The following is a 56,923-nucleotide window of genomic DNA, read 5'->3' as shown; positions in this document are numbered from 1 at the left end:
AGGGTGTCCGCCAGGTCCTTGTTCACCGTGGCGGTGAAGTGCTCCCACGTGAAGGAGGAGTCGTCCGACTCAGGGGCGTTGGCGATCAGGAAGTAGCGCCAGTAGTCGCCGGGCAGGATCTCCAGGGCCGCGTCGGTGAAGACGCCGCGCTTCTGCGAGGTGGAGAACTTGCCGCCGTAGTACGTCAGCCAGTTGAAGCCCTTGACGACGTCGACCTTCTTCCACGGCTCGCGCACGCCGAGTTCGGTAGCCGGGAACATCACCGTGTGGAAGGGGACGTTGTCCTTGGCCATGAACTGCGTGTACCGGACGGTGTCGTCGGCCTCGTACCACCACGACTTCCAGTCGCGGGTCTCACCGTCGCCGGCGGCGTCCGCCCACTCCTTCGTCGCGCCGATGTACTCGACCGGGGCGTCGAACCAGACGTAGAAGACCTTGCCCTCGGCCGCGAGCTCCGGCCAGGTATCGGCCGGTACGGGCACGCCCCAGTCGAGGTCGCGGGTGATGGCGCGGTCGTTCAGGCCCTCGGTCAGCCACTTGCGGGCGATGGACGTGGACAGGTGCGGCCACTGGTCGCTGACGGTGGCGATCCACTCCTCGACCTCGTGCTGGAGCTTCGACTGCAGCAGGAAGAGGTGCTTGGTCTCGCGGACCTCCAGGTCCGTGGAACCGCTGATCGCCGAGCGCGGGTCGATCAGGTCGGTCGGGTCGAGCACGCGGGTGCAGTTCTCGCACTGGTCGCCGCGGGCCTTGTCGTAGCCGCAGTGCGGGCAGGTGCCCTCGACGTACCGGTCCGGCAGGAAGCGGCCGTCGACCGGCGAGTACACCTGGCGGATCGCCCGCTCCTCGATGAAGCCGTTCTCGTTCAGCTTCCGCGCGAAGTGCTGGGTGATCTCGACGTTCTGCTGCGAGGAGCTGCGCCCGAAGTGGTCGAAGGCCAGCTCGAACCCGTCGTACACGGCCTTCTGCGCGTCGTGGGCCTGCGCACAGAACTCGGCGACGGAGAGGCCGGCCTCCTTGGCGGCCAGCTCAGCCGGCGTGCCGTGCTCGTCGGTAGCGCAGATGTAGAGGACGTCGTGACCACGCTGGCGGAGGTACCTGGAGTACACGTCCGCCGGAAGCATCGACCCGACCATGTTGCCCAGGTGCTTGATCCCGTTGATGTAGGGAAGCGCGCTGGTTACCAGGTGTCGAGCCATCCTCGGATGCTCCATTTCGTACGTACGGCGCCGGTGGCGCTGCCACGGCGGGCCCAGGTCGGGAGGCCGCAGTCGACGCGATCACTCCGATCGCACGTCGGCATCACGCATGGTGACGAAACGGGGCTGCAAGCCACGGCCATCGTATCGAACCGGGGGTTTGGCCAGCCCACGGGTTTTCCGGCCTCCCCGCGCTGCCCACGAAAAGCACTCGGCCGTCCGAGACAGGCGGCCAAGCGAGTCTCGTACGGCCGAGGCGCTCCCATCTTACGGCCACCGCCGACCGCGAATCCCGCACCACAAGTACGTCCCCGCTCCCCCAAGCCCAGACCTCAGCAAGGTGGACCGCATGATCAGGAATCACGAGCCCCATCGACTCCGTGTGGTCGTCGTGGGGCAGGGATACGTCGGCCTCCCGCTCGCGGTGCGAGCCGCCGAGATGGGGCACAGCGTCGTCGGCCTCGACGTTGACGCCGGCCGGATCAAGCGGCTCGTGGTCGGCGAGTCGTACGTCGAGGACGTCTCGGACAGGCGGCTGGCGCCCCTCCTCGCCGCCGGCGTCTACCAGCCGACCGTCGACTCTGCCGACTGCGCCGGGTTCGACGTGGCGGTCGTCACCGTCCCAACGCCGCTACGCGACGGCGCGCCGGACCTGTCGCACGTCGAGGACGCGGCGCGGATGCTGGGCCGCCACCTGACCCGCGGAGCGACGGTCGTCCTGGAATCGACCACGTACCCCGGGACGACCGAGGAGGTGTTCCGCCCGCTCCTCGAGCGCGGCTCGGGGCTGACCGCGGGCCGCGACTTCCACCTCGGCTACAGCCCCGAGCGCATCGACCCCGGGAACCCCAGCTGGAGGCTGGAGAACACGCCCAAGGTCGTCTCGGGCATCACCCCGTCCTCCTTGAAGTCGGTCCGCGACTTCTACGCCTCCCTCGTGGATGCGGTCGTGCCTGTGGCCAGTTGCAAGGAGGCGGAGCTGACCAAGCTCCTCGAGAACACCTTCCGGCACGTGAACATCGCGCTCGCCAACGAGCTGGCGATCTTCTCCCACGACTTGGGCATCGACGTCTGGGCGGCCATCGACGCGGCGTCCACCAAGCCGTTCGGGTTCATGCGCTTCACCCCCGGCCCCGGGGTCGGAGGCCACTGCCTGCCCGTCGACCCCTCGTACCTGTCGTGGCGGGTCGAACGAACCCTGGGGCAGAACTTCCGCTTCGTCGAGCTGGCGAACGATGTCAACAACCACATGCCCGACTACGTGGTGCGGCGTCTCGTCGCGGGTCTCAACGAGCGCGGGAAGCCGCTCAAGGGCTCCCGGATCCTCCTGCTCGGAGTGGCGTACAAGGCCAACACCGGGGACGCCCGAGAGACGCCGGCGGCCCGCATCGCCGAACTCCTCACCGGTATGGGCGCCGAGGTCCAGGCCGCCGACCCTCACGTCCTGGATGACACCCACCCCCGCGCCGCCGGCCTGGAGGGCCTCCAGCGGGTCGAGGTGACCCCCGGTCTGCTCGCGACAGCCGACGCCGTAGTCCTCCTCGCGGACCACGACGCCTTCGACTACCCCCTGATCAGCGCCCACGCCCCGTACATCCTCGACTGCCGTCGTCGGCTCACCGGCGCCCACGTCGACTCTCTCTGAAGGGAACCAACGTGAAGATCGCGATCACCGGCGGCGCCGGATTCATCGGCGGCAACCTTGCCCGTGCCCTGACCGAGCTGCCTCAAGTCACCCAGCTCCGGGTCGTCGACAACCTCTCCACCGGGGACAAGGCGAACCTCGCCGGCCTCGATGTGGACTTCTTCGAAGGAGACGTCCAGAACGCCGCACTCCTCGACCAGGCGTTCCGCGGCGCCGACGCTGTCGTCCACCTGGCCGCCCTCCCCTCCGTGCCACGCTCCCTGCGTGACCCCCTGGCCAGCCACCACGCCAACGCGACCGGCACCCTCCAAGTTCTGGAAGCCGCCCGCCGCGCCGGCGGCCCACACGTGATCGCCGCGTCCTCGTCCTCCGTCTACGGCACCAACCCCCAGCTGCCGAAGCACGAGGACCTCGTCTCCGCCCCCATGAGCCCGTACGCGGTCACCAAGCTCACGACGGAGGCGTACCTGGGCGCCTACCACCACAGCTTCGACCTTCCGGTGCTCCCCTTCCGCTTCTTCAACGTCTACGGCCCCGGCCAGCGCGCCGACCACGCCTACGCCGCCGTCATCCCGAAGTGGATCAGCGCCACCCTCGCAGGCGAGCTGGTGACCATCCATGGCGACGGCACCCAGACGCGCGACTTCACGTACGTGGGCACGGTCTGCGACGTCCTCACTGGCGCCCTGCTCCGCCGGGTCGTGGACCCCCGCCCAGTGAACCTGGCCTACGGCAGCCGTACTTCGCTTCTGGACCTGGTCCAGGAGATCGAGATGGCTACGGGACGCCGCGCGCGCCGGGAACACGTGTCTGTCCGCGTCGGCGACGTCCCCCACTCGCAGGCCGACGGCCAGCGGCTGCGAACTCTCTTCCCGGAAGTCGCCTCTGCGGCGCTTCAGGAAGGGATACCGGCCACAGTCGAGTGGTTGCGTCGGCGGCCTACCGCGTCATAGCCGTGGGCTGATTCGCAGCGTGCGAGGGAACGTGAAGCCCCGCGTGCGGCCCGGGACTTCACGTTCGCTCGGAGAGGTCAAAGGCGAAGCTGGACGACGCTGGCGATGGCGTAATGCAGCTCCTGCACGTTCTCCAACGTCCCAAGGAGAACGTCGGCGCCAGCCTCTCTCAGGGTCGTCACCTGGGTCTTCCCGGAGGCGACCGCGACGACCGCGGCACCGCCTTCGAGGCCTGTACGGACGTCCTCCAGGGAGTCGCCGATGATGACGGTGTTGGAGCGGGTGAAGATCGTCCCGTGCTTGGCCTGGGCACGCTTCTGCGCGACGGCAACGAGCGCCAGCCGATGCTGATCGTCGGAGGCGAACGCTCCGATCTCGGTGTCGACGTAGCCTCCGAGGTCGAAGACCGCCAGCTTCAGCAGGGCGTTCAGCTTGAGGTTGCCCGTGACGACGGTCAGTACGAGATCGGGACGGTCGTGGACCGATCGCAAAGCCTCCATAGCGCCAATTCCAAGGGATGCCTGCGGAGGGTGCGGGGTGGGCAGCGGCCGAAGCCACCGCGAGACAGTCAGGCGGCAGGCTGTCGGCCCTGGTTGTCGAGGTGGCAGCGGGCGATCAGGCGTCAGGGTCGACTTCGGGGTGCGTGAACCGCACGGGCTTGCCCAGCGACCGGGCGTAGGCGATTTCAGCTCGGGTGCTGTCTCCGATGTAGTCGCCGACTACGAGCACCTCATCAGCGAGCCGGATCTTCGCCCGGTGCAGATCGTCGAGTCGAACCTTCAGCGCCTCGGCCTCGACAGGATCGGACGACCAAAGTTCGTGCCGCGACTTCATGTCACAGCCCGGTTTGACGACAATCTTTCCGGCTTTGGTCTCCCGCAGATCGGCCTCGGCCATCTCGGTCATGAAGCGGGTGGAGCCGCAGATCACGACGATACCCGGGAGGCTCAGCCGCTTCTTCGCGTCAGCGAGCCTCTCCTCGGGCGTGAGCAGTTGCGGGTATGGCACCGGTTCCTCCTGATGGTGCGGTCCAAGGAGTGCCTGCGGAGACGAGCCCGTGGCCGGTCGGCCGGGACGGGCTGGCCCCAGGCTCGATCTGGCCAGGTTCAGGCCGCGAGCATGGCGGAGCGGCCTTCGACGTCACCACCACGGAGGTTCTCGATCACTATCTTCACCATCGGGTTGGTGCACAGGACGACGCGCCGGTCCTGGCTGGTGGGGATGGTCGGCGGGAGGTGCAGGATGCCTACGCGGGCAAGCTCGGATTCGATGGTGCGGGCGACCGTGCTGCCGGTACGGCCGGCTCCAAGGATGTCCCGCAGGCGGCGGACATCGACTTGGAGCACTCCGTTCTTCGCCTCGATCGCGGCGATCAGGGAGGCGTAGACGGACGTAGTGGTTGCGCTGGTCACGGTCGAGCGCCCTCCTGCGTGCGGAGCTGGTTGTCGGGGTGGACGAAGGGGAGGCCGTCCGCGGTGTAGACGGTCTCGGTGAAGGTCTGGAAGCCGAGGATGTTGAACGCCTTCATGGCGCGCGGGGAGTCGACGTTTCCGAGGTCGTCGTTTCCGATGACGGTCCGCAGCAGGTCCTTCGGTGCCCAGAGGACGGAGCCGATGAGGACGCCATGGCGATGGGGGCGAACGTTCGGGCGAGCATCGGCGGCGGCCACAAGGACGCTCTCGCGGGTGATGGCCACCTTCTCACCGTTGATCGTGAGGGTGTGCGTGGTCAATGCGCGTTCCTTCCGAGACAACGAGGGCCTCGGCCACCGAAAGGCGACCGAGGCCGATCGTAGGACAACCTGCCGGAGTGTCAGGCGGCCGCGAGCACGACGGAGCGGGCGGCGGTGCGGCTCTCGTCCTCGCCCCCAGAAAACGGGGACGGTGGCGAGGACGGCCTTCTGTTCGCTCTCGAAGCATCGGCCGAGGCGGGGATTCCAGCGGGTCTCGGTGATCTCGACGGCGAGCGCTGCAACCTGCTGCGCCCAGCTCCCGCAGGCCGCGCGCTGAGGCCAGAGGAAACATGATCACCCCAGTCCGGAGGCGTCGTCCGCGCCTCCGCGCCAGGGATTTCTCAGGGACTTTCAGTGTTGTCCGAGGGACTTCCGAGGGACTTTCCGCCGCCTAATGCGGCAAGCCCCCGAAAGACCGGAAAGAGCCTCCGCCGCAGGTCAGAGGCCCTTCCGAGGCAAAGCCGCAGGTGGGGGCAGACGAGTCGGGCTGTACGCCGGGTTCTGTCACCCGATGACCTCGCGGTCGCCGGGGAGACGGCCATCCATCTAGGACCGGTGTTGCCACCGGCCTCCTGCGGTCTACCCGCGGACTCGGGCGGGCAGCCCTCGATCGTCCGCGCAGGGCCGCCGCTCCTCACGGGCGGCGCCCCCTCTTGACCTTGCTCCGGGTGGGGTTTACCGAGCCGCCTGAGTCACCTCAGGCGCTGGTGGTCTCTTACACCACCGTTTCACCCTTACCGGGGACCGAGGTCCCCGGCGGTCTGTTCTCTGTGGCACTGTCCCGCGGGTCACCCCGGGTGGGCGTTACCCACCACCCTGCCCTGTGGAGCCCGGACGTTCCTCGGGAGGCACCCCTGAGGGGCCCCACGCGGCCGTCCGCCCGGCTCGTCTGCCGTGATGACCATGCTACCCGGCGCGTACGCGTGTCGGCGCCGGGTGCCGGCGTCTTCGGTAAGGGGACGCCGGGTGCGGGCGTCCTCGTACCGAATCGGACCCCGCGGATGTCCGCTCCGCCCGGCCTTCACAGGCGACGCGTACCGCAGCGGGGCCCGCCGCCGTCCGCGCTCCGCCGTCGCGTGCGGCTGCCGCTCCGGCCCCCGTCGCCGTCCGCCAGCGCCGCCGCCGAGACAGACCGGCCGGCCGGCCGCCCCTTGACCCTGCCGCAGCGTCACGGTTTCTACTGAGGCCATGCGGATCGGAGAGATCGCCGCACTCGTCGGGGTCACGCCCCGTGCCGTGCGGCACTACCACCACCAGGGCCTGCTGCCCGAGCCCGTCCGCCGGGCCAACGGCTACCGGGACTACTCGGTGCGCGACGCCGTACTGCTCGCCCGCATCCGGCGGCTGACGGAGCTCGGGCTCGCCCTCGACGAGGTCGGAGACGTGCTCGCCGACGACAGGGGGCGGGAGCTGGTGGAGGTCCTGGAGGAGCTGGACGACGATCTGGCCCGGCAGCAGGAACTCCTCACCGAACGGCGCGCACGGCTGGGCGCGGTGCTGGAGCAGGCGCGCTCCGGGCGGCTGCCCGCCGAGGGCCCGGTGTCGCCGGAGCTGGCGGAGCTGTTCGGCAGTCTCGCCGGGGAGGCCGCCGGACGGCCCGAGTCCGCGACGGCTGCGAAGGAACGCGAGGTGCTCGCCCTGCTGGACACGGTCGTACCGGCCGGGGACCGCGACCGGCTGCTCGGCGCGATGCGGCGGATGACCGAGGCTCCGGAGGCGGTGGAGCGCGTGTACGAGGTGTACGGGCTTTTCGACGCGCTCGCGGACGTGGACGCGGACGCCCGCGATCCCCGGGTCGAGGCGGCGGCCCGGGCGCTGGCCGGCTGCATACCCGACGAGGTCGTGGCGGGGCTGGGGGAGAAAGGCGCTTCGGCGGGAGAGGGCGGGAGTCCGTTCATGGACGCCTTCTTCGCCGAGTTCCACCCGGCCCAGGCCGAGGCCGTGCGCCGTGCGCTGCGCCTGGTCGCGGAGCGGGCTCGATGATGCGACTGAGGCGGCCGGGCCCGATGATGCGGCTGGGGTGGATGAGGCAGCCGAGGCGGCTGCTCAGAGGTGTCACGTATCTCGTCGTACCCGGTGAACTGACGCTGCTGGTCTGTCTGCTGGCGGGGCTGCGCCCGCCAGCACCGGTGCTCGCCGCTGGTGAGGCGGCCTTCCTGCTCCTGCTGACGGCCGAGGCCGCCCTGTTCCTGCGGCTGTGGCGCCGGGAGGGGCGGACACCGCGCGAGGCCGTATGTGAGCTGGTCCCCCGGCCGGTACTGCGGCTGGCCGGGCACGAACTGCGGCTCATGTGGAGCCTGCTGCTCTGGGCGGCCCGGCGGCGCTCCGCTCCCGGGCCGGGCGAGCAGGTCTTCGGACATGCCCGCGACCAGGCCGGACTCCTCCTCGGCCTGGGCTTCGTCTGCATCGTCGAGACGGTGGCGATGTCCTACCTGCTCAGGCCCTGGCCGGTACTGCACGCCGTGATACTCGCTCTGGACGTCTACACCGTCCTCCTCGTCGTGGGCCTGCACGCGGCGTCCGCGACCCGCCCGCACACGCTGTCCGAGCACACGCTGCGGCTGCGCCGGGCCACCCACGTCGATCTGCGGATCCCGCTGGAGTGGATCGCGTCCGCCTCCTACCAACTGCTGTCCACGCACGACGGGAAGGAGGACGGCGTGCTCGACCTTCCCGTCGGGTCGCAGACATCGCTCACCTTCACGCTGTCGGAACCCGTCGAGTCGGTGGGGCTGCTGGGCGGGACGCGCCGGGTGCACACCGTGCGCTGCCACGCCGACGACGCCCTGTCGATGCTCCAGGCCGTCACGCGGGCGCGAAGCGCGCTTCCGCCGTCCCGGGGTGGGCAGCCGTCCTGAGCCGTACCCCTCGGTGCCCCGGCGGTGGCAGCCGCGCCGTGCCGCCGCCGGGAGGCGCGCCACCGGCAGAGAACCCGCAGAGAACCGGCGGGGAACGGCGGGCACGGGCACGCCACGGGAGAGGCACGGGCGGGCCACGGGCGGTGGGCCGATGCGGGCGATTACGCTGGTGCGGGGCCGCATCCCCGGTTCTACGTACGTACGCAGAGGAGAAACGCCGTGCTCGTGCTGTTGCCGCCGTCCGAGGGCAAGGCCGCTTCGGGACGCGGGGCGCCGCTCAAGCCGGAGGCACTGTCCCTGCCCGCCCTGGCCGGAGCGCGCGCGGCAGTGCTGGACGAACTCGTGGAACTGTGCCGGGGCGACGAGGGGAAGGCCCGGGACGTACTGGGGCTCAGTGAGGGCCTGCGCGGCGAGGTCGCGAAGAACGCCGGGCTGCGCACGGCCGGGACACGCCCGGCGGGTGAGATCTACACGGGTGTGCTGTACGACGCGCTCGGCCTGGCCGCCCTCGACGCCTCCGCACGCCGCCGGGCCCGGAAATCGCTGCTGGTGTTCTCCGGCCTCTGGGGCGCGGTCCGCATCGACGACCGGATCCCCTCGTACCGCTGCTCCATGGGCGTCAGGCTGCCCGGGCTCGGGGCACTGGCCGCGTACTGGCGGGCGCCGATGGCGTCAGCGCTGCCCGAGGCGGCCGGGAGCGGCCTGGTCCTGGATCTGCGGTCGTCGGCGTACGCGGCCGCCTGGCGCCCGAAGGGCGAGGTCGCCGACCGTACGGCGACCGTGCGGGTACTGCACTCCCAGACCGTCGACGGCGTCGAGAAGCGTTCCGTGGTGTCCCACTTCAACAAGGCGACCAAGGGGCGCATCGTGCGCAGTCTGCTGGAGGCCGGCGCCGCGCCGAAGGGGCCGGGTGAACTGGTGGAGGCGCTGCGCGACCTCGGCTACGCGGTCGAGGCGGAGGCACCGGGAAAGCCCGGGAAGGTGTGGGCGCTCGACGTGGTGGTCACCGAGATCCACTGACGGAGGTCCGCCGCGGGTGGCAGCGCGACGCCGAAGCGCATGGCACCGCGACGCCGGCGCCCCGTGACGGCGGCCCCGGCGCGAAGCCGTCCCGGCGTCAGCGCAGATGGCCCGTGTCGTTCAGCAGCCGCAGTGACGCGTTGCCGTCCGCGTAGTAGGCCACCGCCGACACCGAAGCCGCCGAGAGCTCCATACGGAACAGGGACTCCGGGGGCGCGCCGATGGCCAGGCGTACCAGGGTCTTGATCGGGGTGACATGGGTGACCACGAGAACCGTGCGTCCCCGGTACTCCCGGACCAGCCGGTCCCGCGTCGCCGCGACCCGCTTCGCGACCTTGGCGAAGCTCTCCCCGCCGCCGGTGGGCGCCGCCTTGGTCGAGGCGAGCCAGGCGTCGAGGTCGTCGCCGTAGCGCTCCCGGACCTCCGCGAACGTCAGGCCCTCCCAGGCGCCGAAGTCCGTCTCCCGTAGCCCGTCGTCGATCCGTACGTCGAGCCCGAGCCGGGCCGCGACCGCCTCCGCGGTCTGCCGGCAGCGCTTGAGGGGCGAGGAGACGACCGCCTGGATCGTGCCGCGCGCGGCCAGCGCCGCCGCCACCGCCTCGGCCTGGCGCCGGCCCACCTCGGACAGCTCGTGGTCGCCGGTACCGGAGAAGCGCTTCTCCGGGGTCAGCGCCGTCTCACCGTGCCGCAGCAGGACGAACGTGGCGGGGGGCCCGAGGTCCGGGCCCCAGCCGGCACCTTCCACCTCGGTGCTCTTGGGCAGAGTCGCCTGCGCGGCAGCGCCACGGGACACGGCAGCGCCACCGGACACAGCGCCACCGACCGCGCCACCGCCGACCGCCGCATCACCGGACGCCGCATCACCGGACGCACGCGGAGCGGCCTGCGCCCCGGCCGCGTCGGCGTACCCGGCACGGGAGTCCCGTGCCGCGCCCGGGTTCAGCGCGGCCCGCGCCTTCGCCGCGCCCGCCGCCGCGTCGCCGACGACCCGGGCCGCCCGGTCGTCCTCCGCGGAGGACGACAGCGCCGCCGAGGACACCGACGGCTCCCACCGCTCACCGCGCCGCGCCGCGTCCATGGCCTCGTTGGCCAGCCGGTCCGCGTGCTTGTTGCGCTCGCGCGGGATCCACTGGTATGTGACCCGCCCGGCCGGGAAGATCCGCGCGGCCTCCGCGGCCAGCGGCTTCATGTCCGGGTGCTTGATCTTCCAGCGGCCCGACATCTGCTCCACGACGAGCTTGGAGTCCATGCGTGCGTGGACGCGTGCGTGAGGGTCGAGTTCGCTTGCCGCCTTCAGACCGGCGATGAGGCCCCGGTACTCGGCGACGTTGTTCGTGGCGACGCCGATGTACTCGGCGCGTTCCAGGAGGGGTTGCCCGCTCGCCGCGTCGCGGACGACCGCCCCGTAGCCCGCCGGTCCCGGGTTCCCCCGGGAGCCGCCGTCGGCCTCGACGACCAGCTCGCGCATCAGAGACCGGACTCCTGCGTGCGGACCAGGATGCGCCGGCAGTTCTCGCAGCGCACGACGGCGTCCGGGGCCGCGCCGCGGACCTCGTTCAGTTCGGTGATGTTGAGCTCGATGTGGCAGCCCTCGCAGCGCCGCTGGTAGAGCCGGGCGGCGCCCACGCCGCCCTGCTGCTCGCGGAGCTTCTCGTACAGCTTCATCAGGTCCGCGGGCACGGATCCCGCGACGACCTCGCGCTCCTTGCCGACCGACGCGGACTCGCCGTCCAGCTCCTCGTACGCCGCGTCCCGGCGGGCCGTCGCGTCGTCGGCCTTGGCCTGGACCGAGGAGACCCGCCCGCTCAGTTCGGCCACCCGTTCCTGGGCGGACTCCCGGCGCTCCATCACCTCCAGGACGATGTCCTCGAGATCCCCCTGGCGCTTGGCGAGCGAGACGATCTCCTTCTGGAGGTTCTCCAGGTCCTTGGGGGAGGTGATGGCCCCGGAGTCCAGGCGCTGCTGGTCCCGCGCCGAGCGCTGGCGGACCTGGTCCACGTCCTGCTCCGCCTTGGTCTGCTCGCGGGCGCAGTCGCCCTCCTCCGTCTGCGCGGCGACGAGCAGGTCGCGCAGCTGCGAGAGGTCCTTGTGCAGCGACTCCAGCTCGGCGTGCTCGGGCAGCGACGTGCGCCGGTGCGCGAGCTGCGACAGACGGACGTCCAGTGCCTGGACGTCGAGGAGTCGGATCTGGTCTGCGGGCGCGGCGTTCAGTTGGGGGCTCCAGAGATGTGGTGGGCGGACCAGGGGTCGGTGACCGTCTTCGAGACGTGGACCCGCAGGTTCCAGTCGCGGCGGTCGGAGATCGCGTCGAGTTGGGCGGCGGCCTGTTCGCACCAGGGCCACTCGGTGGCCCAGTGGGCGGCGTCGACCAGGCCGAGCGGAGTCTGCTGGACGGCCTCGGACACGGGGTGGTGCCGCAGGTCGGCGGTGAGGAACGCATCCACTCCGGCGGCCCGGGCGGCCCCGAAGAGGCCGTCGCCTGAGCCTCCGCTGACGGCGACACGGCGGACGGTCGCGTCCGGGTCTCCGGCGACGCGGATACCCTGCGCGGTCGCGGGCAGCCGCGCGGCGGCGCGGGCCGCGAACTCCCCCAGCGTCTCGGGGTGGTCGAGCTCGCAGATCCGGCCCAGGCCGTTCTCGGGCACGAGCGGCCCGGTGACCCGGAGGTCGAGCGCGCCGGCGAGGGCGTCGGAGACTCCCGGGTCCGCGGTGTCGGCGTTGGTGTGTGCGACGTGCAGCGCGATGTCGTGCGTGATGAGGGTGTGGACGACCCGGCCCTTGAAGTGGGAGGCGGCGACAGTGGTCGTACCGCGCAGATAGAGCGGGTGGTGGGCGACGATCAGGTCCGCGCCGAGGGCGACGGCCTCCTCGGCGATCTCCCGGACGGGGTCCACGGCGAACAGGACGCGGGTGATCTCGGCGCCGGGATCACCGCAGACCGTGCCGACGGCGTCCCATTCCTCGGCCCGCTCGGGAGGCCAGAGGGCGTCGAGCTCGGCGGTGACTTCAGACAGACGGGGCACGGAGGCAAGGCTACCTGCCCTCCGCGCGCCGCCGTCCGGCACCGGGGTACCCCGGTGCCGGCCCGACCGGATCGCCCCGTCCCGCGCCGGGGTCACCCCGGGGCGGGACGGGGTCACCCCGGGGCGGTCCGGCGTGGTCCGGCGCGGACGGATCGAGATGGATCTTTACGGATCGGTATGGATCGGTATAGATCGGTATAGATCGATACGGATCGGTGACGGGTGCCCGGCGGGTCCACGACGTACCAGCACAACCGCCGGTCCCCTCTCAGCCGAATCCTGATTCGGCCACCCTTATGTGTGAAGTGGAACGGTGGGCGGTGTCCGGCTTGACGTGCGAAAACTAGCTTCAGTGGCCGGAGGTGACCATCCGATGACAGCGTGTGCCATCGAGGAAGCCGCGGAGTGCAGGGCCCTACGGCCCACCCCGCGGGCGGCGCTCACGGTCGGCGCGGGCCGCAGCTATGCGGCGCGCCTCGCCGGGCGGGGAGACGCCCTGTTCGCCGAGCGGTGGACGCTCGACGGGGCGGAGCCGTACGCGGTGCCGCTGCCGCTCGGGCAGCCCGAGGAGCCGGACACGGAGGTGGCCCCGCTCGCCGACGGCCGGGTGCTGGTCCACCGCCGGGTAGCGGGGCTCCGCTCGTTCTCGCTGCTCTACCCGGCGGGCCCGGGGACCGGCGAAGTGCCGCTCGGCTCCGTGGAGTCGGCGGAGATGCGGTTGCTCCCGCCGTCGCCGGACGGGACCTGCGCCTACGCACTGGCGCCGGGTGCGGGGTCGACGGCGGTGTGGCTGGTGGCGGGCGGGGCGTTCGGGCCCGAGCGGGTGGCGGTGGTGCCGGGCCGCTGTTCGGGCGGGGTGTGGCTGGACCGCACGGGCCGGATGCTGGCGCTGGACCGCGAGCGGGACGGGGTCACCAAGGCGGTGGTGGTCGATCTGGAGCGGGGCGGCGAGGTGACACCGCTGCTGCAGATCACGCAGGACAGCAACGACCGGCTGCTGCTCGCCGACGCGGAGAGCGGACTGCTGATGGTCCGGTCGGACGCGGCGGGCCACGACCGGCTGGGTTGGGGGGTGCTCGGGAGCCTGCGGCCGGTGCGGTTCCCCGAGTGCCTGCGGCTGCCGGACGCGGCGGTCACGCCGTTCGCGATCCAGCCGGGGAGGGTGCTGATGCCGGAGAGCTGCGCGGTGGCGCTGCGGATCGACGCGGCGGCCGGCTCCTGGGTGGGGGTCTGGCGGCCGGCCGGGCGGCGTCTTCATCAGCTCCCCGCTCCCGGCGGCTGGCTGGCGGGCTCCGGACTGTGGACCCGGGAGGGGGTACTGCGACTGCCGTACTCGACGGAGGAGACGGCGTGCGGGATGGCCCGTCTGGATCCCCCCGGGGACCCCCTGCAACCGGGTCCGCGGATGTCCGGCTCCACGGCTGCGCAGCCGGAGTACGCAGGTGGGGAACCATACGGAGAGGCAGTACGTCCTCCCGTGCGCAGACCCGTGCCGCTGCAGCAGGCGCCTCTCACGGGGCGCATGGCGCCCGGTTAGACTCTGCGGCCGGGGGATACGCGGTCGCACCGTCCGGATGCCGACGGTGACGGCTCCCCCGGTGACACCAGATCGGCGATGGAACAACGGGGTGAATTTCCCACATGTCTGAGGCCCGAACCGACACGACCCAGGCGCGTCCGCAGGGAGCGGCCGCGAACCAGGCCGAGGCCGTCGGCTCCGGCAAGCACCGGGGCGGTGCCGCCGCTGCGGAGGACACGACGTCTCCGGCGCACGGCCGCCACCGCCGCCCGGCGAAGGGCGAGGCCGCGTAGCAGCACGCAGCAGCAGTACGGCCCCGCGAGACGCATCGGACGCGGGAGGGCCGCCACGGCGAAGCCCCGTGGCGGCCCTCCCGCATGTGTACGGCGGCCGGGCTCGGCGGCGCTGGCGGGGCGGGCGCCGCCCCGCAGGGACGGGCCGGCGACGGGGACGGGCCGTTCAGGCGGACGCCCAGGACAGGCGGACGCGCAGACGCCGCACGAACGCCGGACAGCGCCTCCCCCCGCGGGCCCACACGCCCCACACGCCCCACACGACCTACACGCCCCGGGCGACCCACACGACCCGGGCGAACCGGGCGACCCGGGCGACCGGCAAGATACACAGGCGACGTCGGAGGGCGGCTACGCCCGCTTCAGCGAAAGCACCTCCGACGCGGCGAAGGTCTCGTCCGGCGCCCGGTGGGCGTACCAGGAGCCGAGGACGTCCTCCAGCTCCTGGTGGGAGAAGGACTCCCCGGCCGAGTCGAACTGCGCGGCGACCCGCGGGCGTTCGACGACCGCGACCATGCCGCCGTGCACGACGAGGAGTTGTCCGGTGATACGGGACGCGGCCGGCGAGGCCAGGTAGCCCACGAGCGGGGCGACGTGTTCCGGTGCGAGCGGGTCGAGTTCACCGGGGGCCGGTTCGGCGAGCCCGGCGAAGACGTCCTCGGTCATACGCGTACGGGCCCGGGGGCAGATGGCGTTGGCGGTGACCCCGTACCTCCGCAGCGCCAGCGCCGTGGAGGTGGTCAGGCCGACGATGCCGCCCTTGGCCGCGGCGTAGTTGGGCTGTCCGGCCGAGCCGGCGAGGAACGCCTCGGAGGAGGTGTTGACGATCCGGCCGTGGACGGGGCCGCCCGATGCCTTGGCACGTTCGCGCCAGTGCGCCGAGGCGAAGTGGGTGGTGTTGAAGTGTCCCTTGAGATGGACCCGGATCACCGAGTCCCACTCGTCCTCGCTCATCGAGAAGATCATCCGGTCGCGGAGGATGCCCGCGTTGTTCACCAGGATGTCGAGCCTGCCATAGGTGCAGGTGGCGAGTTCGACGAGGGAGCGGGCCACCTCGAAGTCCGAGACGTCGCCGGTGTGGGCGACCGCCCGGCCGCCCGCCGCGCGGATCTCCTCCGCGACCCGCTCGGCGGGGGCGGCGGACGCCTCGCCCGAGCCGTCCCGGCCCGGCTGCCCGTAGTCGTTGACGACCACCGCCGCGCCGAGCCGGGCGAGTTCGAGCGCCTCGGCCCGGCCGAGGCCGCGGCCGGCGCCCGTGACGATCGCGGACAGGTCCCGGAGGGGGAGTGACATGGCGGACCCCTCAGATCTCGATGCAGGTGCGCAGCGCCTCGCCCGTCCGCATCTGGGTCAGGGCGTCGTTGATCTCGGTCAGCCGGACCCGGTGGGTGATGAGCGACTCCAGGTCGATCCGGCCCGCGCGCCACAGCGCGATGGCCCGCTCGTAGGAGCGGAGCACATCGCCGCCCCCGTACAGCGACGGCAGGATCCGCTTCTCGTCGAAGAACAGCTCGAACATGTTGAGTTGGAGGATGTCGTCCATCGCCCCGGCGCCGACGATGCACAGGGTCCCGCCGCGCCGGGTCGTCTCGTACGCCGTCCGTGCAGTGGCCGACCTGCCGACGACCTCGAAGACGTAGTCGAAGCCCTCCCCGCCGGTGATCCGCTGCTTCGCGTCGCCGAGCGCGTCGGGCGCGACGGCCTCGGTGGCACCGAACCCCAGCGCCGCCTCCCGCCGCGAGGCGACCGGGTCGACGGCGACGATCTGCGCGGCGCCCTGCACCCGGGCGCCCTGGATGGTGGAGATGCCCACACCGCCGCAGCCGATGACGGCGACCGACGAACCGGGCTCCACCCGAGCGGTGTTGACGGCGGCGCCGAGGCCGGTGGTGACACCGCAGCCGATGAGCGCGGCGATCTCGTACGGGACGTCGTCGGGGATCGGGACCGCGCAACCCGCGTCGACGACGACCTCCTCCACGAACGTGCCGGTCCCGGCGAAACCGAACACATCGCCGGCGGGGCGCCTGAAGTTGGGTGTGCCCGCGTTCATGAACCCGGAAAGGCAGAGCTGGGTCTGACCGCGCCGGCAGGCAGGGCAGCTCCGGCAGGCGGGCAGCCAGCACAGCAGCACCCGGTCGCCCTGGCGGACGGAGGTCACGCCGTCGCCGACGTCGAGCACCTGCCCGGCGCCCTCGTGGCCGGGGACGAACGGCACCGGCTGCGGCAGCACCCCGCTCATCGCGGAGACGTCCGAATGGCACAGCCCGGTCGCCTCGACCCGGATCCTCACCTTTCCCGGGCCGAAGCCCACGGCCTCGACGTCGTCGAGGACATCGAGCTTGTCCTGGCCGATCTCGTGCAGTACGGCAGCGCGCATGGGGTGCGTCCCCTTCGGGAGTCGGGCTTCGGTCGGGTCAGGTCGGGTCGGGTCGGGTCGGGTCGTCCTCGCCGCCGTTCACGGGTGCGGGGGTGCACGGCGGACTGATGGGCTGGGCACGGCGGCCCGGCCCGGTGGCCGGGGGTCTCACGGGCCGTGCGGGGGCCGGGTTGGCCGGGGGACCGCGCGCGGGCCGGTCCGCTCTCGGGGGCGGGTCGGTCCGGCGTAGCCGGCACCCCCCGTCAGGCGTGGTCGACCACCGTGTCGGCGAGCACGGGTGCGTCGTCCCGCTCCACGGCGGTCACCGCCGCCTGGACGCGGCCCTCTTCGGCCCACAGGCGGATGCGCAGGGTCTCCCCGGGGAAGGCCACCCCGGCGAACCGGGTGCCGTACGCCCGGACGCGGGTCACGTCCCCGTCGAGGAGCGTGTCCACGATCGCCTTCAGCGTCATGCCGTAGGTGCACAGGCCGTGCAGGATGGGCCGGTCGAAGCCCGCGAGCTTCGCGAACTCGGGGTCGGCGTGCAGCGGGTTCCAGTCGCCGGAGAGCCGGTAGAGGAGCGCCTGGTCCTCGCGGACGGGCCGCTCCACGGTCCGGTCGGGCGCGCGGTCCGGCTGACCGGTGCCGACGGACGGGCCCCGTTCACCGCCGAAGCCGCCCTCCCCGCGTACGAAGATCCGTGCGTCGCTCGTCCACAGGGGGCCGCCCTCGTCGGCCGCTTCGGAGCGCAGTACGAGGACCGCGGCCTTGCCCTTGTCATAGACGGCGGCGACACGGGACGTGCTGGTGGCCCGGCCGCCGACGGGGATGGGGCGGTGCAGGGTGACCGACTGTCCGCCGTGCAGCACAGCGGCGAGATCGACATCGATGCCCGGGGCGGAGAGCCCGCGGACCACGCCCATGCCCCCTCCCGCGACGGTGGCGAAGCTGGGCAGCACATGCAGCCGGGACTCAAGGGTGTAGCGCAGCTCGTGGGGGTCGGCGGCCGGCACACCGGCGCCGAGCCCGAGGTGGTAGAGCTGGACGTCCTTGTGCTCCCAGCTGATCTCGGCACTGCGGGGCTCGGCGGCGATCGCCTTGGCGGCGTCGATGGGCATGGGGATGCTGCTCCTTGGTTCCTTGGCTCCCGGGAGGGAGCGGAAGACCTCGGCGCGACCGTCCGCACCGTCGGCCGCACCGAGGCCGCACGGGACCGGCCGCTCGATGAGCCTGTTCTAGAACGCGTTCTAGGCCGGTTGGCCTCATGTATAACGCACCCCCCGCCGCTTGTGAAGGCCAGTGAGGGAACGTCAGCTCACACCTCGCGGCGGGCCGCACGGGGGTACGGGCGCACGGGGGTACCGTTCGGGCCCGCGGGGCGCCGCCGAGCGGGATCCGCGGGCCGCCCCGGTCACAGGCACAGGCATAGGCACAGGCACATGTGCCGGGACTCATGTACCGGTACATGAGTCCCGGCACATGAGTCCCGGCGCACGACTGCTGCTCCGCACGGCACCTCGTCACGCGACCCCCGGCCCGCCCCCCGTCACCCGATATGCCCGCCCGCCCCGGGACGGCCCGGTGGAGGAAGCGACGGTAGGCCGGGGCGTGCGGGCCCGCACGCCCGCAGCCACCGAGCGCGTCATGCCGCGCTTCACCGGAGGCTGCCTCCTGCGGCCAAGGCCGACCAAGCGCCCCGAACCCGCACACGGACCGTGCACTCCGTACCGTCCCCCGGACCGTGCTCAGGCCTGGTGCTCGCGGTCCTTCGGCAGCCACAGCAGCATCATCAGCACACAGCCGACCAGAATCGCCGTACCGGTCCTGAAGGCGAGGGCGTACCCGGCCGTCAGCGCCTCGGGGGACAGCGACCCGCCGGTACGGGCCGCGGCCACCGTCGCGAGGACGGAGAGGCCGAGCGCCCCGCCCATCACCCGCGAGGTGTTGATCAGACCGGAGACCACGCCGGCGTCGCCCGGTGCGGCGCCCGAGGTGGCGAGGGAGGCGAGCGGTGTCCCCGCCAGCCCCGCGCCGCCCATCATCACGATGCCCGGGAGCATGATCCCGGTCATATACGAGGCGTGCGCGTCCATCGTGGACTGCCAGCCGAAACCGGCCGCGGACACCAGCACTCCCAGCACGGCGACATGGCGCGCGCCGAAGGTGCGCATCAGCCGCGGGGCGAACTTGGCGCCGAGGACGACCGCGAGGGAGCTGGGCATGAGGGCGAGCCCGGCCTCCATCGGGCTGTAGTGCAGGACGTTCTGGGCGTAGAGCGTCATGAAGTACCACATGCAGAACATGGCCGCGCCACAAGTGAACATCGCCGCGTTCGCCGCTGCCACCGACCGAATCCGGAACAGCTTCAGCGGCATGAGGGGCGTCTTCGAAAGGGCCTCCGCCCGGACGAACGCCCCGAGCAGTACCAGCCCGGCGCTCAGCGGCAGCAGGGCCGAGGGAGCGGTCCAGCCGTCCTGCTCGGTCTGCACGATGCCGTAGGCGAGCGTTGCGAGGCCCGCCGTGACGAGGACCGCACCCGGCAGGTCCAGCCGGCGCCGCTCCTCCGCACGGCTCTCCACGAGCCACCATGCGCCGAGGACGACGACGGCGGCGCCGATGGGCACGTTGACCAGCAGGGTCCAGCGCCAGGACAGGGTCTCGGTGAGCACACCCCCGATGAGTCCGCCCGCCGCGCCGCCGCCCGCGCCGACGGCGGTCCAGGTGGCGATGGCCCGGGCCCGGGCGGGACCCTCCGGCACGGCGGAGGTCAGCAGTGTCAGCGTCGACGGGGCGAGGACGGCCGCACCCAGGCCCTGGCAGGCGCGTGCGGCGAGCAGCTGCCAGCCCTCCTGCGCGAGTCCGCCGGCCAGCGACGCGACGGTGAACACCCCGAGCCCCAGCAGGAACATCCGCTTGCGTCCGTAGAGGTCGCCCGCCCGTCCGCCGAGGAGCATGAACCCGGCGAGGACGATCGAGTACGCGTTGACCACCCACTGCAGCTCGGCTGCGCTCAGCCCCAGGTCGGCCCGTATCGACGGCAGCGCGGTGTTGACGACGGAGATGTCCAGCACCACAAGGAACTGCCCGGCGCAGGCCGCCAGCACCACCGCCCACATGCGCTGCCCGGGACCGTCGGCGCGCCCCTCGGCCGGAGGGACGGGATCCGGGGTTCCGAGGTCTGGGGTGCCGGGGGAAGCGCGCTGGACGTGACTCATGGGCGCATACTCCCAGGCACCTGCTGATTCGCACATCCCGATTTCGGCGGACGGGCTGCGGGCCGCTGGTCGTAGGACCGCGACCGCGACCGGTGCGCGCCGCACCTGCCCGGGCGGCGGTCGCAGCTGACGCCGCCGCCGTCCCCTTCCCCTTCACCTTCCCCTTCCCCTTCGCCTTCCCCTTCACCGCCGCAGCCACTGCCCTCGGACGGCCCGGCGGACCCGACGGACCCGGCAGACCCGGCAGACCCGGCAGACCCGGCAGACCCGACGGGTACCACCGGCGTCACCCCCGCCGCGTCCAGGGCGGCCCCTCAGCCCTTCCGCAGCACGGTGACCACCGCCGCGCCGCCGAGCCCGATGTTGTGCGCGAGCCCGGTGCGCGCCCCGGGGACCTGGCGCGGTCCCGCCTCGCCGCGGAGCTGCCAGCTGAGTTCCGCCGCCTGGGCGAGGCCCGTCGCGCCCAGCGGATGGCCCTTGGAGATCAGCCCGCCCGACGGGTTGACCACCCACCGGCCTCCGTATGTCGTCGCCCCGGACTCCGCGAGCTCTCCTGACCCGCCGTCCCGGCACATGCCGAGCGCCTCGTACGTCAGCAGCTCGTTGATGGAGAAGCAGTCGTGCAACTCGATGACGTCCACGTCCTCGATACCGAGGCCGGACTCCCCGAACGCCCGGCGGGCCGCGGAGCGGGACATGGGCGTGCCGACGGCGTCGACGCAGGAGCCCGAGGCGAAGGACTCGGCGGTGTCGGTGGCCATCGCCTGCCCGGCGATCTCGACCGCCCGGTCCTGGAGGCCGTGTGCGACGAGGAACCGTTCGGACACGACGACGGCCGCGGCGGCCCCGTCGGAGGTGGGCGAGCACTGGAGGCGGGTGAGCGGCCGGTGGACCGTCCTGTCGGCGAGGATCTCGTCCACCTCGTACACGTCGCGGAACTGGGCGTACGGGTTGGCGGCGGAGTGCCGGTGGTTCTTGGCGGCCACGGCGGCGAGCTGCCGCTCGGTGGTGCCGTGGCGCTCCATGTGCTCGCGGGCCGCGTTGCCGAAGATCTGCGCGGTGGGCGGGGTCCGCTCGAAGCCGTGGGCGGCGGCCATGATCCCGTAGTGCCGGGCCACCGGGGAGGCGGCGAGGTCCCCACCGTCCGCTCCCCCGCCGAGCGCTCCCTTCTTCATCTGCTCGAAGCCCAGTGCCAGGACGCAGTCGTTCAGCCCGCCCGCCACGAACTGCCGCGCCATCATCAGCGCAGTGGAGCCGGTGGCACAGTTGTTGCTGACGTTGTAGACGGGCACTCCGGTCAGGCCGAGTTCGTACACGGCGCGCTGGCCGGCCGTCGAGGGCTGGAAGCAGTAGCCGACCGCGACCTGCTGGACGAGTTCGTACGGTATGCCGGCGTCGGCGAGGGCCGCGGCGCCGGCCTCCTTCGCCATGTCCGGGTAGCGCCAGTCCCTCGACTCGGGCTTCTCGAACTTCGTCATCCCGACGCCGACGATGTAGCTCTTCACCGGAGGGACTCCTTCGGTCTCGGAACGGTCGGTGGCACAGCGGGCGGTGGCACAGCGGGCGGCCCGCGGCCCTCCCCGAAGGGCCGCGGGCCGCCGTGGCACCCAGTGGAGCCAGATAATAGAACCAGTTCCAATCTGACGATAGGTCAGAGAATCCGTCCCATCTCCCCAGCCGCGCGGGAGCACGGGAGCACGGGGACGGCCGGAGCGTCGGACGGGGACGCGGTTCCCTGGGCCGCCCAGGGCGGCAAGGCTGGAAGGTATGCGCGCACGACGGATTGCGGAGGGGATGGCGGCGCGGGTGCGCAAGCGCGTAACGCCCGGTCTGAGCGGCACCTTCCCTACGACCCGCCTGCCGTCACGGCCGACGCCGCGCCGCCTCACTTCGCGAACCCGTCAACGTGCCCTGGTGGAAGTACATCCGCCAGCCCGTGTCCGTCAGACGCCACAAGGAGCTCCGCCATGCCCGGCGGCCCTGGCTGTCGGCGAAGTAGGTCAGGTGCACGATACCCGGAGCGAGTACGACGCCGGACATTTCGCTGACCTCGACCGGAGACTCCGGGGACACCGAGCCGTCGCTCGTCACCTTGAGGATCGACTCGGCGTCCCAGCGTTGTCCGGAAGCCCCGATCTCGGTGAACTCCGGGTCCAGAAGCTCCAGGACACCGGCCGGGCAGGCACGCACCTCGGGATCGAGAAGCCTCAACTCCCCGTCGATGGCCGCCTGCACGGCCCGCTCACCCTCATCCGTCATGCAGGAACCCTACGGCCGGACGGGGCCCTGCGGCCGGTGGGGGACAGGGGCCGCGGGGTACGTCGGGCGATCAGCCCGGGCAGCAGCCGGGCGGTGCCGGACTGCCCGTGGCCGGAGAGTCCGCCGCAGGTCGCGGTGATGGGACAGCAGCCGGGTCAGCAGGAAGCTGATCACATAGACGGCGGCACCGCAGGAACTCCGCCGCAGTGGATCCGGTACTCACCGCGGCATCACCCCGACGTTCCATCAGGCGCCGGAAGTCCGACCAACAGACCTCACGGAGATCGGCCAGTCGGATCGAAGGCAACGCGCTGATCGCCCGGTTCTGGGCGCAGCGGGCCGCGCGGCTCGACTCGTCACTGGCAGACCGCACGCACGACCGGGGCGCTTTCTGCGCTGACTGCGATCCAGAGGCCGGTGCTGACGGGTGGTCTACTCGGTGTGCAGCACCGAGGCGATGGTCATCCGGGCCGCCGACCGGGCCGGGACCAGGGCGCCGAGCACTGCGATCGCCACACCCGCCAGGAGCATCGCGGCCAGCTGCGGCGCGTGCCACACGTCCTTCATGTACTCGGGGAAGTCGACCACACCGACATGGCTGACGACGAGGCGGTGCGCCACGATCCCGAGCGGGATGCCGAGCAGCCCGCCGACCGCGCCCAGCCCGGCGACCGAGGTCACCGTCATCGCCACCACCTGCCGGGGGGTCATCCCGATCGACTTGAGCATGCCCAGGTCCCGGCGCCGCTCACGGGTGTTCAGCAGAACGGTGTTGAAGACACCGAGCGACGCGACGAGCGTCAGCAGCACGGTGAACACCGTCGAGAAGGTGACGACGATGGCGGTGCCGGCGTTGCCGGAGTCCAGCACCGATGCGTGCAGGCCCGGGTCGAGCGCCGTGACCGCCTCGGCGTAGGCGCGCGCGTCGGCGCCTGGGGCGAGCCGCACCGTGTACTCGGTGGCGTGGGCGTCCGGTGCGAGTTGGGCGAGGGTCTCCCCGGTGGCCTCCAGGGCCCGGGCGTTGGCCTCGATGAGCTGGCCCACGACGGTCGCGGTGGTTTTCCTGCCGTTCAGCTCCAGCGTGACCCGGTCACCGAGCTTCAGCCCACGCTGGGTCAGGAACGCCGGACCGGCCACGATCTCGCCCGCCGCGGCCGGCGCCCGGCCCTTGACGATGGTGTGCTCGTACAAGGAATCGTCGCCGCGGTAGAAGTCGGCGAAGACGGGCTGGGTCTGCCCGGTCATGTTCACCTGGGACAGCGCGCGGGCCCGTACCCCCTCCGCACCCGGCAGGGACCGCAGCCCTTTCTCGATCTGCAGGTCCTCGAGCCGGGGCGGGGTCCGGTCGTTGCCCGACCCCCCGGTCGTCACGTGGATCCTGGCGCCTCCGTCCTCCCGCCCGACACTGCCGTACGCCACCATGGTGCTGGTCAGTCCGGTCGACAGGGCCACCGTGGTGACCCCGAGGACGATGGCCGCCAGGGTCAGCAGGGTGCGGCTGGGGCGGGCGAACGGCTGGCCGAGGCCCAGACTGACCGGGCGCGGCAGCCGGGTGGCACCGAGCATCCGCTGGACGCGCAGCCCGCGCCCGGTTCGCGGCGCGCTGCCCGCGCTGATCGCCCGTGCGGCGGGCAGCCGGTGGGCGCGCAGGGCGGGGACCAGCGCGGCCAGCAGGACGAGGACAGGCATGCCCAAGAGGCAGGCCGCGGACACCCGCGGGCTGATGCCGCCGACCGAGGCCCGGCCCACGTCGATGCCGGCGAACGCGGCCTTCAGGATCGGCCCGGCCAGCGCGTTGCCTGCCAGCGTGCCCAGCACGCTGCCCACCACCGCCGGCACGGAAAGCATTGCCAGGTAGACGGCGACGACCTGGTTGGGGGTGAAGCCCAGGGCCTTGAGCACCCCGATGTGCCGGTACCCGGAGACGACCGCCCCGCTGACCACGTTGCCGACGATCAGGATGGAGACGAGCACGCCGAGGATGCCGAAGAGCGTCATGAACGGGAGGTAGGAGTCGGCCAGCGCGGAGAAGGCCTGCTTGGAGGTGAGGTAGGTCTGTGCGCCGGTCAGCGAATCCTTGGGCAGTCCCGTGGTGGCCCGTGCCAGCGAGGCGCTCAGCTGGGCCTCCGTCGAGGAGTCCGTGAAGCGGTACAGCATCTGGGCGGAGGCCGGGTGCAGTGCGGCCATCTGCTCGGGCGAGACCCAGGCGCTCGCCGACTTGCTCATGCTGGCGGCGAATCCGACGACGGTCAGCGTCGCTCCGCCGGGGGTCTCCAGCTGGGTGTTGAGGAGTGCGGTGCCGGGGGAGCCCCGACCGGACCAGTTGACGACGATCTCGCCGGGTGCGGTGGCCCAGCGGCCCTCAAGGAGTTCGATCCGGTCCACGGGGCCCGCCGGATCGGCGCGGCCCACCACGGTGAGGGTGCCGCCCGCCATCCAGAGCCAGTCCTTGGGGATGTCGACGACTGTCTGCTCGAACGGTCCGGCCGCGGCCTCCACCCCGGGCTGCCGGGCAGTCCGTGCCAACTGCTCCTGCGAGACCTTCGCGGTGTCGAAGGTCGCCACCGTATGGGCACCGCGCTGTTCGGAGTAGGCCTTGTCGAAGGGGCCCGAGGCGGCGCTCAGCAGTGCCAGAGCGAGCAGAACGGTCGTGGTGGAGCAGAGCACGACGAGCCCGATGACGAAGGTCTGGAGCCGGCGGCGCTTCACGGCCGCCCGCGAGGCTCTCCATACGGCGCTCACGCGGTCGCCTCCAGTGTGCTCTCGCGGGCGATCCGGCCGTCGGCGACTTCGATCAGCCGACTGGCGCAGCGGGTGGCCAGCTGCGGGTCGTGGGTGACGATCAACAGGGTCTGGCCGATCTGGTTGAGGTCGATCAGCAGATCCATCACCTGCTCGCCCGACCGGCTGTCGAGGGCGCCGGTCGGCTCGTCGGCAAGCAGCAGGGCCGGGCGGTTCATCAACGCCCGCGCGACGGCGACGCGTTGGCGCTCGCCACCGCTCAGCGTCGCCGGATAGTTGTTCCGGCGCCCGGCGACACCGAGTTCGTCCAGGATCTCCAGGGCACGGCGGCGTGCCTGCCGGGCCGGGGTGCCGGTCAGCTGCGCGGCCAGCGCCACATTGTCCAGGACAGGCAGATCGTCGATGAGGTTGAAGAACTGGAAGATCATGCCGACGTTCCGCCGCCGGAACAGCGCCAAGCCGGTCTCGTTCAGTTTCCCGAGGTCATGGCCGTGCACCTCGACGGTGCCCGAGGTCGGCCGGTCCAGGCCGGCCACCATGTTGAGCAAGGTGGACTTGCCGCAGCCGGAGGGGCCCATCACGGCGACCGCGTCCCCCGCCCTGATCTCCAGCGACAGGCCGTCCAAGGCCTTCGCGTCGCCGTACTCCTTGTGCACGCCGTCCAGCCGCACCACCACGTGCCGGGCACTGCCGTGATCAGTTGTCATGGCTCGAACCTAGGACGGAGCGAACGGACAGGGCGTCACACCCCGGATGTATCCGTCCGGGCAGGTCATCCCGGGGATGTACGGAGCTGCGTCCGGAGGCTGATGTGGGCGCGTCGTGCAGCTGCGAAGATGATTCCGTGCGGGGATCTGGGACATTGTGGCTGGTCATCGCCCTGGCGGCGGCAGTTGGCACCGCCGGGTGTCTGTGCGTGGCGGTGGTCCGGGCGCGGAGGTCGTATCAGGCAGCCATCGAGGAGCGTGGCTGGCTGCTGGAGCGGGAGCGCGAGAGCGCGGCGCGGACCGCGGTCGGCGCCGAGCGGGCCAGGATCGCCACCGAGCTCCACGACATCGTGAGCCACAACGTGAGCCTCATGGTGGTTCAGGCCGGGGCCGCCCGCGAGGTGCTTGCCACCATGCCCGAGGAGGCCGCGGCGGCGATGAGCGCCGTCGAGACCGCCGGGCGGAACACGATGACCGAGCTGCGGCACCTGCTCGGCCTGCTCGCGCCCGCGCAGGACGGCGACGACCGGTCCTACGGTGTGGATCTGTCACCGCAACCGGGCTTGGGCCGGCTCAGCCCGCTGATCGACCGGTTCGCCTTTGCCGGCCTGCCCGTGGAGATGCGCATCTCGGGTGAGCCGCGTCCGCTGCCGACCGGGATCGATGTCACCGCCTACCGGATCATCCAGGAGGCCCTGACCAATGCCCTCAAGCACGGGGACGGGGCGAAAGCCGAGGTGACGGTGCGATACGCGGACCACTACCTGCGAGTCGAGGTGCTGAACAGCGGACCGAGCGTCCTGTCGGGCAGCCGTCCCGCGCGGAGAGAGCCGGTCCACGGCCAGGCGGAGGGAACGGGACGCGGGCTGCTCGGCCTGCGGGAGCGGGTCGCCGTCTACGGCGGCGACCTGGACACCCGCCGCCGCCTCGGCGGCGGCTATCGCGTGCGCGCCCGGATCCCGCTGGACCGGCCATGACGACGCACACCGGATCCGCCCCTCGCGTCGTGATCGCCGACGACCAGGAGCTGGTCCGCACCGGCTTCCGCCTGATCCTGACCGCCCGCGGCATCGACGTGGTGGGCGAGGCCGGCGACGGAGCCGAGGCCGTGGCCGCCGTGCGGAGGCTGCGGCCCGACGTCGTCCTGATGGACATCCGGATGCCCGCCATGGACGGCCTGGAAGCCGCCCGCCGCATCCTCGCGCAGACCCCGGGCTGCCGGGTGATCATGCTGACCACCTTCGACCTCGACCACTACGTCTACGCCGCCCTCGCCGCCGGAGCCAGCGGATTCCTGCTCAAGGACGTCACCCCCGCGCATCTGGCCGCCGCCGTACGCCTGGTCGGCACCGGTGACGCCCTGCTCGCACCCTCGATCACCCGCCGCCTGGTGGAGCGCTTCGCCCCCGGCGCCCCAAGAACCGGTTCGCGTCTCGCAACGCCGGCCGTCCACCGGGACCTGGCCGCGCTGACGCCACGCGAACGCGAGGTGTTGACGCTCATGGGGCGGGGTCTTTCCAATTCCGAACTGGCACGGGGACTGACGCTCAGTGAGGCGACAGTGAAGACCCACGTGGCCCGGATTTTCGCCAAGCTGACCCTGCGCGACCGGGCCCAGGCCGTCGTCGTCGCCTACGAGACAGGACTCGTCTCACCGGGCGAGAGCGCTGACACCGCCAAGCCGTTCGGGCGCGATTGAGCGTCGCGCGGTGCCCCGGGGGAAGCGCGCGGGCGGCGGTGGCTTCGGCGGAGCGTGGACGCGGCACGCTGACCGGCGGTCCGAGGTCGAGCCGCTTGTCCAGGTCGAGCCGGAAGGTGCCGTACAGAGTTGGTGTGCGACCGGAACAGCGCGGTGAGTCCGCGCCGGTCCTCATCGTCGTGCCTCTTCGCCCATGCCGGGCCCCGGGAAACAGCCTCCGGAACCTTCCGGCGGGTTACTTGTTCCCTGGTGCCCGAGCGAGGACCACCGGGCCGGGGCCGGTCGGCGCCAGCGGGGTCCGCGGCGGGAACACATGGCGGGTATGCCCCGGATCGGCGGCTCGAGGGCCTGGCTGCGCAGGCCGGTACCGGCGGAAACCGGCGTGCCCGCCCGGGCGTCGCTCGGGTACGGTGCGGGCCATGCAGAGTCCCGAGTCGGACAGGGTGGGGGCTTTCGGTCACGCCGTCAGCCCCCTGAACCGCTGAGTTCGCAGCCTTGCCGCAGCGCCGCATCCTGCGGCCGCGCGCGCGTGTGCCTCCGGGGCCGACCGCGGTGACGAGACGACTTCTCACGCCTCTCCTCACCTCGGAGCGATTTCGATGCCTCTCCCGCTGTATCTGCTCGCCATGGCGGTTTTCGCCATGGGCACCTCGGAGTTCATGCTCGCCGGTCTGCTGCCCGGCATCGCCTCGGATCTCGACGTCACGGTCGGCACGGCGGGCTCACTGACCTCGGCCTTCGCGGTCGGCATGGTCGTCGGCGCACCCCTCGTCGCCGCGCTCGCCCGCAACTGGCCCAGGCGCTCCGGCCTTCTCGGTTTCCTCGTCGCTTTCGCGGCAGCTCATGCCGTGGGCGCCCTCACCACCAGCTTCCCGGTCCTGTTCGCTACCCGGATCGCCGCCGCGCTCGCCAACGCGGGGTTCCTCGCCGTCGCTCTGACGGCTGCCGCCGCACTGGTCCCGGCCGACCGGAGGGGACGTGCCCTGGCCGTGCTGCTGTCGGGCACGACGGTGGCCACGATCGCCGGTGTCCCCGGTGGGTCGGCACTGGGCACGGCACTCGGCTGGCGGGCCGCCTTCTGGGCCGTCGCGGTTCTCTGCCTGCCCGCGGCTCTCGGTGTCCTGAAGGCGATCCCGGCGGGACGCGTGAAGGATGAGGCGTCCGGCGGGCCCGCCCTGCGGGCGGAACTCGCCCGGCTCACGAGGCCGCCACTGCTTCTGGTGATGCTGCTCGGCGCGCTGGTGAACGCGGCCACGTTCGGGAGCTTCACCTTCCTCGCTCCCGTCGTCACCGACACCGCCGGGATGGGCGAGTGGTGGGTCTCCGTCGCTCTGGTGCTCTTCGGAGCCGGCTCCTTCGCCGGGGTCACCGCCGCCGGCCGGCTGTCCGACCGGCGTCCCGGACTGGTCCTCGCGGGCGGCGGCCCGCTGCTGCTCATCGGCTGGACGTCCCTGGCGGCGCTGGCCGACCGGCCGCTCGCCCTGTTCGTCCTCGTGTTCGTGCAGGGCGCCCTGTCGTTCGCGCTGGGCGGCACTCTGATCACGCGGGTCCTCTACGAGGCGGCGGGCGCCCCCACCATGGCCGGGTCGTATGCGACCGCCGCACTCAACGTCGGCGCCGCCGTCGGCCCGCTGATCGCCGCATCCACCCTCGGTACGGCGGTCGGGAACCTCGGGCCGCTGTGGGCAAGCGGGCTCCTGGCCGCCGTCACCCTGCTCATCGCGTTGCCCTTCCGCACCGTGGTCACGGGCGGCCGGAGCAGCGCGATGGTCCGGTGACACCTGCGAACATCCCCTGGACATCGATCGAGGGTCGACGGAAGCTCCCCGAACGCCGCCTCGGCCGTCGCCTCGCCTCCACGTCCCCGTCCGTCCCCCGCGCCACCAGCAACGCACGCAACGCCCGCAACAGCCTTCGTGGCCGGCCGGGACCGCAGGACCGCCGGGACCGCCGGGACCGCTGGTGACGTCTGGCGTGCCCCGCTGCACGCGTCCGCCGGAACCGGAACAAGCCGCCCGCACCCGTGTGCCTCGGACCCGTGTGCCTCGGATTCAGGCTCAGACGGGGAACGAGAACGCCCTCCCACCACCCTCCTTGACCGCCTCCACCGCCGCCTGGTGCACCGCCCGCCCCGCGTCCTCGTCGTCGGCGGGCACGGGGCTGCCCTGCACGGCGTACCAGTCGGTCGCACCGGTGTGCTGGACGGTCACCTGTGCCAGGCCGTCGATCCAGGTGGTGTGGACGGTCACGTCACCCGTGATCGGACCGCCCTCCGTGGTCATGACCCCGCCGGTGCCGGCGATGATCCCCTGAGTGGTCCACGTCGCCCAGGTGTCCATGGCGCCTCCGCAGCAGTCGTCGTCCCGGGCACTCGCCGGGCAGCTCTCGAGCGTGTGTCCATCGTGTCCCCTATTCGGCCCAAGCACCCGTCGGCGCCGGACGGCCGCGCGCGGAGAGCGGGCCGGGGGAAAGACCGGGCCGTACGACACGGAAACGGGCCGGCCGCGCGCAGGGAGCGGCCGGGCCCCGCGCCAGGACGCCGCTGAGCCCTCGGGACGCCCGCTCGGGCCTGCCAGGAGTGCCGCGCAGCCCTCGGGGGCCCACATGCGGGCACACCCGGGCCGGGACGAGCCCGAGAGCACCGCAGGCGGTCTCCACGAAGCGGGCGGCGGCCGCGATGGCGGTGCGGTGCCCGCCAAGGCCGGACGATTCATCGGCGTGCGCGGCTACGCGGGCTGCGATCCGGCCCCGGGGAACACCTCGCCCGGCACCCACGCCTACCATATGACCGCCCGGTAGCCCCGCTGGCCGACAGGCCCCGGACCACAGCCCAGAACCCACAGACCGCAGCACGCAGCACGACGAAGCCCGAGGCCTTCGTCCGGCCCAGCCCCACCCAGCCCAGGCCCGCAGCTCCCGGCTCAGCTCAGCCCCAGCTCCCCGCCCCCAGCCCGCCGGAGGAACGCATGTCCGCCGCCCCCAAGCCGGAGACCCTCGCCGCCTTCGAGGCCGCCAAGGGCTTCATGCCCCTCGCGGAGGGCCTCGCGCTGTACGCCGCCGCCGTGGAGGCCGGAGGGCTCGGGCTGCCGCTGCTGGAGGTCGGGACGTACTGCGGGCGGTCCACGCTCCTGCTCGCGGACGCCGCCCGCGAGGCCGGAACCGTGGCGGTCACGGTGGACCACCACCGGGGCAGCGAAGAGCAGCAGCCGGGCTGGGAGTACCACGACCCGGAGCTGGTGGATCCCGAGGTCGGACGGATGGACACCCTCCCCGCCTTCCGCCGCACCCTGCACGCGGCCGGGCTCGAGGACCACGTGATCGCCGTGGTGGGTCGGTCACCGCAGGTGGCGAAGGTGTGGGGCGGCCCGCTGGGCCTGGTCTTCATCGACGGCGGGCACACCGACGAGCACGCCGCGAACGACTACGAGGGCTGGGCCCCGCACGTGGCCGAGGGCGGCCTGCTGGCCATCCACGACGTCTTCCCGGACCCGGTGGACGAGTGGACCGGTCAGGCGCCGTACCGGATCTACCTCAGGGCGCTGGAGTCCGGCGCCTTCGCGGAGGTGCCGGCCACCGGCTCCCTGCGGGTGCTGCGGCGCACCGGCGGCGCAGTCCGGGGCACCGCCCGGCCGGTCGGCCCGTAGTACCGGATCGGGCAGCGCCCGCCCCGTCGCGTCGCCGGCATGAGTGCCGGGTCAGGAAGGGTTTACCCGTCGGCAGCCGCGCGACGCGGCGTCCGGTGCGGTGGACCGCAAGGCGCCGGATCTCCCTCGTCGTGGGTCTACTCAGTCGGTTCGGCGACGTAGCGCGGCGCCGTGCCGCGCGGCGCCGTGCCGCGCGGCCCCGTGCCGGGCGGCGCCACGCGGCACACGCTGCCCGAGGCGGCACTAGCATCGCGACGTGCCGTACGAGCCGAACCCTTCGCCCTGCCCGCAGCACCGGCCCCACCGTCGCGCGCCGCGGCCCCGGACCCGCGGCGGAGCCGTCGTCGCGACCGCTGCACTGACGGTGGCGGCGGCGGTGGCGTCGCTCGCCGGCTGCGGCGGTTCGGGCGGCCCCGGCGCCGCTCCCGCGCCCGCCGGAACGGAGGCGACCGGCGCCGCCGCCTCCGCAGCCCGGTTCCCGGCCGACCCACCCGCCGGCCCGTCCGCCGCTCCCTCCGGTCCCGCCACCGCGCCGGGTGGGGACCGGGGGCCCGCGGACCCGCACGCCCCGGCGCCGCCCCGGGACACCGAGCGGACCGGCCCCGGCAAGGGTCCGCTCGGTCCGCTCGGTCCGCTCGCGGGGAGGGTCGTGGTGATCGACCCCGGCCACAACCCCGGCAACTTCCGCCACACCCACGAGATCAACCGGCTGGTGGACATCGGCACGAACCACAAGGAGTGCGACACCACGGGCACCGCCACCGACGACGGCTACACCGAGGCGGCGTTCAGCCTCGATGTCTCACTCCGTCTCCGCGCCCTGTTGGAGAAGCAGGGCGCGACCGTGCTCCTCACCCAGGACGGCGACCGGCCGTTCGGCCCCTGTGTGGACGAGCGGGCACGCATCGGCAACAGGGCGGCCGCCGACGCCGCGGTCTCGATCCACGCCGACGGCTCGGGCAGCGGCAACCGCGGTTTCCATGTGATCCACCCCGCGCCGGTCCGGCGCGGCGCCGCCGACACCGCGGGCATCGTCGGCCCGTCCCGTGAACTCGCCGAGCACATCGCCGGGACGCTGGCGCGGGCCACGGGCAGCGCACCCGCCGGCTACGCGGGCGGCGGGACCGGGTTGCACGAGCGCGGCGACCTCGGCGGGCTGAACCTGTCGACCGTTCCCAAGGTGTTCGTCGAGTGCGGGAACATGCGGGACGCGAAGGACGCGGCCCTCCTGAAGAGTTCACGATGGCGCCAGGACGCGGCCCGGGGGATCTCCGAAGGCATCAGCGGCTACCTCCTGGGGTAGACCGGGCAGGCGGTAGATTCGTGTCCCGCCGGCGACGGGGGTCGCACACCGGTCCGCACGGGCACCCGTACGATGGGGCCACCCCCGAGCTACCGCGCCGTGCACCGCCGACCGGCGGCGTCGACGACCGCCACGACGAGACGCAACCGACTAAGGACTACACGTGAACATCCGCTCCCTCACTCGAGGCGATGGCGTGGTGATCGGAGCAGCGGTGGTGCTGTTCATCGCCTCGTTCCTCGACTTCCTCAGCGCCGACTGCCCGAGCGGCACCGACTGCACGGTGCCGAACGCCTGGGACTCGCTGGGCACGGTGATGTCCGTCTACCTCGGCGGGATCATCGCCGCCGGACTGGTCGTCGCCGGCCGCGCCATGCCGGGGCGCAAGGTCGTGGGCATGGACGTGGCGCAGTTCGGCGCGGCGTTGAGCCTCTTCGCTCTCTGGACGATCCTGTGGACGGTCGTCGGCATCGCAGGCAGCGCCGGTGCCGGGGCGGTCCTCGGCCTGCTCGGCGCTCTGCTGCTGGCCGCAGGCGCCGTCGCCGCCCCGCTCGTCCCCGCGCTCAAGGCCCCCCTGATCGGTGCGCCCAGGCCGCAGGCCGCGCAGCCCTACGGCGCCCAGCAGCAGGGAGGTTACGGTTACCCCGGCGCCCAGCAGCAGCACTACGGCCAGCAGGGCCCGCACGGGCGGCAGCAGCCGTTCGGGGGCGGGCAGAGCCCGCAGGGCGGCGGCCCGGCGCAGGAGTTCTCGCCGTTCTGGTTCGCGGTGCCGGTGGCCCGGCCGCTGTACCCGGAGGACGGCTCCCCGGCGCCGATCGCGGAGCTCGCGCCCGGCACCTGGTATCTCGCGGTCGACCAGCGCGGTCCCGCCCTGGTGGCGCAGACCCAGGACGGCCGGCGCGGTGTGCTGCAGGACACCACCGGCATCCAGCGCGGCTGACCCCGTCCGCACCGCGCAGCCCTTCGCCCTTCCGGGCGGGGGGCCGCTGCCGTACAGTCGCCCGCGGAACGTCGGCTGACACATCGTCAGCACGATGCCGGAGAGGGGCTGGGGTATGCGGCTCGGACTCGCACTCGGCTACTGGGGGCGCGGCCCCGACCCCGCGCACGCCGGCCTCGCCGTGGAGGCGGAACGGCTCGGTTACGACTCCGTGTGGACGGCCGAGGCCTGGGGCTCGGACGCCTTCACACCGCTCACCTGGATCGCCGCGCGGACGAAGCGGATCAGGCTGGGCACGGCGGTCGCGCAGATGGCGGCCAGGACCCCCACCGCCACGGCGATGCACGCGCTCACGCTCGACCACCTCTCGGGCGGGCGGATGCTCCTGGGACTCGGGCTGTCGGGGCCGCAGGTCGTCGAGGGCTGGTACGGGCGGCCGTTCCCCCGGAGCCCGCTGACGGCGACCCGGGAGTACGTGGACATCGTCCGCCAGGTCCTGCGGCGCGAGGGCCGGGTGGAACTCGCCGGGCGCTTCCACACCCTCCCGTACACCGGGCAGGACGGCACCGGTCTGGGGAAGGCGCTCAGACCGATCACACATCCGCTGCGGGCCGGGCTGCCGGTGCTGCTGGGGGCGGAGGGACCGAAGAACATCGCCCAGACGACCCGGATCGCGGACGGCTGGCTGCCGCTGTACTGGTCCCCGCTGCGGACCGGTGTGTACGAGGCGTCACTCACCGATCTGCCGGCCGGCTTCATGATCGCGCCGATGGCCCGCGCCTGTGTCTGCGACGACGTCGCCGAGGGGCTGCTTCCGGTCAAGGCGATGCTGGGCTTCTACATCGGCGGCATGGGGCACGCCGCCCGCAACTTCCACGCCGATCTGATGGCGCGCATGGGCTACGAGCCCGAGGCCCGGCGCATCCAGCGGCTGTTCGCCGAGGGCCGCAGACAGGAGGCGGTGCTCGCCGTCCCGGACGCCTTCGCCGACGAGATCTCGCTCGTCGGGCCGCGGGAGCGGATCGCCGAGCGGCTGGAGTCGTGGCGCGCGGGCCCGGTCACCGATCTGCTGGTGACGGCTCCGGACCTCCGCACACTGCGGGTCCTGGCCGAGCTGAACGGCCAGGGGCCGTGACCTGCGAGCGGCTGACGGGGGCGGGTGGTGGTCCGGGGCGGCGCATCGCCTGAGCGGCCCGCTCGAGGGGCGGGCTGCTCGGGGAACGGGCGGTCCCGGCGGAGCAAGCCGTCCCCGCGGCGGCCGTGCGGACCCGCCGGCGACGCTGCGAGCCCACCGCCGCAGTCGCGGTCGCGGACCACCGCCGGCACTGCGGTTCGAGGCCGCGCGGCACTCCGGGCCTACCGGCGGCACTCCGGCCCACCGGCAGCGCTCCGGGCCCACCGGCAGCGCTCCGGGCCCACCGGCAGCGCTCCGGGCCTACCGGCAGCACTCCGGTTCGAGGCCACGCGGCACTCCGGGCCTACCGGCGGCACTCCGGCCTACCGGCGGCACTCCGGCCCACCGGCAGCACTCCGGGCCTACCGGCAGCACTCCGGTTCGAGGCCGCGCGGCAGCCGCTCCCCGCCGAACACCGCGGTGGTCGCCTCGTCGCCCCCCAGGGCGGCGACCGCGAGCAGCAGCGAACCCGCCGTCCAGGTGGTCAGCTCCTCCGGCCACATGGCGCGTTCGCCCTCGTAGACGTACCCGGTCCAGTACATCCCGCCCTCGGCACGCAGGTGGCCGATGGACTGCAGGATCTCCAGCGCCCGGTCCGACTCCCCCATCGCCCAGAGCGCCAGGGCGAGTTCACAGCTCTCGCCACCGGTCACCCACGGGTTGGGCAGCACGCACCGCACCCCGAGTCCGGGGACCACGAACGCGTCCCAGCGCGCATCGATCCTGGCCTTGGCCTCGTCGCCGGTGACGGCGCCGCCGAGGACCGGGTAGTACCAGTCCATCGAGTAGCGCGACTTGTCGAGGAAGCGCTCCGGATGGCGGCGGACGGCGTGCCCGAGGGCCCCGGCCGCCAGCTCCCAGTCGGGCTGCGGCTCCTCGCGCTCCTCGGCGATGGCGAGGGCGCAGCGCAGCGCGTGGTAGACGGACGAACTCCCGGTCAGCAGGGCGTCGTCGACCGCCGCGCCGCCGTCCTCCGGTGCCTCGCGCTTCCAGCCGATCTGGCCGCCGGGCAGCTGGAGGCGGAGGACGAACCCGATCGCCGCGTGGACGGACGGCCACATCCGGTCCAGGAACACGTCGTCGCCGGTGGCCAGGTAGTGGTGCCAGACACCGACGGCGGGGTAGGCGCAGAAGTTGGTCTCGCGTCCCCGGTCGGTGGGCCGGCCGGCGTCGCCGTCGTGGTAGGCGGCGTACCAGGAGCCGTCCTCGTTCTGATGGCGGGCCAGCCACTCGTAGGCGCGGGCCGCGGCGTCGTGCTCGCCCGCCGCGTCCAGCGCCATGGCGGCCTCGGTGTGGTCCCAGGGGTCCAGGTGGTGCCCGCGGAACCAGGGGATCGCCCCGTCCTCGCGCTGGACGGCGAGGATGCCCGCGACGGTCTCGGCGGCCTGCTCGGCGGTGAGGACGCCGGGCAGGACCAGGTGCTCGGTGCGCCCCCGGCGGCGCCAGGGCACGGTCACGCGCCGGCCTCCGGCAGGTGCGGCTTGGTCGCGTACACCACGAAGCTCTTGCCGACGAGCGGGTTCAGTGCCTGCTCGGCGACCCTGGTGAGCAGGGGCCTCTTCATGATGTCCCAGACCAGGAGCTTGTGGTAGGCGCGCACCGGCAGCGCCTTGTCGTTGCCGACGCCGAACGCGCACTTCAGCCACCAGTACGGCGAGTGGAGCGCGTGGGCGTGGTGGCTGCCGTACGGCCTGAGGCCGGCCTCGCGGATCCTGCCGAGGAGTTCGTCGGCCCGGTAGATGCGGATGTGGCCGCCCTCGACCTCGTGGTACTCGTCGGACAGCGCCCAGCAGACCTTCTCGGGGCCGTAGCGGGGCACGGTGACCGCGATCCGGCCGCCGGGCCTGAGTACCCGGACCATCTCGGCGAGGACGCCCTTGTCGTCCGGGATGTGCTCCATCACCTCGGAGATGATGACGACGTCGAACGACTCGCCGGGGAAGGGCAGGTTGAGCGCGTCGCCCTCCATCGCGGTGGCGCTCGCGCCCTCGGGCGCCTCGCCGGCCTCCTTCATCGCCGCGAACCACGTGGCGACCTCGCGGATCTCCTCGGCGTTCCGGTCGAGGGCCACGACCCGGGCTCCGCGCCGGTAGCACTCGAACGCGTGGCGCCCGGCGCCGCAGCCGAGGTCGAGCACGCGGTCGCCCGGGGCGAGCGGAAAGCGGGAGAAGTCGACGGTCAGCACGAGGTCTGCCCTTCCGGGTGGGTCACGGCGCCCCCGCCGGGGGCGCGCCTTGCGGAGGATGCGGACCCGCCGTCCGCACCCGCGGAGCGGGTCCTCGCCCGCGGAGCGGGACGCCGGGTGCTCATCGGGCACCCCCTGCCGGGGCCGGGCGCGCCGCGATGGCCTCCCGGTAGAGCTCCGCCGTGCCCTGGGCCGCGCGGGTCCAGGTGAAGCGGGACAGCACGCGGTCCCGTCCGGCGGTGCCGATGCGGCGGCGGAGTCCTTCGTCCGCGAGGAGCCGGCCGAGCGCCGCGGCGAGGGCGTGGGCGTCGCCGGGCGGCACGGCGAGGCAGGTCTCCCCGTCGCTCCCCGTGACCTCGGGGATGGCGCCGCCGGTGGTGGCGACCAGCGGTGTGCCGGTGGCCATCGCCTCGGCGGCCGGCAGCGAGAAGCCCTCGTACAGCGACGGCACACAGGCCACCTGGGCGCCGCGCACGAGGTCGACCAGTTCCCGGTCGGAGATGCCCTTGACGAACCGGACGGCGCCGGCGAGCCCGTACCGCTCGATCATCCGGGCCACGGGCCCGTCCTCGGCGCGTTTGCCGACGACGACCAGGTGGGCGTCCGGCCGCTCGGAGCGGAGCTTGGCGAGTGCCTCCACGAGGAACACCAGGCCCTTGAGCGGCACATCGGCGCTGGAGGTCGTCACGATCCGGCCGGGCACCTCGGCCACCGACGGGTCCGGCGAGAAGAGCCCGGTGTCGGCGCCGATGTGCACGACCCGCAGCCGCTCGGGCCGCACGCCGAGGTGTTCGACGATCTCCTGCTCGGAGGAGCCGGAGACGGTGAGGACGGACGGCAGCCGGCGCGCGACCCGCTTCTGCATCCGGGTGAAGCCGTACCAGCGGCGCACCGACAGCCGCCGCCGCCAGTGCTGCGCCGCGTCCAGGTCGAGTCGGCGGTCGACGGTGATGGGGTGGTGGATGGTGGTGACCAGCGGGGCACCGAGGTCGCCGAGGAGTCCGTAGCCGAGGGTCTGGTTGTCGTGGACGACGTCGAAGTCGCCCCGGCGCGCCAGCAGATGGCGCCGTGCGCGCAGCGAGAAGGTCAGCGGCTCGGGGAAGCCTCCCGTCCACATCGTGGCGACCTCGAGCCCGTCGATCCAGTCGCGGTACTCGCCGCGCCGGGGGGTGCGGAAGGGGTCGGGCTGCCGGTAGAGATCGAGGCTGGGCAGTTCGGTGAGCGGCACGCCTTCGTCGAGCACGGGGAAGGGCTGGGCGCCGATCACCTCGACGCGGTGGCCGAGGCGGGCGAGTTCGCGCGACAGATGGCGCACATAGACGCCCTGGCCGCCGCAGAAGGGGTTGCCCTTGTAGGTGAGGAGCGCGATGCGCAGCGGTCGGTCCCCGGCGCCGGACGCACCCCCACGGGGCCCGGCCGCTATGGCCTCAGCGGTCACCTACGGCCCCCTTCTCACTCCACTTTTCGCCGGAGCGTAGCCGCTCGCGCTAATCTAGAACAAGTTCCACACTCGATCGTCCTTGATCGCTCAGAGACCATCGAATCTACCGGCAGGTAGCGCTGTCGGAAGGCCTGGAACAGGTGATTCGCGCCACGGCACGGAGCCCTGCCATGCTGGGCCCTCCGCAGCTCCCGCAACGGGAACGCAGCACGGATCCGGACAGCGGGCCGGGAAGGGCCCCTGGACCGGGGACGGGACGGGGACGGAAGAGATGAGCGCGGACACCAGGCCGGCGGCACCGGCGGCCCTGCCCCTGACGGAGCGCCAGGAGGCCAGGCGCCGGCGCATCCTGCACGCCACCGCCCGGCTGGCCTGCAGGGGCGGCTTCGACGCCGTGCAGATGCGCGAGGTCGCCGAGGCCGCGGGGGTCGCCCTCGGCACGCTGTACCGCTACTTCCCCTCCAAGGTGCACCTGCTCGTGGCCACGATGCAGGACCAGCTCGAGCATCTGCACACCACCCTGCGCAAGCGCCCGCCGGCGGCGGACTGCGCGGCGCAGCGGGTGGCCGAGACCCTGATGCGGGCGTTCCGCGCGCTGCAGCGCGAGCCTCATCTGGCCGACGCCATGGTGCGGGCGCTGACCTTCGCCGACCGCAGTGTCAGCGCCGAGGTGGACACGGTCTCGCGGCAGACCACGGCGATCATCCTGGACGCGACGGGCCTGGCGGACCCGACGCCCGAGCAGCTCTCGGCCGTCCGGGTCATCGAGCACACCTGGCACTCGGCCCTGATCACCTGGCTGTCCGGCCGGGCTTCCATCGCCCAGGTGCGGATCGACATCGAGACGGTCTGCCGGCTGATCGACCTCACGGACCCGGGGCTCGAACCCACGGACCGGGCACTCGCCCCCGAGGGCCCGGGGCGGGGCCGGCGGCCGGGCTGACGCCCGCGACGGCGGAGCGCCGCCGGGCCGGGCAGGCCGGGGAACCCACCGGGGGGCACGGTCCGGCCGCCGCGCCTACGCTCCGGGCTCCTCGGGCGGGAACACGGCGGCACCGCCCCCGGGCCGCCGGATCGAGATGGCCTCGACCGGGCAGCCCTCCGCCGCCGCGAGGACGTCGTCGTTCGCGTCCGTCTCCGGCTCGGTGGGGTGCGACTGGCGGGCCGCGTCCAGCACGAAGCCGTCCGGCGCGCTGCTGACGCACATCCCCGATCCGACGCACACACCCCGGTCGACCTCGACCTGCCAGCGGTCACCCATCAGTCTCGCTCCCGTATCCCGACGGCACATGCACCGTTTTGCACTCGAAGTACTCACCGTATCCCTCGGGACCGAACTCCCGCCCCAGCCCGGAGTTCTTGTATCCGCCGAACGGTCCAAGCATGTCGATGCTGAAGGTGTTGACGCTGTACGTACCGGTCCTGATCCGCCTCGCGAAGTCGACGCCGTGTGCCACGTCGGCCGTCCACACGCTGCCGCTCAGCCCGTACTCGGAGTCGTTCGCGATCGCCGCGGCCTCGTCCTCGCCGCCGTAGGGCAGCAGGCAGACGACGGGGCCGAAGATCTCCTCGCGGGCGATCCGCATGGCGTTGTCGACGCCGCCGAAGAGGGTCGGCTCGACGTACCAGCCGCGGTCCAGGCCGGCCGGGCGGCCGCCGCCGGCGAGGACCTCGGCGCCCTCCGCCCGGCCGATCGCGATGTAGTCCAGCGACTTCTGCTGCTGGCGGCGCGCGACGAGCGGCCCGACCCGGGTCGCCGGATCCATCGGGTCGCCGGTCACCAGGGCCCCGGCCGCCGCGGCGAAGGCGTCGGCGAACTCGCTGTAGCGGGCGCGCGGGACGAGGATGCGGGTCTGGGCCACGCACGCCTGGCCGTTGTTCATCCACGCCGCCGGGACGATGCCCTCGACGGCCGCCTCCGCATCGGCGTCGGGCAGGACCACGGCGGCGGACTTGCCGCCGAGTTCCAGCGTGACGCGGGTGAGGTTGCGGGCGGCGGCCTCCATCACGCGCCTGCCCGCCGCTACCGACCCGGTGAACGAGACCTTGTCGACGTCGGGATGCCCGACGAGGTACTCGCCGACCTCGCGGTCGGCGGGCAGGATCGACAGCACGCCCTCCGGCAGTCCGGCCTCGCGGGTGATGTCGGCCAGAATGTAGGCGTCCAGCGGGGTCTCCGGCGAGGGCTTGAGGACCACGCAGCAGCCCGCGAGCAAAGCGGGCGCGAGCTTGGCGGCCGCGACGAACTGCGGGACGTTCCAGGGCGCAACGGCCGCGACCACGCCCACCGGTTCACGCCGGACGAGCAGCGGACCGAGGAGTCCGCTGCGCCGCTCCTCGTAGGGGAAGCCGCGGGCGACGGCGAGGGCCGCCTCCCAGACCATCACGGCGCCGAGCGCCTGGGCCAGCACGCTCCAGGAGTACGGCGATCCGTTCTGCGCGCTGATCGATCGCGCGATCTCCTCGTGTCGTGCGGCGATCGCGTCCTTGATCCTCCCGACGGTCTCGACGCGCTCCCCGAGCGGGCAGCGCGGCCAGGGACCGTGGTCGAACGCGGCGCGGGCCGCCGCGACCGCCCGGTCCGCATCGGCCCGCGAGGCATGGGGGACACGCCCGATGACCTGCTCGGTATGCGGCGAGACCACCTCGATGGTGCCGGTGCCGCGGGGATCGACCAACTCCCCGCCGATGAAGAGCTTTCCGTGCTCGACAAGTCCGGTCATGACGACTGCCTCCCGCGCCCCGGCTCCCCGCCACCACCTGACGGGTTATCAGATACGGCCTGCTGACTGAACTGATAACAGCTATTCCCGGAGGAGTCCACGGCCGGGGCTCCCCGGCGAGGACGCTTCGGACGGGACCGCGCCCCGCAGCACCCCCGAGGGGAGGAGCCCGCGCCCGGCCGGCCCTTTGCAAAGAAGTCGCCTTGGGCGACCATGGAAACGGGTTCTCCTCACGGGCCCCGGTCAGAAGGACGGAGAACCGATGACGCGGGTGACGGAGCACGGCGGCGGTGTCTGGTCCCTTCAGGTACCCATTCCGGACAACCCCCTGGGCCACACCCTGGTCCATGTCCTCGACACCGGCCGCGGCCCCGTCCTCGTCGACACCGGGTGGGACGACCCGGCGTCCTGGGCGGCCCTCTCGGACGGCCTCGCCGAGCTGGGCCTCGCGGTGGCCGACGTCCACGGCGTCGTCGTCACGCACCATCACCCCGACCACCACGGGCTCTCCGGCAGGGTCCGGGAGGAGTCCGGGGCGTGGATCGCGATGCACGCGGCGGACATCGCCGTCGTCCGCCGCACCAGCTACACCCGGCCCGGGGCCTGGCTGGACTACCTGACCGGGAAGCTGGCCGCCGCCGGCGCACCGGAGGAGCACCTGGCCCCGCTGCACGCCGCCCGCGAGAGTGGCGGGACGCGGACGCCGCCCGGGATGCGGGCGGCCCTGCCCGACCGCGAGATCGCCCCCGGCGAACTCCTGGACCTGGCCGGACGGCGACTGCGTGCGCTCTGGACCCCCGGCCACACACCCGGCCATGTGTGCCTGCACCTGGAGGAGGAGCATCCGGCGAACCTCCCCGGCCGCGGCCGGCTCTTCTCCGGCGACCATCTGCTGCCCGGCATCAGCCCGCACATCGGCCTGTACGAGGATCCCGACGACGCCACGGTCACCGACCCCCTCGGCGACTACCTCGACTCCCTGGAACGCGTCGGGCGACTGGGCGCCGCCGAGGTCCTCCCGGCCCACCAGCACCCCTTCACCGACGCCCCGGCCCGGGTCCGGGAACTCCTCGCCCACCACGAGGAGCGGCTGACCGGGCTGCTGGCCCTCCTCGCCGCACCGCTCACCCCGTGGCAGCTGGCCGAGCGCATGGAGTGGAACCGGCCGTGGGACGACATCCCGTACGGCTCCCGCACCATCGCCGTCTCGGAGGCGGAGGCCCATCTGCGCCACCTGGTGAAACGGGGCCGCGCGGAGCCGGTGGCGGGCAGCGACCCGGTGGCGTACATCGCGGCGGCGGGCTGACGTGCGCATGCCCCTGGGGCCCTTCTCGGGCCACGGACCCGCACCCTGAGAGCGGGTGGAGGGCCGAGGCCGGCCGAGCCACGCAGGCGAGGGCACCTCCGGCCCGGGGCGCGGGCCCGGAGCCCCGGAGCGGCCCGGGGCGCGGGCCCGGAGCCCCGGAGCGGCCCGGGGCGCGGGCGCATCCCCCGGCGGCTCCGGCCCCCGGTCGGCGCCAGGGCGCCCGCCCCGGTCGGCGGGAGTGACGGGCCGGTACAGTGTGCGAGTCGTCATCACACCCGTACGGGGGTAAGCCGGCGCGATTCCGGCACTGACCCGCAACCGTGAGCCGCCCTCCGTGGGCGGTGAGTCGGAACGCCCCGTGCCGGCGGTGACCGGCTCGCGCCATCGGGACCGCCCGCTGGCAGGCACCGTCGAGGAATACGGAGCCGGAGCCCGGTGCCTCAGGGTGCCCGTGCCCGGCTCCCCGCAGGAGAGGCCCAGCCCGCCATGCCCGTACGCCGCAGTGCAGCCGCGCTCACCGCCGCTTCCGCCGTGCTCTGCGTGGCCGCTGTCCCGGCGGCGACGGCCGCCCCCACGCCCTCCCCCACGCCCTCCCCCTCGGCGGCGCTCCCGGCCGGGCTGTACGGCACGAAGGACCCCGCCTACGACGGTGTCTGGCGGCAGTCACTGGCCCTGCTCGCCCAGGACGCCGTCGAGACCGTGCCCGCCGAGCGGGCCGTCGGCTGGCTCACCGGCCAGCAGTGCCAGAACGGCGGCTTCGCGTCCTACCGGGCCGACGTCTCCGAACCGTGCGACGCGAAGACGGTGCTGGACACCAACGCCACCGCCGCCGCCGTGCAGGCCCTGCACGCCCTCGGCGGCCACCGGGACGCCGTGGACAAGGGCCTCGGATGGCTGGAGTCCGTGCAGAACGAGGACGGCGGCTGGAGCTACAACCCCGGCACACCGTCTGACGCGAACTCCACCTCCGTCGTGATCGGCGCCTTCGCCGCCGCCGGGGCGCGGCCAGGCGAGGTGAGGCCGGACAGCGGCAAGAGCCCGTTCGACGCGCTCGTCACGTTCGCGCTGCCGTGCTCGGACGCGTCGGGCGGCGGCGCGTTCGCGTACCAGCCCGACGAGGCCGGCAAGCTGCTCGCGAACGGCGACGCCACCGCCGCCGCCGTGCTCGCCGGGCTGGGCCGCGGCATGGTCGTCTCCGGTACCGAGCCGGACGGATCGCCCGCCACCTGCCAGACGCCGGCGAAGTCCACCGCAGAGCAGTCGGCCCGCAACGGCGCCGCGTACCTGGCCGAGACACTGGCGAAGACCGGCCATCTGGACTCGCCGCCGATGCCGGGCGCCGACGACCCGGCCCCGCAGCCGGACTTCGGCAACACCGCGGACGCGGTCGTCGCGCTCTCCGCCGCCGGGCACGGCGACAAGGCGGACCGGTCGGCCCGGTGGCTGGCGGAGAACTCCGCCGCGTGGGCGCAGCAGGCCGGTCCCGCCGCGTACGCGCAGCTGATCCTCGCCGCGCACGCCCACGGGGACGATCCGAGGGACTTCGGCGGCGCCGACCTGGTACGGCAGCTGAACGCCACCGGTCCCGAGCCGGTCTCCACCACCGCCGCGCCGGCCCCCAAGACGAAGGGCGACGCGGGCGAGGAGGGCAAGGGCGGCGACAGCGCCGGGATCTGGTGGATGGTCGGAGCGGGCGTCGCCGCCGGGGCCGGTATCGGCATCCTGCTCAGCGGCCGCAGGAAGCACAAGCAGCCGTGACACGCAGGCGACCGGCCGTGCTGCTCCTCGTGCTCGGTGCCGTCCTCGTGGCGCCGGGCATGACGGGGCAGGCGCAGGCCGCCGGTTACCGCTACTGGTCGTTCTGGCAGTTCGGCGGGAGCGGCTGGGCCTACGCCACCCAGGGGCCGGCGACGGCGCGGCCCGCCGACGGCACGGTGGACGGATACCGGTTCTCCGTCAGCGCCGACTCACAGGACGCGTCGAAGCCGCGCGGCACCCCGTCCTTTCCGGAACTGTGCGCGGACACGCCCGCGAGACCCGGCACCAAACGGGTCGCCGTCGTGATCGACTTCGGCACCGAAGCGGACGCCCCGGCCGGGGAGAAGCCCCCGCCGGCGCAGGCCACCGGGTGCGCCACGCTCCCGGCGGACGCGACCAGCGCGGAGGCGCTGGCTGCGGTGGCGGCGCCGCTCCGCTACAACTCGGACGCCCTGCTGTGCGCGATCTCCGGCTACCCGAGGACGGGCTGCGGCGAACAGCTGTCGGCCGAGGACCGGGAAGCCGCGGAGCCGGGCGCGTCCTCGCCGTCGGACGGGCAGGGGCCTCGGGGAGGGTCCGGGGCAGGTACCGGCGGTGACCGTACCGACGGGACGGGTGCCGCCGGGGACGGCAGGGCCGGGGCGGGTACCGCCGGAGAAGGCGCCGCGGGTGAAGGCGCCGCGGGTGAGGGGTCCTCGGGTGAGGGGTCCTCGGCGGCCGAGGGTACTGAAGAGGGCCCCGCGCTGGGGGTCTTCGCAGGAATCGCGGCCGTTCTCGCGCTGGGCGGAGCGGCCTTCTGGCAGTCCCGCCGCCGCGGATGAGCCGTCGGCCCGTGTCCGCCCCGGCCGGCGAGCCCGCACCGCAGGCAGACGTGCCCGCACCGGCAGACGTGCCCGCGCCGGCCGGCGGATCCGCACGGCCGCACGGGGAGCGGCGCCCCGGCCGGCTGCTCGGCGGTCTCCCGGACCCCGGCCCGGCCGGCCGCGCGGGGGGCAGGGAGCCGGAGCCCGGGAGCGGAGGGAGTCCCCCGGACGCGAGCGGGAGGTACTCACGGCGCGCAGCGCACCGCCCGGTGGCGGGCGGTGGGCTGCGCGCGCCCGGCGCCGACCGGAGCAACGCCCTGCACGCCGGCGCCTGGTGGGTCTGGGCACTGGGCCTCGCCGCCGCCGCGTCGCGGACGACCAATCCGCTCCTGCTGGGCCTGCTGGTCGCCGTTGCCGGGTATGTCGTGGCCGTCCGGCGCACCGACTCCCCCTGGGCGCGTTCGTACGGCGCCTTCGTCAAGCTCGGCCTCGCCGTGGTGGCCGTCCGGCTGGTGTTCTCCGTCGTCCTCGGCTCGCCCATCCCGGGGACCCGTGTCCTGGTCACGCTGCCCGAGGCACCGCTGCCCGACTGGGCGCAGGGCATCAGGATCGGCGGCCGCGTGACGCTGGAGCAGATGGTGTTCGCGCTGTACGACGGGGCGAAGCTGGCGACCCTGCTGATCTGCCTCGGCGCGGCGAACGCGCTCGCCAACCCGGCACGGCTGCTGAAGTCCCTCCCCGGCGCGCTGTACGAGGCGGGGGTCGCGGTCGTCGTCGCCATGACGTTCGCGCCGAACATGGTCGCCGACGTGCTGCGGCTCCGTACCGCGCGCAGGCTGCGGGGCCGTCCCGCCGGCGGGGTGAGGGCCGTCCTGCAGATCGGCATGCCGGTGCTGGAGGGGGCGCTGGAGCGTTCGGTCGCGGTCGCCGCGTCCATGGACGCGCGCGGCTACGGCCGTACCGCGCGGGTGCCGCCCGCGGTCCGGCACACCACCACCGCCCTCGTGCTCGGCGGGCTGCTCGGGGTGTGCGCCGGTTCGTACGGGCTGCTCGCAACGGAGGGCGCGGGGTACGGCCTTCCGGTGCTCCTCGGCGGGCTCGCGGCCGCGCTCGGCGGGCTGTGGCTCGGCGGCCGGCGCCAGGTCCGCACCCGGTACCGCCCCGACCGGTGGGGCCCCCGGGCCTGGCTGGTGGCGGGGTCCGGTGCCGTCGTGGCGGTGCTGATGATCCGCGCCGAGGCCTATGCGCCCGGCGCGCTGCATCCCGGTGTCGTGCCCCTGACCGTGCCCGCCCTGCCGCTGTGGCCCGCCGCCGCTGTGCTGCTGGGCCTGCTGCCCGCGTTCGTGGCGCCCGTGCCGCCGAAGGAGCCCTCGTCATGATCTGCTTCGAGAACGTCTCGGTGACGTACGGCGGCGCCGGAGCGGCGCCGACGGTCGCCGGGGTGGACCTCACCGTCCCCGAAGGCGAACTCGTCCTGCTGGTCGGGCCCTCGGGAGTCGGCAAGTCGACCCTGCTGGGGGCGGTCTCCGGGCTGGTGCCGCACTTCACCGGCGGCACACTGCGGGGCCGGGTGACCGTCGGCGGGCGCGACACCCGCACCCACCGGCCGCGTGAACTCGCCGACCTCGTCGGCACGGTGGGCCAGGATCCGCTCGCGCACTTCGTCACCGACACGGTCGAGGACGAACTGGCCTACGGCATGGAGTCGCTGGGGCTGGCACCGCCGGTGATGCGCAGGCGGGTCGAGGAGACCCTGGACCTGCTGGGGCTCGCGGAGCTGCGCGACCGGCCCCTGGCGACGCTCTCGGGCGGCCAGCGGCAGCGGGTCGCCATCGGGTCCGTGCTGACCCCCCACCCGAAGGTGCTGGTCCTCGACGAGCCGACCTCGGCGCTCGACCCGGCAGCGGCGGAGGAGGTACTGGCGGTACTCCAGCGGCTCGTCCACGACCTCGGGACGACGGTGCTGATGGCCGAGCACCGGCTGGAGCGGGTGGTGCAGTACGCGGACCGGGTCGTCCTGCTGCCCGCGCCCGGCGAGCCCCCGGTGGCGGGCGCCCCCGCCGACGTCATGGCCTTCTCCCCGGTCCGCCCCCCGGTCGTCGCCCTCGGGCGCCTCGCCGGCTGGTCGCCCCTCCCCCTCTCCGTACGCGACGCCCGCCGCCGCGCCGGGGACCTGCGCACCCGGCTTGCGGGCGCGGACGCCGGGGCCGCGCGGCGCACCGGCCCGGCCGTGCACCCGAAGGACGCCCCGTGGTGCGCTCCCGGCGCACGGGACGGCAGCGGGGCCCGGGCCACCCCGTCCGCGCCCGCGACCAGCCCCGTCTCCGCCCCTGCCCCACCCCCAGGCGGCACGGACGCGAGCGGGGCGGGCGCCACCGGCACCGGCGCGACCGGCACGGACGCGAGCCCGACCGGCACCGGCGGCACCGGCACCGCCGCGCCGGGCACGGCGGGCACGGCGGGCACCGCGGGCACCACAGGCACCGCGAGCACCACAGGCACCGCTGCTCCCGGCGGCCCGGCCTCCCGTACCCCCGCCGCGGCCCCCCGCGGCCGGCGGGCCGCGGGGAAGCGAGGGCTGAGCGCCCTGTTCCCGTGGCCCGGGCGAGGACTGCCGGCACGGGACGGAGCGCCCGACGAGGAGACGCACGACCCCACCGTGCTCGCGCAAGCGGCACGCCTCGGGGTCCGGCACGGGCGGGTCGAGGCGCTGCGGCGGGTCGACCTGGTGGTCCGGCCCGGTGAGACCGTCGCGCTGATGGGCCGCAACGGCGCCGGGAAGTCGACGCTGCTGGGCAGCCTCGTCGGACTGGTCGCACCCGCGTCCGGGACGGTACGGGTCGGTGGGCGCACACCCCACCGCACCCCGCCCGCCGAGCTGGTACGACGGGTCGCGCTGGTTCCGCAGGAGCCCCGGGATCTGCTGTACGCGGACACGGTCGGTGCCGAGTGCGCCGCCGCGGACACGGACGCCGGAGCCGCGCCCGGGACCTGCCGGGAAATCGTCTCGGCGCTCCTTGCGGGAGTGGCGGACGCCACGCACCCGCGCGATCTGTCCGAGGGGCAGCGGCTGGCGCTGGCCCTGGCGATCGTGCTGACCGCCCGGCCGCCGCTGCTCCTGCTCGACGAGCCGACCCGCGGACTCGACTACGCGGCGAAGTCGCGGCTCGTCACCGTGCTGCGCGGCCTGGCGGCAGAGGGCCACGGCATCGTCCTGGCCACACACGATGTGGAACTCGCCGCCGAGATCGCGGACCGTGTGGTGGTCCTCGCGGGCGGGGAGGTCGTCGCGGACGGCCCGACGGCCGACGTGGTCGTCTCGTCCCCCGCCTTCGCCCCGCAGATCGCCAAGGTCCTCGCCCCTCAGCCGTGGCTCACCGTCGCCCAGGTGGAGGCCGCCCTGTGAGCGCCGCCGACACCGGCGGCCGGCCCGGCAGCCGCGACATCCGCGATGCCGGTGACGCCGGCGGCCGCGACCCGCAGGGCGGACCTGACCGGACCGGCCCCCATGCCCTGCCCGACCGGCCCGACCGGCCCGGCCCTTACGGCCCGTACGGCCACGGCGACCGCACCGGTCCGCACCGCCGCCCTGGGCCGGGCCACCGCCCCGACCCGACCGACCCGCATGGCAGCCGTGCCCTGCCGGCCCACCGCGAGGTGCCAGACCACCAACACCACCAACACCACCACCAAGACCGCCAAGACCGCCAAGACCGCCGAAACCGCCGAAACCGCCGAAACCGCCCCACCATCCGCCGTCGGGCCCACCGCGCCCCTCCTGGTGCGGTGGCCCGTCCCGTCCGCCTCGGCCCCCGGGCCGTCGCCGCGCTCGCCCTCGTCAGCGCGATCGGCGTCGTCGCCTTCTGCTGGCCCCTGCTCGCCGACCCGGACGCCACCCTCGCCGGCCACGCCCAGGACGCTCCCTGGCTGTTCGCCGCCCTGCTGCCGCTGCTCGTCGGCGTGGTGGTCGCCACCATCGCCGACGGGGGGATGGACGCGAAGGCCGTCGCCATGCTCGGCGTGCTCGCCGCGGCCGGTGCCGCACTGCGGCCGCTCGGCGCGGGCACGGCGGGGCTGGAGCCGATGTTCTTCCTGATGGTGCTGAGCGGCCGGGTACTGGGGCCCGGCTTCGGCTTCGTCCTCGGCTCGGTGACGATGTTCGCCTCCGCGCTGCTCACGGGCGGGGTGGGACCGTGGATGCCGTTCCAGATGCTCGCCATGGGCTGGTTCACGATGGGCGCGGGACTGCTGCCGGGTGCCGAGCGCCTCAGGGGCCGCGCAGAGCTGGCGATGCTCGCCGGGTACGGCTGCGCGGCGGCGTTCGCGTACGGCACGGTCATGAACCTCTACGGCTGGACGATCGTGCCGGGCCTGGCCTCGGGCGTCTCCTTCCAGGCGGGTGCACCGGTCGCCGAGAACCTGGTCCGCTTCGGCACCTATGTGCTCGCCACTTCCCTGGGCTGGGACCTGGGCCGTGCGGTCGTCACCGTCGTGCTGACCCTCGCGGCCGGCCCGACGCTGCTGCGGGCGCTCCGCAGGGCGACGAGACGGGCCGCCTTCGAGGCGCGGGCCGCCTTCGAGGGGGCCGCGACCCCCGTCGAGAGGTGAGACGGCCCACAGGACCTTGGTCCCGGAACTAACGGCCTTCGTAGCGGTCGCCCGAGGAAGCAGCCTCTCGGATCACCCCTCCCCACCTGCACATAAACCACATATGTCCGGATGAGGACTTAAGTCTGGCAATACACCCTTCCCGTCGTATCCGCGGCGTGAGCCCGGTCACGGCGCGGGGTCCTCGGCAGTCGCTACAACTGTTCGCGTCGCACGGCGCAGCAGGGCCTGGAGCCCGGCACACGAGCACGGCTCGGCCCGCCCGCGCGACCCGGAGTCCCCGAACGTGAGGTAAGCCCGTGTCCCGCTCACTGATCACCCGCGCCTCCGCCCGCAGCAAGTCCCTCGCCGCCGGTACCGCCGTGCTTCTGGGTACGGCCGCCGCGGTCATGGGTACGGCGTCCACGGCCTCGGCCGCGACGCCGCAGGAGGTCGCGAAGCAGATGATGCCCGCCGCCCAGTTCCAGTGCTTCGACAACATCGTCTCGAGGGAGTCGAACTGGAACCCCTCGGCCACCAACGCCTCCTCCGGCGCCTACGGACTGGTCCAGGCCCTGCCCGGCGGCAAGATGGCCTCGGCCGGCGCCGACTGGAAGACCAACCCCCAGACCCAGATCAAGTGGGGCCTGGACTACATGAAGGAGCGCTACGGCAGCCCGTGCGGCGCCTGGAGCTTCTGGCAGGCCAACCACTGGTACTGAGCCGCCCCGGCGGCGGGCGAGGGGCTGCCGCGGACCGGGCCGCCCGGCACCGCCCAGAACCGCCCGGCACGGCCCAGGACCGCCCGACACCGCGCGACACCGCTCAGGACCGCCGGCCGGACCCCCTGGCGCCGGCCGGAGACCGGGCGCCGGAGACCGCTCAGAGCCTCTGCAAAATCGTCCCCGTCGCCAGCGCCCCGCCCGCACACATCGTCACCAGTGCGAACTCCTTGTCCGTCCGCTCCAGTTCGTGCAGCACGGTGGTGATCAGCCGCGCGCCCGTCGCGCCCACGGGGTGCCCCAGGGCGATGGCCCCGCCGTTGACGTTGACCTTCGCGAGGTCCTGGTCGAAGACCTGCGCCCAGCTCAGCACGACGGACGCGAACGCCTCGTTGACCTCCACGAGGTCGATGTCCTTGAGCGACATCCCGGCCTTCCCCAGCACCGCCCGGGTCGCGTCGATCGGCCCGTCGAGATGGAAGTGCGGGTCCGCCCCGACGAGGGCCTGCGCCACGATCCGGGCGCGCGGCTTCAGCTTCAGCGCCCGCGCCATGCGCTTGGACGCCCACATGACCGCCGCCGCGCCGTCGGAGATCTGCGCGCAGTTCCCGGCGGTGTGGACCGCGGTCGGCATGACCGGCTTCAGCCCGCCGAGCGCCTCCATCGAGGTGTCCCGCAGCCCCTCGTCGCGGTCGACGAGCCGCCACATGCCCTGCCCCGCGTACTGCTCCTCCTCGGTCGTGGGCACCTGCACGGCGAACGTCTCGCGCTTGAAGCGCTCCTCGGCCCAGGCCACCGCCGCCCGCTCCTGGGAGATCAGGCCGAGCGAGTCGACGTCCTCGCGGCCGAGTCCGCGGTGGCGCGCGATGCGCTCGGCGGCCTGGAACTGGTTCGGCAGGTCGACGTTCCACTCGTCCGGCCACGGCTTGCCCGGGCCGTGCTTGGAGCCGCTGCCCAGCGGCACCCGCGACATGGCCTCGACACCGCAGCTGATGCCGACGTCGATGACGCCGGCGGCGATCATATTGGCGGTCATGTGCGCGGCCTGCTGCGAGGAGCCGCACTGGCAGTCGACGGTCGTCGCGGCGGTCTCGCACGGCAGCCCCATGGCGAGCCAGGCGTTGCGCGCGGGGTTCATGGACTGCTCGCCGGCATGGGTGACGGTGCCGCCGACGATCTGCTCGACGCAGTCGGCGTGGATGCCGGTGCGGCCCAGCAGTTCGCGATAGGTCTCGCCCAGCAGATAGGCGGGGTGCAGATGGGCGAGCGCGCCACCGCGCTTGCCTATGGGTGTGCGTACGGCTTCGACGATGACGGGTTCCGCGGCCATGAGCTCGTCCTCTCCTCAGCACCGGTGCGGGGCGTCCCGGCGCGCCGCACCCGAGAACCGCAAGCAGAACTAGTACGCGTTCTAGTTCTCTAGCAGTCTTATGAGGGTTACCCCAGGTATGCAAGTCTTCTGCAGGCAACAGTTCCCGCCACGCGTCTTGCCAGTTGGAGAACCCGTCACTACCTTGCGAGGGATTCTGATGGGACGTCAGAATCGCGCAGCCGCCGCACAGCTGTCCAGCCGCGAGACCTGGAGTTGCCGATGTCCTGCCCCCATCTCCCCGAAGGGTTCGACGCCACCGACCCCGACCTGCTGGAGAGCCGGGTCCCCCACCCCGAGTTCGCCCGGCTGCGGCGGACGGCCCCCGTCTCGTGGTGCCCGCAGCCACGCGGCGCCACCGGCTTCGACGACGACGGCTACTGGGCGGTCACCCGCCACGCCGACGTCAAGTACGTCTCCACGCACCCCGAGCTGTACTCCTCCCGCGAGAACACCGCGATCATCCGCTTCAACGGGCACATCAGCCGGGACCAGATCGAGGCCCAGCGGCTGATCATGCTCAACATGGACCCGCCCGAGCACACCCGGGTCCGCCAGATAGTGCAGCGCGGCTTCACCCCGCGCGCCATCCGCAGCCTGGAGTCGGCACTGCGCGAGCGCGCCCGGCGGATCGTCGAGGAGGCGAGCGCGAGCGGCGACGCGGACGGCGGCTTCGACTTCGTCACCCGGATCGCCGTGGAACTCCCGCTCCAGGCCATCGCCGAACTCATCGGCGTACCGCAGGAGGACCGGGCCCGGATCTTCGACTGGTCGAACAAGATGGTGGCGTACGACGACCCGGAGTACGCGATCACCGAGGAGATCGGCGCCGAGGCAGCGGCGGAAATCATCGGCTACTCCATGAACCTGGCCGCCGCGCGCAAGGAGTGCCCGGCCGGGGACATCGTCACCCGGCTCGTCGCGGCCGAGGACGAGGGCAACCTCTCCTCCGACGAGTTCGGCCTCTTCGTCCTGCTGCTGGCGGTGGCGGGCAACGAGACAACCCGCAACGCGATCAGCCACGGCATGCACGCCCTCCTCACCCACCCCGACCAGTGGGAGCTCTACAAACGCGAGCGCCCGGCGACCGCGGCCGACGAGATCGTCCGGTGGTCCTCGCCCGTGATCTCCTTCCAGCGGACCGCGACCCGGGACACCGAACTCGGCGGCCGGGAGATCAGGAAGGGCGACCGGGTGGGGCTCTTCTACTCCTCCGCCAACCGCGACCCCGAGGTCTTCGAGAACCCCGAGGTCTTCGACATCACCCGCGACCCCAACCCGCACCTCGGCTTCGGCGGCGGAGGCCCGCATTTCTGCCTCGGCAAGTCACTGGCCCTCAGGGAGATCGACCTCATCTTCGGCGCCATCGCCGACACCTTCCCTGACCTGCGCCTGGCCGGCGACCCGCGCAGGCTGCGCGGGTCCTGGCTCAACGGGATCAAGGAACTCCGGGTCGGCATCGGCGGTTAGCCGGGGGACGCGCGCACCGGGGACGCGGGAGCAGCCGGGGCGATGGCCGGGTCGGGCTGGACGGCCCGGTCGGCGCGTACGCACCGGGCGTAGCTGCGGGCAACCGGATCGCCCTGCGCCAACGCGCCGACATGCGCAGCGGTCTGCTCAACCACTCCGATGGGCGAGGATTGACAGAAGTCCCCCTTGGCCGAACCCGAGCAGACGTTCACCCCTCGGCAGCTCCTCGACTTCGCGTTCGCGCACCCGCCGAACCGCCCGCCGGGCAGCAAGGGGCGGTACCTCAGCACCAACACGGTCCTGCTGTCTGGTGCGCGGCGCTGCCCCGCGCGGCGGGCTCTTCGAACGCGGCCCGGTACAGGGCAGGTCAGGCGGGCCATGGACCGGAGCAACAGGGCCGAGTGCCGACCGGCGGTGCCGGCGGGACTTGCGGCGGGACTTCCGGCGGTCGAGCGGTGCCCCAAGATCCGGCGGCGACACCCCGGGCCATCCCCCAGCAGGGCGCACAGACCATACCGGGCCCGGGGCCGGGCGCCCCGTTTCCCGGCCACGAGAAGGGAAGCGGGCGGCGGCGCCACCGAATCAGGGCCCGTGCGGATGTGAGCCGGCGCGCCACTCCAGCCGGGCCCGGTGCCGCCCCGTACGTCCGGCCGCGGAACTGCTCCCCTGAGGCGCGGCAGACGCCGCCCGAGGTAGGTGCGCGGCCCCGCGCCATCCCCGCGCCCGGGCTCTCATGTCCGTGTTCGCACTCTCGCGCCCGTGTTCATGGAGTCCTCAAGTGCCGCTGCTCCGCCCGGCGTGACGACGGGCAGCGCGGTCGCCGTATCGGGGCGCTGGGGTGGCGGTACGGCCTGCGACGGCGGCGGCCCCAGGAGCGGTGAAGTGTGCACACGCCCCGGCCATGCTAAATATCTCATGATGTCAGGATTTGCACGTTTCCACGAAGGTGACGATCGATCGGGAGGTTTCTGTGGCTGTTCATGAAGATGTCATGGCGGCGGGGAGGGGGAAGGACCTGCCGCCGACGGTTTCGTCTGGCCGTGGAGGGTGCCGTGTGCGGCGGGGCGGTTTGCTGCGCGTATTGGTAGCGGGTTTGGTGCTGGTGGCCGGGCTGGCACTGCCTGTGGCGGTCTCGCAACCCGCCCTCGCCGTCCCACCGGGCACCTACGCCTTCGTCACCAACATCCTCGATGACTCGGTCTCGGTGATCCAGACCTCCGACAACACCGTCATCGACACCATCCCCGTCGGTGACGCCCCGGTAGCGGTGGCGATCACCCCCGACGGCGCATTCGTCTACGTCACCAACAGCCTCGGCGACTCGGTCTCGGTGATCCAGACCTCCGACAACACCGTCATCGACACCATCCCCGCCGGCGACGGCCCGGTAGCGGTGGCGATCACCCCCGACGGCGCATTCGTCTACGTCACCAACAGCCTCGGCGACTCGGTCTCGGTGATCCAGACCTCCGACAACACCGTCATCGACACCATCCCCGTCGGCGACACCCCGCGAGGGGTGGCGATCACCCCCGACGGCGCGCTGCTCTATGTCACCAACGTCTCCGGCAACTCGGTGTCGGTGATCCAGACCTCCGACAACACCGTCATCGACACCATCCCCGTCGGCGACGGCCCGCTCGGGGTGGCGGTCACTCCCGACGGCGCGTTCGTCTACGTCGCCGGCATCGTCGCTGACTCGGTGTCGGTGATCCAGACCTCCGACAACACCGTCATCGACACCATCCCCGCCGGCGACGGCCCGCTCGAGGTGGCGGTCACCCCCGACGGCGCGTTCGTCTACGTCACCAACGCCGTCGGCGACTCGGTGTCGGTGATCCAGACCTCCGACAACACCGTCATCGACACCATCCCCGTCGGCACCAACCCGCAGGGGGTGGCGGTCACTCCCGACGGCGCGTTCGTCTACGTCGCCAACCTGGTCAACAACTCGGTGTCGGTGATCCAGACCTCCGACAACACCGTCGTCGACACCATCCCCGTGGGCACCGACCCGGTCGGGGTGGCGATCGGGGTGGTGCCCGAACCGACGACGCCGGCGCTGAAGCTGACCAAGCTCACCACCGGGGAGAAGTTCGTCCGCGGCCGCCAGGGCACCTACGCACTCACCGTCACCAACACGGGTGACGGACCGACCGACGGTTCCGCGGTCACGGTCACCGACGTCCTCCCGGACGGACTGACCCCCGTCAGCTTCTCCGGCAGCGGCTGGGCCTGCACGCTGACCCCCCTGTCCTGCACCCGCAGCGACATCCTGGCCCCCGGCGCCGACTACCCGTCCCTCACCCTCGCTGTGAAGATCGATGAGAACGCGCCGAAGCAGGTCACCAACACCGCCACCGTGACCGGCGGCGGCACCACCGCGATCAGTACCGCGACCCACACCACCACGATCGTCGACAAGAAGCAGCAGCCCAAGCCACCGCACCACGACCGTCCCGGCCACGGAAAACCCGGCCATGACAAGCCCGGTCAAGGTCACCTGCCAGGACCCCGGTAACCGCGCATCGGCAGGCGTACGCCCCGGCCCCGTGCCGGGGCGTACCGTCGCGTCCCGGCCAGGCGCGGGGACTCGGAGGAGGTCCGCCGGCCTGGTCGTCCTCACGGTGGCCGCCGGCTCCCCCTCCTCCTCGTCACACGGCGACGACACCGGACGGAGCCACTCCGCACAGCGTCGCCGGCCGCGGACCTCGGCATGCCCACCCTGGGGCCCGCCCCGGACCGCAGCCCGGCCGCTCCCCGGGCGGGATCCGCGGCCCGGACCGGGCACGGGGGAGTCCTCACAGGCCGGACCGGGCACGGCGGCCTGAGAGGAGCCTGTGAGGATGAGAGCACACGGCCGCCTCGAGGCGGCCGACAGCGCACGAGGGAGCGGTTCGAGTGTCTCAGCGGGGACCGGAGGGCCTGGTCGACCGGATGGAGCACCGCCAGGTCGCGATCTACCTGGCGGCGATGGCCGCCGGCGGGCTCCTCGGCTGGACGGCGCCCGGCTGGGGACCGGGCCTGGAGCACGCGATCTACCCGGTGCTCGGTGCACTGCTGTTCGTCACCTTCCTCCAGGTCCCGGTGGGCGCACTGGTGCGCTCGCTGCGTGACGGCCGGTTCCTGTCCGCAGCGGTGGTGGTGAACTTCCTGGTGGTGCCGCTGGTGGTGGCCGCGATGTTCGGATTCCTTCCCTCCGACCAGGCGGTACGCCTCGGGGTGCTGCTGGTGCTGCTGTGCCCGTGTGTGGACTACGTCATCGTCTTCTCCGGGCTCGCCGGCGGCTCCAGCCGCCGCCTGCTGGCCGCGACCCCGTTCCTGCTCGTCGCGCAGATGCTGCTTCTCCCGGGGTTCCTGTACCTGTTCATGGGTTCAGGACTCGCCGACATCGTCGAGGTGGGCCCGTTCGTCGAGGCGTTCGCCATCCTGATCGTCTTCCCGCTCGCCCTCGCCTGGGCCCTGCAGGCGTGGGCCGTCCACCAGCCGGCCGGACGGCGGGTCTCCGCGGCGGCGACCACCACGACGGTGCCGCTGATGGGCGCCACCCTGCTGATCGTGGTCGCCTCCCAGGTCCCCACACTCGGCGACAGCCTGCCCGACGTGGCCGCGGTCATCCCGTTCTACGTGGCGTTCCTCGTCGTCATGGCGTTCGCCGGCCTGGCCGTAGCCCGCGTGTTCCGCCTCGACGCCCCCGCGGGGCGGGCGATCGTGTTCACCGGAGCGACCCGCAACTCCCTCGTCGTCCTCCCCCTGGCCCTGGCGCTGCCCGGCGATCTGGCGGTCGCCGCGGTCGTCGTGGTCGCGCAGACCCTGGTCGAGGTCCTCGGGATGGTCGCCTATGTCCGTCTCGTCCCCCGCCTGGTCCCCGCAGACTCCCGCGGCGGAGATCTCCCAGGCACGCCCTGACGCCGGCCCTGCGGGAGGCGGGCCGGCGCCCCGGCACCCTGCGGCCCGCGCCGTCATAGGTCGCATCTCGCCCCGGGTGACCGCGACCCGGCTCTGGCCTCGGCCGAGGAGGCGTGGAACGTCGCGCCCGAGACGGCCCGCGTGCACCCGACCGGCACAGAGCTGAGGGGAGTCTTGACCTCACTGCACCGCCGGAGCAACCCACGCCCTACGCTCCTGGCCAAGCGCGCCGGCGTGCCCTTCTGACAACCGCCCCTGGCCGTACGCCCGCGCGCCGACGTGTGACGATCCGCAGATCCCGGCGGCTGAGCTTGAGGCCGCCGTGTGGGCCGAGGCCGTCACGCTGCTGAGCGACCCGGACCAGCT

Annotated in this window: 50 protein-coding genes and 1 other RNA gene (1 of these 51 only partly in view); 26 read left to right on the top strand and 25 right to left on the bottom strand. The window is 73.1% G+C overall.

The genetic code is table 11. The features are described from left to right. Positions 1-1,199, bottom strand: the 5' portion of a protein-coding gene (gene metG, locus SCWH03_RS03040) for a methionine--tRNA ligase (protein WP_173261295.1). 526 nt of this gene lie to the left of the window's left edge; only the first 1,199 of its 1,725 coding nucleotides appear in the window; it begins with the start codon at positions 1,197-1,199; its stop codon lies beyond the left edge, outside the window. 349 nt (positions 1,200-1,548) lie between these two features. Here metG and SCWH03_RS03035 point away from each other — a divergent pair, with 349 nt between their 5' ends. Together SCWH03_RS03035 and SCWH03_RS03030 are read left to right on the top strand one after the other, a co-directional pair. After that, positions 1,549-2,844: a nucleotide sugar dehydrogenase gene (locus tag SCWH03_RS03035; protein ID WP_109293289.1), complete on the top strand. Its 1,296-nt coding sequence runs from the start codon at positions 1,549-1,551 to the stop codon at positions 2,842-2,844. A gap of 11 nt (positions 2,845-2,855) precedes the next feature. Continuing rightward, positions 2,856-3,797 carry an NAD-dependent epimerase/dehydratase family protein gene (locus SCWH03_RS03030; protein ID WP_173261293.1) on the top strand — a complete coding sequence of 314 codons (942 nt, stop codon included), beginning with the start codon at positions 2,856-2,858 and terminating at the stop codon, positions 3,795-3,797. Between the two features lie 77 nt (positions 3,798-3,874). Here the strand turns inward: SCWH03_RS03030 and SCWH03_RS03025 are convergent, their stop codons facing one another. The 5 genes from SCWH03_RS03025 to rnpB form a co-directional block, all read right to left on the bottom strand. Then, a complete protein-coding gene (locus SCWH03_RS03025; protein WP_371872595.1) occupies positions 3,875-4,306 on the bottom strand; it encodes an HAD hydrolase-like protein in 432 nt (143 codons plus the stop codon). A gap of 106 nt (positions 4,307-4,412) precedes the next feature. Beyond that, positions 4,413-4,805 (bottom strand): hypothetical protein, encoded by a 393-nt coding sequence (locus tag SCWH03_RS03020; RefSeq protein WP_109293292.1) that lies wholly within the window; start codon positions 4,803-4,805, stop codon positions 4,413-4,415. 98 nt (positions 4,806-4,903) lie between these two features. Next, positions 4,904-5,209, bottom strand: a complete 306-nt coding sequence (locus SCWH03_RS03015; protein WP_173261291.1) for a hypothetical protein — start codon at positions 5,207-5,209, stop codon at positions 4,904-4,906. After that, positions 5,206-5,529: a hypothetical protein gene (locus SCWH03_RS03010; protein ID WP_109293294.1), complete on the bottom strand. Its 324-nt coding sequence runs from the start codon at positions 5,527-5,529 to the stop codon at positions 5,206-5,208. Before SCWH03_RS03010 ends, SCWH03_RS03015 begins: the two co-directional genes overlap by 4 nt. A gap of 474 nt (positions 5,530-6,003) precedes the next feature. Continuing rightward, an RNA gene (rnpB, locus tag SCWH03_RS03005) (RNase P RNA component class A) lies at positions 6,004-6,417 on the bottom strand. A gap of 300 nt (positions 6,418-6,717) precedes the next feature. Here rnpB and SCWH03_RS03000 point away from each other — a divergent pair. The 3 genes from SCWH03_RS03000 to yaaA all read left to right on the top strand — a co-directional run bounded on the left by SCWH03_RS03000 (position 6,718) and on the right by yaaA (position 9,407). Continuing rightward, positions 6,718-7,512 (top strand): MerR family transcriptional regulator, encoded by a 795-nt coding sequence (locus tag SCWH03_RS03000; protein ID WP_173261289.1) that lies wholly within the window; start codon positions 6,718-6,720, stop codon positions 7,510-7,512. Positions 7,513-7,553: 41 nt separating this feature from the next. Continuing rightward, positions 7,554-8,387, top strand: coding sequence for a hypothetical protein (locus SCWH03_RS02995; RefSeq protein ID WP_254076512.1), 834 nt, complete (start codon positions 7,554-7,556; stop codon positions 8,385-8,387). 219 nt (positions 8,388-8,606) lie between these two features. Next, entirely contained in the window at positions 8,607-9,407 is an 801-nt protein-coding gene (yaaA, locus tag SCWH03_RS02990; RefSeq protein ID WP_173261286.1) for a peroxide stress protein YaaA, read from the top strand. A 97-nt stretch (positions 9,408-9,504) separates the two neighbouring features. Here the strand turns inward: yaaA and SCWH03_RS02985 are convergent, their stop codons facing one another. From SCWH03_RS02985 to SCWH03_RS02975, 3 genes are read right to left on the bottom strand one after another with little or no spacing between them, the layout of a single operon-like run. Next, entirely contained in the window at positions 9,505-10,875 is a 1,371-nt protein-coding gene (locus SCWH03_RS02985; RefSeq protein ID WP_173261284.1) for a bifunctional RNase H/acid phosphatase, read from the bottom strand. Further along, entirely contained in the window at positions 10,875-11,618 is a 744-nt protein-coding gene (locus tag SCWH03_RS02980) for a zinc ribbon domain-containing protein (RefSeq protein WP_216854708.1), read from the bottom strand. The genes SCWH03_RS02985 and SCWH03_RS02980 overlap by 1 nt, the downstream gene beginning before the upstream one ends. Then, positions 11,615-12,430, bottom strand: a complete 816-nt coding sequence (locus tag SCWH03_RS02975) for a Nif3-like dinuclear metal center hexameric protein (RefSeq protein ID WP_173261282.1) — start codon at positions 12,428-12,430, stop codon at positions 11,615-11,617. The genes SCWH03_RS02980 and SCWH03_RS02975 overlap by 4 nt, the downstream gene beginning before the upstream one ends. A gap of 373 nt (positions 12,431-12,803) precedes the next feature. Between SCWH03_RS02975 and SCWH03_RS02970 the strand changes: the two genes are divergently transcribed. Beyond that, a complete protein-coding gene (locus SCWH03_RS02970) occupies positions 12,804-13,967 on the top strand; it encodes a hypothetical protein (RefSeq protein WP_173261273.1) in 1,164 nt (387 codons plus the stop codon). Positions 13,968-14,071: 104 nt separating this feature from the next. Next, positions 14,072-14,242 (top strand): hypothetical protein, encoded by a 171-nt coding sequence (locus SCWH03_RS02965; RefSeq protein WP_173261271.1) that lies wholly within the window; start codon positions 14,072-14,074, stop codon positions 14,240-14,242. A 351-nt stretch (positions 14,243-14,593) separates the two neighbouring features. Here the strand turns inward: SCWH03_RS02965 and SCWH03_RS02960 are convergent, their stop codons facing one another. From SCWH03_RS02960 to SCWH03_RS02925, 8 genes are all read right to left on the bottom strand, one after another. Continuing rightward, a complete protein-coding gene (locus SCWH03_RS02960; protein ID WP_173261269.1) occupies positions 14,594-15,535 on the bottom strand; it encodes a 3-oxoacyl-ACP reductase in 942 nt (313 codons plus the stop codon). 10 nt (positions 15,536-15,545) lie between these two features. Further along, complete coding sequence (locus tag SCWH03_RS02955) at positions 15,546-16,622, bottom strand: Zn-dependent alcohol dehydrogenase (protein ID WP_173261267.1); 1,077 nt, start codon at positions 16,620-16,622, stop codon at positions 15,546-15,548. A 242-nt stretch (positions 16,623-16,864) separates the two neighbouring features. Then, positions 16,865-17,719 (bottom strand): enoyl-CoA hydratase ChsH3, encoded by an 855-nt coding sequence (gene chsH3, locus SCWH03_RS02950; protein WP_173261265.1) that lies wholly within the window; start codon positions 17,717-17,719, stop codon positions 16,865-16,867. A gap of 627 nt (positions 17,720-18,346) precedes the next feature. After that, a complete protein-coding gene (locus SCWH03_RS02945) occupies positions 18,347-19,816 on the bottom strand; it encodes an MFS transporter (protein ID WP_173261263.1) in 1,470 nt (489 codons plus the stop codon). A 314-nt stretch (positions 19,817-20,130) separates the two neighbouring features. Continuing rightward, complete coding sequence (locus tag SCWH03_RS02940) at positions 20,131-21,321, bottom strand: thiolase C-terminal domain-containing protein (RefSeq protein WP_173261262.1); 1,191 nt, start codon at positions 21,319-21,321, stop codon at positions 20,131-20,133. 358 nt (positions 21,322-21,679) lie between these two features. Continuing rightward, positions 21,680-22,075, bottom strand: a complete 396-nt coding sequence (locus SCWH03_RS02935; RefSeq protein WP_173261260.1) for a nuclear transport factor 2 family protein — start codon at positions 22,073-22,075, stop codon at positions 21,680-21,682. A 432-nt stretch (positions 22,076-22,507) separates the two neighbouring features. Further along, positions 22,508-24,817, bottom strand: coding sequence for an FtsX-like permease family protein (locus SCWH03_RS02930; protein WP_173261258.1), 2,310 nt, complete (start codon positions 24,815-24,817; stop codon positions 22,508-22,510). Beyond that, a complete protein-coding gene (locus SCWH03_RS02925) occupies positions 24,814-25,524 on the bottom strand; it encodes an ABC transporter ATP-binding protein (RefSeq protein ID WP_173261256.1) in 711 nt (236 codons plus the stop codon). The genes SCWH03_RS02930 and SCWH03_RS02925 overlap by 4 nt, the downstream gene beginning before the upstream one ends. Before the next feature lie 137 nt (positions 25,525-25,661). Between SCWH03_RS02925 and SCWH03_RS02920 the strand changes: the two genes are divergently transcribed. The 3 genes from SCWH03_RS02920 to SCWH03_RS02910 all read left to right on the top strand — a co-directional run bounded on the left by SCWH03_RS02920 (position 25,662) and on the right by SCWH03_RS02910 (position 29,001). After that, entirely contained in the window at positions 25,662-26,501 is an 840-nt protein-coding gene (locus SCWH03_RS02920; RefSeq protein WP_216854707.1) for a sensor histidine kinase, read from the top strand. Next, positions 26,498-27,223: a response regulator gene (locus SCWH03_RS02915; protein ID WP_173261254.1), complete on the top strand. Its 726-nt coding sequence runs from the start codon at positions 26,498-26,500 to the stop codon at positions 27,221-27,223. The genes SCWH03_RS02920 and SCWH03_RS02915 overlap by 4 nt, the downstream gene beginning before the upstream one ends. Before the next feature lie 599 nt (positions 27,224-27,822). Further along, positions 27,823-29,001: a Cmx/CmrA family chloramphenicol efflux MFS transporter gene (locus SCWH03_RS02910; protein ID WP_173261252.1), complete on the top strand. Its 1,179-nt coding sequence runs from the start codon at positions 27,823-27,825 to the stop codon at positions 28,999-29,001. A gap of 279 nt (positions 29,002-29,280) precedes the next feature. Here the strand turns inward: SCWH03_RS02910 and SCWH03_RS02905 are convergent, their stop codons facing one another. Then, positions 29,281-29,562, bottom strand: coding sequence for a hypothetical protein (locus SCWH03_RS02905; RefSeq protein ID WP_093659431.1), 282 nt, complete (start codon positions 29,560-29,562; stop codon positions 29,281-29,283). A 265-nt stretch (positions 29,563-29,827) separates the two neighbouring features. On the opposite strand from SCWH03_RS02905, the gene SCWH03_RS02900 reads away from it, so the two are divergent. From SCWH03_RS02900 to SCWH03_RS02880, 5 genes are all read left to right on the top strand, one after another. Then, positions 29,828-30,022, top strand: a complete 195-nt coding sequence (locus tag SCWH03_RS02900; protein ID WP_173261250.1) for a hypothetical protein — start codon at positions 29,828-29,830, stop codon at positions 30,020-30,022. A 167-nt stretch (positions 30,023-30,189) separates the two neighbouring features. Next, the gene (locus SCWH03_RS02895; protein WP_173261248.1) at positions 30,190-30,867 is read left to right on the top strand and encodes a class I SAM-dependent methyltransferase; all 678 of its coding nucleotides are present in this window, start codon (positions 30,190-30,192) and stop codon (positions 30,865-30,867) included. A gap of 256 nt (positions 30,868-31,123) precedes the next feature. After that, positions 31,124-32,170, top strand: coding sequence for an N-acetylmuramoyl-L-alanine amidase (locus tag SCWH03_RS02890; protein WP_173261246.1), 1,047 nt, complete (start codon positions 31,124-31,126; stop codon positions 32,168-32,170). Positions 32,171-32,333: 163 nt separating this feature from the next. After that, the gene (locus SCWH03_RS02885; RefSeq protein WP_254076511.1) at positions 32,334-33,110 is read left to right on the top strand and encodes a DUF5336 domain-containing protein; all 777 of its coding nucleotides are present in this window, start codon (positions 32,334-32,336) and stop codon (positions 33,108-33,110) included. Between the two features lie 115 nt (positions 33,111-33,225). Continuing rightward, positions 33,226-34,245 (top strand): LLM class F420-dependent oxidoreductase, encoded by a 1,020-nt coding sequence (locus tag SCWH03_RS02880; RefSeq protein WP_173261451.1) that lies wholly within the window; start codon positions 33,226-33,228, stop codon positions 34,243-34,245. A 401-nt stretch (positions 34,246-34,646) separates the two neighbouring features. Here the strand turns inward: SCWH03_RS02880 and SCWH03_RS02875 are convergent, their stop codons facing one another. The 3 genes from SCWH03_RS02875 to SCWH03_RS02865 all read right to left on the bottom strand — a co-directional run bounded on the left by SCWH03_RS02875 (position 34,647) and on the right by SCWH03_RS02865 (position 37,907). Then, on the bottom strand, positions 34,647-35,741 hold the full coding sequence (locus SCWH03_RS02875) for a prenyltransferase/squalene oxidase repeat-containing protein (RefSeq protein WP_173261244.1): 1,095 nt from the start codon (positions 35,739-35,741) through the stop codon (positions 34,647-34,649). After that, positions 35,738-36,469 (bottom strand): class I SAM-dependent methyltransferase, encoded by a 732-nt coding sequence (locus tag SCWH03_RS02870; protein WP_173261242.1) that lies wholly within the window; start codon positions 36,467-36,469, stop codon positions 35,738-35,740. Before SCWH03_RS02870 ends, SCWH03_RS02875 begins: the two co-directional genes overlap by 4 nt. Before the next feature lie 121 nt (positions 36,470-36,590). Continuing rightward, entirely contained in the window at positions 36,591-37,907 is a 1,317-nt protein-coding gene (locus SCWH03_RS02865; protein ID WP_173261240.1) for a glycosyltransferase family 4 protein, read from the bottom strand. Positions 37,908-38,181: 274 nt separating this feature from the next. On the opposite strand from SCWH03_RS02865, the gene SCWH03_RS02860 reads away from it, so the two are divergent. After that, positions 38,182-38,853 (top strand): TetR family transcriptional regulator, encoded by a 672-nt coding sequence (locus tag SCWH03_RS02860; protein WP_173261237.1) that lies wholly within the window; start codon positions 38,182-38,184, stop codon positions 38,851-38,853. A gap of 75 nt (positions 38,854-38,928) precedes the next feature. Here SCWH03_RS02860 and SCWH03_RS02855 read toward each other — a convergent pair whose 3' ends face one another. Next, positions 38,929-39,171 (bottom strand): ferredoxin, encoded by a 243-nt coding sequence (locus SCWH03_RS02855; RefSeq protein ID WP_173261235.1) that lies wholly within the window; start codon positions 39,169-39,171, stop codon positions 38,929-38,931. After that, the gene (locus SCWH03_RS02850; RefSeq protein ID WP_173261233.1) at positions 39,164-40,633 is read right to left on the bottom strand and encodes an aldehyde dehydrogenase; all 1,470 of its coding nucleotides are present in this window, start codon (positions 40,631-40,633) and stop codon (positions 39,164-39,166) included. Before SCWH03_RS02850 ends, SCWH03_RS02855 begins: the two co-directional genes overlap by 8 nt. A 262-nt stretch (positions 40,634-40,895) precedes the next feature. Here SCWH03_RS02850 and SCWH03_RS02845 point away from each other — a divergent pair, with 262 nt between their 5' ends. The 5 genes from SCWH03_RS02845 to SCWH03_RS02825 all read left to right on the top strand — a co-directional run bounded on the left by SCWH03_RS02845 (position 40,896) and on the right by SCWH03_RS02825 (position 47,906). Continuing rightward, complete coding sequence (locus tag SCWH03_RS02845; RefSeq protein WP_173261231.1) at positions 40,896-41,939, top strand: Strvi_7410 family MBL fold metallo-hydrolase; 1,044 nt, start codon at positions 40,896-40,898, stop codon at positions 41,937-41,939. A gap of 486 nt (positions 41,940-42,425) precedes the next feature. Further along, positions 42,426-43,697, top strand: a complete 1,272-nt coding sequence (locus SCWH03_RS02840; protein WP_173261449.1) for an SCO2321 family membrane protein — start codon at positions 42,426-42,428, stop codon at positions 43,695-43,697. Then, positions 43,694-44,518 (top strand): SCO2322 family protein, encoded by an 825-nt coding sequence (locus SCWH03_RS02835; RefSeq protein WP_173260284.1) that lies wholly within the window; start codon positions 43,694-43,696, stop codon positions 44,516-44,518. The genes SCWH03_RS02840 and SCWH03_RS02835 overlap by 4 nt, the downstream gene beginning before the upstream one ends. A 251-nt stretch (positions 44,519-44,769) precedes the next feature. Beyond that, complete coding sequence (locus SCWH03_RS02830) at positions 44,770-45,879, top strand: energy-coupling factor transporter transmembrane protein EcfT (RefSeq protein ID WP_173261229.1); 1,110 nt, start codon at positions 44,770-44,772, stop codon at positions 45,877-45,879. After that, a complete protein-coding gene (locus SCWH03_RS02825; RefSeq protein WP_173261227.1) occupies positions 45,876-47,906 on the top strand; it encodes an ABC transporter ATP-binding protein in 2,031 nt (676 codons plus the stop codon). Before SCWH03_RS02830 ends, SCWH03_RS02825 begins: the two co-directional genes overlap by 4 nt. On the opposite strand, the gene SCWH03_RS02820 is transcribed toward SCWH03_RS02825, so the two are convergent. Further along, a complete protein-coding gene (locus tag SCWH03_RS02820) occupies positions 47,864-48,202 on the bottom strand; it encodes a hypothetical protein (protein WP_173261225.1) in 339 nt (112 codons plus the stop codon). The genes SCWH03_RS02825 and SCWH03_RS02820 overlap by 43 nt on opposite strands. An 84-nt stretch (positions 48,203-48,286) precedes the next feature. On the opposite strand from SCWH03_RS02820, the gene SCWH03_RS02815 reads away from it, so the two are divergent. Further along, the gene (locus SCWH03_RS02815; protein ID WP_173261223.1) at positions 48,287-49,108 is read left to right on the top strand and encodes an ECF transporter S component; all 822 of its coding nucleotides are present in this window, start codon (positions 48,287-48,289) and stop codon (positions 49,106-49,108) included. Between the two features lie 299 nt (positions 49,109-49,407). Next, positions 49,408-49,809, top strand: a complete 402-nt coding sequence (locus SCWH03_RS02810) for an aggregation-promoting factor C-terminal-like domain-containing protein (RefSeq protein WP_173261221.1) — start codon at positions 49,408-49,410, stop codon at positions 49,807-49,809. A 160-nt stretch (positions 49,810-49,969) separates the two neighbouring features. On the opposite strand, the gene SCWH03_RS02805 is transcribed toward SCWH03_RS02810, so the two are convergent. Next, a complete protein-coding gene (locus tag SCWH03_RS02805) occupies positions 49,970-51,139 on the bottom strand; it encodes a steroid 3-ketoacyl-CoA thiolase (RefSeq protein ID WP_173261213.1) in 1,170 nt (389 codons plus the stop codon). 261 nt (positions 51,140-51,400) lie between these two features. Between SCWH03_RS02805 and SCWH03_RS02800 the strand changes: the two genes are divergently transcribed. The 3 genes from SCWH03_RS02800 to SCWH03_RS02790 all read left to right on the top strand — a co-directional run bounded on the left by SCWH03_RS02800 (position 51,401) and on the right by SCWH03_RS02790 (position 56,557). Continuing rightward, positions 51,401-52,648 (top strand): cytochrome P450, encoded by a 1,248-nt coding sequence (locus SCWH03_RS02800; protein WP_173261204.1) that lies wholly within the window; start codon positions 51,401-51,403, stop codon positions 52,646-52,648. A 1,081-nt stretch (positions 52,649-53,729) separates the two neighbouring features. After that, positions 53,730-55,169, top strand: a complete 1,440-nt coding sequence (locus SCWH03_RS02795; protein ID WP_254076510.1) for a beta-propeller fold lactonase family protein — start codon at positions 53,730-53,732, stop codon at positions 55,167-55,169. 416 nt (positions 55,170-55,585) lie between these two features. Beyond that, positions 55,586-56,557, top strand: coding sequence for an arsenic resistance protein (locus SCWH03_RS02790; protein WP_173261445.1), 972 nt, complete (start codon positions 55,586-55,588; stop codon positions 56,555-56,557). Positions 56,558-56,923: the final 366 nt, after the last annotated feature.

It is taken from the genome of Streptomyces pacificus (assembly GCF_011766325.1).
GTDB lineage: Bacteria > Actinomycetota > Actinomycetes > Streptomycetales > Streptomycetaceae > Streptomyces > Streptomyces pacificus.
The sequence above is the reverse complement of the archived record's forward strand: the minus strand, read 5'-3'. Positions and strand labels throughout refer to the sequence as shown.

Coding starts and splice junctions, on each gene's coding strand:
- SCWH03_RS02855 (WP_173261235.1), bottom strand. CDS start 39,171: ATGGGTGACCGCTGGCAGGTCGAGGTCGACCGGGGTGTGTGCGTCGGA.
- SCWH03_RS02845 (WP_173261231.1), top strand. CDS start 40,896: ATGACGCGGGTGACGGAGCACGGCGGCGGTGTCTGGTCCCTTCAGGTA.
- SCWH03_RS02995 (WP_254076512.1), top strand. CDS start 7,554: ATGAGGCAGCCGAGGCGGCTGCTCAGAGGTGTCACGTATCTCGTCGTA.
- SCWH03_RS02945 (WP_173261263.1), bottom strand. CDS start 19,816: ATGAGTCACGTCCAGCGCGCTTCCCCCGGCACCCCAGACCTCGGAACC.
- SCWH03_RS02915 (WP_173261254.1), top strand. CDS start 26,498: ATGACGACGCACACCGGATCCGCCCCTCGCGTCGTGATCGCCGACGAC.
- chsH3 (WP_173261265.1), bottom strand. CDS start 17,719: ATGCCCATCGACGCCGCCAAGGCGATCGCCGCCGAGCCCCGCAGTGCC.
- SCWH03_RS02955 (WP_173261267.1), bottom strand. CDS start 16,622: ATGCGCGCTGCCGTACTGCACGAGATCGGCCAGGACAAGCTCGATGTC.
- SCWH03_RS02840 (WP_173261449.1), top strand. CDS start 42,426: ATGCCCGTACGCCGCAGTGCAGCCGCGCTCACCGCCGCTTCCGCCGTG.
- SCWH03_RS03000 (WP_173261289.1), top strand. CDS start 6,718: ATGCGGATCGGAGAGATCGCCGCACTCGTCGGGGTCACGCCCCGTGCC.
- SCWH03_RS02985 (WP_173261284.1), bottom strand. CDS start 10,875: ATGCGCGAGCTGGTCGTCGAGGCCGACGGCGGCTCCCGGGGGAACCCG.
- SCWH03_RS02800 (WP_173261204.1), top strand. CDS start 51,401: ATGTCCTGCCCCCATCTCCCCGAAGGGTTCGACGCCACCGACCCCGAC.
- SCWH03_RS02895 (WP_173261248.1), top strand. CDS start 30,190: ATGTCCGCCGCCCCCAAGCCGGAGACCCTCGCCGCCTTCGAGGCCGCC.
- SCWH03_RS02825 (WP_173261227.1), top strand. CDS start 45,876: ATGATCTGCTTCGAGAACGTCTCGGTGACGTACGGCGGCGCCGGAGCG.
- SCWH03_RS02900 (WP_173261250.1), top strand. CDS start 29,828: ATGCGGGCACACCCGGGCCGGGACGAGCCCGAGAGCACCGCAGGCGGT.
- SCWH03_RS02965 (WP_173261271.1), top strand. CDS start 14,072: ATGTCTGAGGCCCGAACCGACACGACCCAGGCGCGTCCGCAGGGAGCG.
- SCWH03_RS02905 (WP_093659431.1), bottom strand. CDS start 29,562: ATGGACACCTGGGCGACGTGGACCACTCAGGGGATCATCGCCGGCACC.
- SCWH03_RS02790 (WP_173261445.1), top strand. CDS start 55,586: ATGGAGCACCGCCAGGTCGCGATCTACCTGGCGGCGATGGCCGCCGGC.
- SCWH03_RS02910 (WP_173261252.1), top strand. CDS start 27,823: ATGCCTCTCCCGCTGTATCTGCTCGCCATGGCGGTTTTCGCCATGGGC.
- SCWH03_RS03035 (WP_109293289.1), top strand. CDS start 1,549: ATGATCAGGAATCACGAGCCCCATCGACTCCGTGTGGTCGTCGTGGGG.
- SCWH03_RS02880 (WP_173261451.1), top strand. CDS start 33,226: ATGCGGCTCGGACTCGCACTCGGCTACTGGGGGCGCGGCCCCGACCCC.
- SCWH03_RS02860 (WP_173261237.1), top strand. CDS start 38,182: ATGAGCGCGGACACCAGGCCGGCGGCACCGGCGGCCCTGCCCCTGACG.
- SCWH03_RS02935 (WP_173261260.1), bottom strand. CDS start 22,075: ATGACGGATGAGGGTGAGCGGGCCGTGCAGGCGGCCATCGACGGGGAG.
- SCWH03_RS02960 (WP_173261269.1), bottom strand. CDS start 15,535: ATGTCACTCCCCCTCCGGGACCTGTCCGCGATCGTCACGGGCGCCGGC.
- SCWH03_RS02970 (WP_173261273.1), top strand. CDS start 12,804: ATGACAGCGTGTGCCATCGAGGAAGCCGCGGAGTGCAGGGCCCTACGG.
- SCWH03_RS02925 (WP_173261256.1), bottom strand. CDS start 25,524: ATGACAACTGATCACGGCAGTGCCCGGCACGTGGTGGTGCGGCTGGAC.
- SCWH03_RS02805 (WP_173261213.1), bottom strand. CDS start 51,139: ATGGCCGCGGAACCCGTCATCGTCGAAGCCGTACGCACACCCATAGGC.
- SCWH03_RS02850 (WP_173261233.1), bottom strand. CDS start 40,633: ATGACCGGACTTGTCGAGCACGGAAAGCTCTTCATCGGCGGGGAGTTG.